At 59.9% G+C, this 49,015-nt stretch carries 48 protein-coding genes; 9 read left to right on the forward strand and 39 right to left on the reverse strand.

The features are described 5' to 3' along the window. Positions 1–19: 19 nt before the first annotated feature. From M5B97_RS26885 to M5B97_RS26980, 20 genes are all read right to left on the reverse strand, one after another. Positions 20–937 (reverse strand): PfkB family carbohydrate kinase, encoded by a 918-nt coding sequence (locus M5B97_RS26885; RefSeq protein WP_248733183.1) that lies wholly within the window; start codon positions 935–937, stop codon positions 20–22. Continuing rightward, positions 930–2,399, reverse strand: coding sequence for a cytosine permease (locus tag M5B97_RS26890; RefSeq protein ID WP_248733184.1), 1,470 nt, complete (start codon positions 2,397–2,399; stop codon positions 930–932). The genes M5B97_RS26885 and M5B97_RS26890 overlap by 8 nt, the downstream gene beginning before the upstream one ends. A 100-nt stretch (positions 2,400–2,499) precedes the next feature. Further along, entirely contained in the window at positions 2,500–3,501 is a 1,002-nt protein-coding gene (locus M5B97_RS26895) for an ADP-ribosylglycohydrolase family protein (protein WP_248733185.1), read from the reverse strand. Further along, positions 3,498–4,211: a GntR family transcriptional regulator gene (locus M5B97_RS26900; RefSeq protein ID WP_123718915.1), complete on the reverse strand. Its 714-nt coding sequence runs from the start codon at positions 4,209–4,211 to the stop codon at positions 3,498–3,500. Before M5B97_RS26900 ends, M5B97_RS26895 begins: the two co-directional genes overlap by 4 nt. Before the next feature lie 70 nt (positions 4,212–4,281). Next, on the reverse strand, positions 4,282–4,842 hold the full coding sequence (locus M5B97_RS26905) for a DUF1285 domain-containing protein (RefSeq protein ID WP_123718914.1): 561 nt from the start codon (positions 4,840–4,842) through the stop codon (positions 4,282–4,284). A gap of 15 nt (positions 4,843–4,857) precedes the next feature. Then, entirely contained in the window at positions 4,858–5,463 is a 606-nt protein-coding gene (locus tag M5B97_RS26910; protein WP_123718913.1) for a DUF4823 domain-containing protein, read from the reverse strand. A 72-nt stretch (positions 5,464–5,535) separates the two neighbouring features. Next, on the reverse strand, positions 5,536–6,504 hold the full coding sequence (locus tag M5B97_RS26915; RefSeq protein ID WP_123718912.1) for a radical SAM protein: 969 nt from the start codon (positions 6,502–6,504) through the stop codon (positions 5,536–5,538). Between the two features lie 114 nt (positions 6,505–6,618). After that, complete coding sequence (locus M5B97_RS26920; RefSeq protein ID WP_123718911.1) at positions 6,619–7,260, reverse strand: TetR/AcrR family transcriptional regulator; 642 nt, start codon at positions 7,258–7,260, stop codon at positions 6,619–6,621. A 445-nt stretch (positions 7,261–7,705) separates the two neighbouring features. Then, a complete protein-coding gene (locus tag M5B97_RS26925; protein WP_123718910.1) occupies positions 7,706–8,491 on the reverse strand; it encodes a TatD family hydrolase in 786 nt (261 codons plus the stop codon). 63 nt (positions 8,492–8,554) lie between these two features. Next, entirely contained in the window at positions 8,555–9,544 is a 990-nt protein-coding gene (locus M5B97_RS26930; RefSeq protein WP_123718909.1) for a DNA polymerase III subunit delta', read from the reverse strand. Continuing rightward, a complete protein-coding gene (gene tmk / locus M5B97_RS26935) occupies positions 9,537–10,169 on the reverse strand; it encodes a dTMP kinase (RefSeq protein WP_123718908.1) in 633 nt (210 codons plus the stop codon). Before tmk ends, M5B97_RS26930 begins: the two co-directional genes overlap by 8 nt. A gap of 9 nt (positions 10,170–10,178) precedes the next feature. Continuing rightward, entirely contained in the window at positions 10,179–11,309 is a 1,131-nt protein-coding gene (gene mltG / locus M5B97_RS26940; RefSeq protein WP_123718907.1) for an endolytic transglycosylase MltG, read from the reverse strand. Position 11,310: 1 nt separating this feature from the next. Then, complete coding sequence (gene pabC, locus M5B97_RS26945; RefSeq protein ID WP_248733186.1) at positions 11,311–12,126, reverse strand: aminodeoxychorismate lyase; 816 nt, start codon at positions 12,124–12,126, stop codon at positions 11,311–11,313. After that, entirely contained in the window at positions 12,126–13,370 is a 1,245-nt protein-coding gene (gene fabF / locus M5B97_RS26950) for a beta-ketoacyl-ACP synthase II (RefSeq protein WP_123718905.1), read from the reverse strand. The genes pabC and fabF overlap by 1 nt, the downstream gene beginning before the upstream one ends. A gap of 127 nt (positions 13,371–13,497) precedes the next feature. After that, complete coding sequence (acpP, locus tag M5B97_RS26955; RefSeq protein WP_003175607.1) at positions 13,498–13,734, reverse strand: acyl carrier protein; 237 nt, start codon at positions 13,732–13,734, stop codon at positions 13,498–13,500. 191 nt (positions 13,735–13,925) lie between these two features. Further along, positions 13,926–14,669: a 3-oxoacyl-ACP reductase FabG gene (gene fabG, locus M5B97_RS26960; RefSeq protein ID WP_248733187.1), complete on the reverse strand. Its 744-nt coding sequence runs from the start codon at positions 14,667–14,669 to the stop codon at positions 13,926–13,928. Positions 14,670–14,693: 24 nt separating this feature from the next. Next, positions 14,694–15,632 carry an ACP S-malonyltransferase gene (gene fabD, locus M5B97_RS26965; RefSeq protein ID WP_248733188.1) on the reverse strand — a complete coding sequence of 313 codons (939 nt, stop codon included), beginning with the start codon at positions 15,630–15,632 and terminating at the stop codon, positions 14,694–14,696. A 125-nt stretch (positions 15,633–15,757) separates the two neighbouring features. Next, on the reverse strand, positions 15,758–16,768 hold the full coding sequence (gene plsX / locus M5B97_RS26970; protein WP_123718902.1) for a phosphate acyltransferase PlsX: 1,011 nt from the start codon (positions 16,766–16,768) through the stop codon (positions 15,758–15,760). A 4-nt stretch (positions 16,769–16,772) separates the two neighbouring features. Continuing rightward, on the reverse strand, positions 16,773–16,955 hold the full coding sequence (gene rpmF / locus M5B97_RS26975; protein WP_003179396.1) for a 50S ribosomal protein L32: 183 nt from the start codon (positions 16,953–16,955) through the stop codon (positions 16,773–16,775). Positions 16,956–16,968: 13 nt separating this feature from the next. Continuing rightward, positions 16,969–17,499: a YceD family protein gene (locus M5B97_RS26980; RefSeq protein WP_123718901.1), complete on the reverse strand. Its 531-nt coding sequence runs from the start codon at positions 17,497–17,499 to the stop codon at positions 16,969–16,971. Positions 17,500–17,604: 105 nt separating this feature from the next. Between M5B97_RS26980 and M5B97_RS26985 the strand changes: the two genes are divergently transcribed. Then, complete coding sequence (locus tag M5B97_RS26985; protein WP_248733189.1) at positions 17,605–18,183, forward strand: nucleoside triphosphate pyrophosphatase; 579 nt, start codon at positions 17,605–17,607, stop codon at positions 18,181–18,183. 133 nt (positions 18,184–18,316) lie between these two features. Here the strand turns inward: M5B97_RS26985 and M5B97_RS26990 are convergent, their stop codons facing one another. From M5B97_RS26990 to rluC, 3 genes are read right to left on the reverse strand one after another with little or no spacing between them, the layout of a single operon-like run. Next, the gene (locus M5B97_RS26990; RefSeq protein ID WP_123718899.1) at positions 18,317–19,300 is read right to left on the reverse strand and encodes a S49 family peptidase; all 984 of its coding nucleotides are present in this window, start codon (positions 19,298–19,300) and stop codon (positions 18,317–18,319) included. Positions 19,301–19,321: 21 nt separating this feature from the next. After that, positions 19,322–19,984 (reverse strand): HAD-IA family hydrolase, encoded by a 663-nt coding sequence (locus M5B97_RS26995; protein WP_248733190.1) that lies wholly within the window; start codon positions 19,982–19,984, stop codon positions 19,322–19,324. Then, positions 19,971–20,930 (reverse strand): 23S rRNA pseudouridine(955/2504/2580) synthase RluC, encoded by a 960-nt coding sequence (gene rluC, locus M5B97_RS27000; protein WP_134661284.1) that lies wholly within the window; start codon positions 20,928–20,930, stop codon positions 19,971–19,973. The genes M5B97_RS26995 and rluC overlap by 14 nt, the downstream gene beginning before the upstream one ends. A gap of 768 nt (positions 20,931–21,698) precedes the next feature. On the opposite strand from rluC, the gene rne reads away from it, so the two are divergent. Beyond that, a complete protein-coding gene (gene rne / locus M5B97_RS27005; protein WP_248733191.1) occupies positions 21,699–24,887 on the forward strand; it encodes a ribonuclease E in 3,189 nt (1,062 codons plus the stop codon). Between the two features lie 63 nt (positions 24,888–24,950). Here rne and M5B97_RS27010 read toward each other — a convergent pair whose 3' ends face one another. The 3 genes from M5B97_RS27010 to M5B97_RS27020 form a co-directional block, all read right to left on the reverse strand. Further along, positions 24,951–25,535 carry a nucleotidyltransferase family protein gene (locus tag M5B97_RS27010; protein ID WP_134661282.1) on the reverse strand — a complete coding sequence of 195 codons (585 nt, stop codon included), beginning with the start codon at positions 25,533–25,535 and terminating at the stop codon, positions 24,951–24,953. After that, complete coding sequence (locus M5B97_RS27015; RefSeq protein WP_134661281.1) at positions 25,532–26,518, reverse strand: XdhC family protein; 987 nt, start codon at positions 26,516–26,518, stop codon at positions 25,532–25,534. The genes M5B97_RS27010 and M5B97_RS27015 overlap by 4 nt, the downstream gene beginning before the upstream one ends. Positions 26,519–26,664: 146 nt before the next feature. Then, positions 26,665–27,996 carry a dicarboxylate/amino acid:cation symporter gene (locus tag M5B97_RS27020; protein ID WP_123718892.1) on the reverse strand — a complete coding sequence of 444 codons (1,332 nt, stop codon included), beginning with the start codon at positions 27,994–27,996 and terminating at the stop codon, positions 26,665–26,667. A 340-nt stretch (positions 27,997–28,336) separates the two neighbouring features. On the opposite strand from M5B97_RS27020, the gene M5B97_RS27025 reads away from it, so the two are divergent. Then, a complete protein-coding gene (locus M5B97_RS27025; protein ID WP_248733192.1) occupies positions 28,337–29,335 on the forward strand; it encodes an AraC family transcriptional regulator in 999 nt (332 codons plus the stop codon). Here the strand turns inward: M5B97_RS27025 and M5B97_RS27030 are convergent. Genes M5B97_RS27030 through M5B97_RS27040 form a run of 3 tightly spaced genes read right to left on the reverse strand, consistent with a single transcriptional unit; the run spans position 29,332 to position 31,679 of the window. Further along, positions 29,332–30,678 carry an ATP-binding protein gene (locus M5B97_RS27030; protein WP_123718890.1) on the reverse strand — a complete coding sequence of 449 codons (1,347 nt, stop codon included), beginning with the start codon at positions 30,676–30,678 and terminating at the stop codon, positions 29,332–29,334. The genes M5B97_RS27025 and M5B97_RS27030 overlap by 4 nt on opposite strands. After that, positions 30,675–31,352 (reverse strand): response regulator transcription factor, encoded by a 678-nt coding sequence (locus tag M5B97_RS27035; protein WP_060756320.1) that lies wholly within the window; start codon positions 31,350–31,352, stop codon positions 30,675–30,677. The genes M5B97_RS27030 and M5B97_RS27035 overlap by 4 nt, the downstream gene beginning before the upstream one ends. An 18-nt stretch (positions 31,353–31,370) precedes the next feature. Then, positions 31,371–31,679 (reverse strand): hypothetical protein, encoded by a 309-nt coding sequence (locus M5B97_RS27040; protein WP_123718889.1) that lies wholly within the window; start codon positions 31,677–31,679, stop codon positions 31,371–31,373. A 136-nt stretch (positions 31,680–31,815) separates the two neighbouring features. Here M5B97_RS27040 and M5B97_RS27045 point away from each other — a divergent pair, with 136 nt between their 5' ends. Then, a complete protein-coding gene (locus M5B97_RS27045; RefSeq protein ID WP_248733193.1) occupies positions 31,816–32,532 on the forward strand; it encodes a 4'-phosphopantetheinyl transferase superfamily protein in 717 nt (238 codons plus the stop codon). A 16-nt stretch (positions 32,533–32,548) separates the two neighbouring features. On the opposite strand, the gene M5B97_RS27050 is transcribed toward M5B97_RS27045, so the two are convergent. Together M5B97_RS27050 and M5B97_RS27055 are read right to left on the reverse strand one after the other, a co-directional pair. Then, positions 32,549–34,159, reverse strand: coding sequence for an ATP-binding protein (locus M5B97_RS27050; protein ID WP_248733194.1), 1,611 nt, complete (start codon positions 34,157–34,159; stop codon positions 32,549–32,551). After that, complete coding sequence (locus tag M5B97_RS27055) at positions 34,156–34,881, reverse strand: response regulator (RefSeq protein WP_134661277.1); 726 nt, start codon at positions 34,879–34,881, stop codon at positions 34,156–34,158. Before M5B97_RS27055 ends, M5B97_RS27050 begins: the two co-directional genes overlap by 4 nt. Before the next feature lie 580 nt (positions 34,882–35,461). On the opposite strand from M5B97_RS27055, the gene M5B97_RS27060 reads away from it, so the two are divergent. Continuing rightward, the gene (locus M5B97_RS27060) at positions 35,462–38,356 is read left to right on the forward strand and encodes a ribonucleoside-diphosphate reductase subunit alpha (protein ID WP_123718885.1); all 2,895 of its coding nucleotides are present in this window, start codon (positions 35,462–35,464) and stop codon (positions 38,354–38,356) included. Positions 38,357–38,459: 103 nt separating this feature from the next. Here the strand turns inward: M5B97_RS27060 and M5B97_RS27065 are convergent, their stop codons facing one another. The 7 genes from M5B97_RS27065 to M5B97_RS27095 form a co-directional block, all read right to left on the reverse strand. Continuing rightward, complete coding sequence (locus M5B97_RS27065) at positions 38,460–39,491, reverse strand: hypothetical protein (RefSeq protein ID WP_248733195.1); 1,032 nt, start codon at positions 39,489–39,491, stop codon at positions 38,460–38,462. A gap of 156 nt (positions 39,492–39,647) precedes the next feature. Then, positions 39,648–40,958, reverse strand: coding sequence for a flagellar hook protein FlgE (flgE, locus tag M5B97_RS27070; protein ID WP_134661276.1), 1,311 nt, complete (start codon positions 40,956–40,958; stop codon positions 39,648–39,650). Between the two features lie 31 nt (positions 40,959–40,989). Further along, positions 40,990–41,721 carry a flagellar hook assembly protein FlgD gene (gene flgD / locus M5B97_RS27075; protein ID WP_248733196.1) on the reverse strand — a complete coding sequence of 244 codons (732 nt, stop codon included), beginning with the start codon at positions 41,719–41,721 and terminating at the stop codon, positions 40,990–40,992. Positions 41,722–41,737: 16 nt separating this feature from the next. Beyond that, entirely contained in the window at positions 41,738–42,181 is a 444-nt protein-coding gene (gene flgC / locus M5B97_RS27080) for a flagellar basal body rod protein FlgC (protein WP_060756328.1), read from the reverse strand. Between the two features lie 3 nt (positions 42,182–42,184). Next, a complete protein-coding gene (gene flgB, locus M5B97_RS27085; protein ID WP_060756329.1) occupies positions 42,185–42,592 on the reverse strand; it encodes a flagellar basal body rod protein FlgB in 408 nt (135 codons plus the stop codon). Between the two features lie 233 nt (positions 42,593–42,825). Next, positions 42,826–43,653, reverse strand: coding sequence for a protein-glutamate O-methyltransferase CheR (gene cheR, locus M5B97_RS27090; RefSeq protein WP_123718882.1), 828 nt, complete (start codon positions 43,651–43,653; stop codon positions 42,826–42,828). Between the two features lie 46 nt (positions 43,654–43,699). Then, positions 43,700–44,632, reverse strand: coding sequence for a chemotaxis protein CheV (locus M5B97_RS27095; RefSeq protein ID WP_134661274.1), 933 nt, complete (start codon positions 44,630–44,632; stop codon positions 43,700–43,702). Between the two features lie 89 nt (positions 44,633–44,721). Between M5B97_RS27095 and flgA the strand changes: the two genes are divergently transcribed. The 4 genes from flgA (at position 44,722) to M5B97_RS27115 (ending at position 47,315) form a co-directional block, all read left to right on the forward strand. Beyond that, positions 44,722–45,483: a flagellar basal body P-ring formation chaperone FlgA gene (flgA, locus tag M5B97_RS27100; RefSeq protein ID WP_134661273.1), complete on the forward strand. Its 762-nt coding sequence runs from the start codon at positions 44,722–44,724 to the stop codon at positions 45,481–45,483. Between the two features lie 143 nt (positions 45,484–45,626). Further along, the gene (gene flgM, locus M5B97_RS27105; protein WP_123718879.1) at positions 45,627–45,950 is read left to right on the forward strand and encodes a flagellar biosynthesis anti-sigma factor FlgM; all 324 of its coding nucleotides are present in this window, start codon (positions 45,627–45,629) and stop codon (positions 45,948–45,950) included. A gap of 48 nt (positions 45,951–45,998) precedes the next feature. Further along, positions 45,999–46,469, forward strand: coding sequence for a flagellar protein FlgN (locus tag M5B97_RS27110; protein WP_123718878.1), 471 nt, complete (start codon positions 45,999–46,001; stop codon positions 46,467–46,469). Between the two features lie 96 nt (positions 46,470–46,565). Then, positions 46,566–47,315 (forward strand): flagellar brake protein, encoded by a 750-nt coding sequence (locus tag M5B97_RS27115; RefSeq protein ID WP_123718877.1) that lies wholly within the window; start codon positions 46,566–46,568, stop codon positions 47,313–47,315. Between the two features lie 60 nt (positions 47,316–47,375). Here the strand turns inward: M5B97_RS27115 and M5B97_RS27120 are convergent, their stop codons facing one another. Further along, on the reverse strand, positions 47,376–48,761 hold the full coding sequence (locus M5B97_RS27120) for an MFS transporter (protein ID WP_134661272.1): 1,386 nt from the start codon (positions 48,759–48,761) through the stop codon (positions 47,376–47,378). Positions 48,762–49,015 lie beyond the last annotated feature (254 nt).

Here is a 49,015-nt window from a genome sequence, read left to right on the forward strand (position 1 = left end):
GGGCATGCCCGTCTCTTATTTATTGCGCGACCAACGCATCGACTTCAGCGGTGCCGGGAGACGTCGCCGGCCCCCAGCGCGTTACCGCTAATGCCGCCGCCGCATTCGCTCGCCGTGCAGCCTCGGTTGGGCTCAAGCCATTCGCCAAGCCTGCAATTAATACGCCCGCGTGCGCATCCCCCGCGCCATTACTGTCCACGGCCTGCACCTTGAAACCGGGCACGTGTTCAATCGCCCCCGCGCGTCCTACCCAGCATCCATTCGGTCCATCACGAACGATCAGCAATGACTCGGCGGGCAGATGTCGGCTCAGCTCCGGCAACGCATCTGCGATAGACGCCGAACCGGTAAATGCCAGGGCTTCGGGACCATTGCTGGTCCAGATATCGATACGCGGCAATAACGCGCGCATCAGGGTCGAGTCCCGCGTCTTCACCAACGGGCCAGGGTCAAACACCACCATGATCGCCCGTGGCAGCGCCAGCAACCAGTCCACCAGCGGCTGCGCCTTGCCCTCCAGCAACAGGCTGTAGCCGCTGACATACACATAGTCGTCAAGCTGAGGTCTCACCTTGGCCAAGTCCTCGGCACTCAGCTCGCCCTCGACGCCGATATGGGATATGAACGTGCGCTCGGTGGTGGCTTCGGTCAGGGACACGCACAAACCGGTGTCCTTGCCATCGCTGGCCGCAAGGGCCATCTCAATGCCCTCGGCCTGCATCGCCGTACGGGCCAAGTCACCAAAACGCCCGCTCCCATGACGGCCCAGATAGACCGTCGACAACCCATTGCGCCGCGCAGCCGCCATTACATTGAAGCCACCCCCGGCTTCAAAGCTGGCCGATTGCGCCAGCACGTCGCCGCCGGTGGCAGGCAGCGTATCGAGGGCCATGACCAGGTCGACGATGACCTGGCCTGTGTGCAGCAATCTAGACATTGCGACTCTCTACCAGTGACGCGGGGCGACGGTCGGCCGCGCCGCCCAGCGCCGCATATATCCCACCGGCCACCAGGAAGGTGACGATCCAGCCCAGGCCGTTGTGGCCCAGCCAAGAGTCGGACAATGGCCCGGCGAACCAGATATTTTCGGCGGTGGTGCCGATGGTGGTGAAGCTGAAGCCCAGCACGATCGCCACCGCCCAGGCGCCGAACGCACGCCATTCCACGCCACCGCGATACCAGTAGGCACTGCTTGGACTCACGTCGAGCAAGTCTTTGGCGCTGTAGTAGTGACGGTGGATCAGGTCAACCACGAAGATCCCGACCCACGCGGTGATCGGCACCGCCAGCAGCGAGATGAACGTGATGAACGGGCCGTAGAAACTGTCGGCGATCAGCATGAAGTAAATAGAGCCGGCAAAGATCGCCACGATGTCGACAATCACCGCGTGCACGCGCTTGACCTTGAGACCCAGGGTCAAGGTGGTGAGCCCGGCCGAGTACACCGAGAGGTTATTGGACAGCAACAGCCCACCAAAGGCGGTGATCAGGTAAGGCACGGCCATCCAGGTCGGCAGCATGTCGCGGATCGCGATGATCGGGTCGGTAGCCGAGGCCAGGTCATTATTGCCCACCGACAGCAGCCCACCGAGGGTAATCAACAGTACCAGCGGAATGCCCGCACCAAACGCGGCGGACGCCACCAGGCGCGCCGCCTTGACGCTGCGGTGCTGGTAGCGCGACATGTCGGCTCCGGCGTTGGCCCAACCGATCCCGGTACCGGCGGCCATGGTACCGACGCCAATGATCATCGCACTGAGCGGTGCCGGCGTAGCGTTGAACACCGCGCTCCAGTCGATCGTGGCACAGAGGAAGCCGCCCACCAGAATATTCAAGGCGCCAAACACGTACGTGGCCCACTTCTGGATAACCAACAACGTGGCGTGGCCGAGGCCGGAAACCGACAAGGTCAGCAGCACGAAAATCGCGATGAAGATCAATGTCAGTATCGGTGCGCTTTTCGCTTCGACCGGCGAATTGAACAGGATCGAACACAGCGACAGCAATACGAAGGCCGCGGTGGTGGTGTTGACGGTTTCCCAACCCAGGCGCGACATCAGCGACACCAGAGTAGGACCGATATTGCCGCGCACGCCGAAGATGGCGCGCGACAGGGTCAGGCTGGGCGCCCGGCCACGACGGCCGGCGATGGAAATAATGCCCACCACCGCGAAAGAACCGGCGGCGCCGAGGATCGCGACAATGATCGCCTGCCAGATGGACAGGCCACGAAACGCCACCAGGGTCGCGCCGAGCGGCAAGCCGAGGATGCTGATGTTGGCCGCGAACCAGACCCAAAACAATTGCAGCGGATGGCCGTTGCACTCGCTGTCAGGGACCGGCTCGATGCCGCGTGTTTCCAATTGCCCGGCGCTTTGGCCGGAAGAAGTGCTGCTCATGAGGAGCTCCTGGTGCCTGTATTGTTGTGGTTGTGGCAAGGAATCAACGCGTTTGTCAGTCGTCCTGACTCAAACACGATTGAAGTCGGCAGTGCGGCATCTATCTCAACGCCAGCAAGCCCTGAACAAGCGGCTGCAAATCCAGGTCATTGACCCGCTTGACCTGCTCGATCAATGCCTGCGGCCAGCACTGCATGCCCAGGCACGCACCGAGCATGGCGCCGAGAATCGCGGCGATGGTGTCGGTGTCACCACCGAGGCTCGCGGCCAGGCACAGCGCTTCGAACGCGTTCATGTCGCCCACCGCTACTTGCTGGGCCAGGGCAAACGACACCACCACCGACTCCTGGGACGCAACGGAGGTGCCGATCAACTCATAGAGCAGATCGGCGAACAGCGCTTTGTCGCCACTGCCCACGCTCAAGGTGCGCGCCCAACTGATGCGCGTGGAAATACGTCCGCCGGCAACCCAATAGCCATGCTCTTGCGCTTGCTGGGCGACCTGGACGCCAATGTTCAAGGCTTCGCCCAGGTCCACGCCGTTGATGCCAGCCGACACCACCGCCGCCACCGCCGCCGCACTGGAGATGCCCAGCGTAGTGTTATGGGTGACCTGGCACGCCTGGATGACTGCCTGGATAAACTGCGCCGGGTCGCGGATGTCGGCGGCGATCCCCACCGGCGTGATGCGCATGGCAGCACCATTGGTGGTGCCGAAGCGTCCGGACTCTTGCGGGGTGTGGCCGGCGAGGATCATGTCGATCGCGCGCTTGGTCGACGGGCCGAGCAAATCCTGTGAACCCTTGGCGCGCATGACCGCTTCCCAGTCGATCAGGCGTTGGGCGAGCACCTTGGGTTCGATCTTGCCCTGGCCCTCTACCAGTAATTCGCCGACCAGGATCGCCTGCTCGGTGTCATCGGTAATGGACCCGGCCGGCATGTTGGGTGCGATAGGTTGCTCGGCGCCGGCGTCTTCCAGAGCGGTGATCACACCGAAGCGTGCGCGAACCTGCTCGCGACTCAAGGACTGGGTGGGCATACCCAAGGCATCGCCCAAGGCCAGACCGTAAAAAGCACCCAGGGCGCGATTTTCCATGCTCATTTCGACGCTCCAAACTGCAGGTGCAGGCGAAAGTGCAAAGGGTCAAGCCAGCTTTCGACATACTCCATGAAGCGCTTGCGACGGTCGTAGGTGGTGCGCGAGGCTCTGAGAAACACAGTGCCGGCGGGCCGCCCGAGCAACTCGGCATCTTCGTCACTCAAGGCTTCGGCGCCGATCCATTGGTCGCCGTCAGCGCCCACGTAGCCAAAGGCCGCCAAGGTGATGGTCAAGGAGTTATCGATCAGGCCGACGCTGGGCAAGCTTTCCAGACCGCCGGAAGCAGGCATCAACGAACGCTCCAGGGACACCGCTATGCCATCGAGGGAGCGACGACGACGGTCGAGCGCAATGAACTGATCGCTGCCAAAGCGGCTGAGCAGGTCCGGACGCGTCACGGCTTCCAGGCGCAGGATATCGGTGTTTACCAAGGCGCCAGTGTCAGCCAGGGCCTGGGCCCAACCGTTGCGTTGGTCGAGCACCATTCCGTCAAAGGTGACGATGGAGCCGACACCGCTCTGGGTGGCGATGTAGTTGCGCCGTTTGAGTTCGGCCAGCGCTTCGCGCAGGGTGCCGCGGCTGACCGCGAATTCCTCGGCCAGTTGGTGCTCGCCGGGCAGCAGGAAACCGTCAGCCATCATGCCACCCTCGATACGGCGGATGAGCTCGTCGACGACGCGTTTTTTCTTATCAAATCGAACATGTTTAATCATGTACAAATTGATAGCCGAAAGTGCCTGTTTCCAGCAAGCAAATTATTTCAGGGAGATGAAAAAACTCGGCTCAGGGTTCCAGGCCAATGGGGAAAAACGCCCCACCGCTCCAGACACCCAGCCAGTTCTGACCGTTGATCGGGCGACTTACCGCCAGCTCGACCAACTGATAGAACGCGTTGCGATGCACAAGGGCTTCCAGATTCGCGCGCACTCGCACATAGGGGGCGGGCTCCTGAGTGACGGGATCGATCACCACCCGCAACGGGTGTTCGAGGCCGGCTTCTATCTGCTCGTCGACGTTGGTGGTGAAGCGCAGCAGCTGATTTTCGCCGTGCCCTTGCACCTCCAGGGTCACCGCGACAAACGGCGCATCATCGACGCTGATGCCAACCTTTTCCACAGGCGTGACCAGGAAATACTCGTCACCGTCGCGGCGGATAATGTTGGAGAACAATTTGACCATCGGCTTACGCCCAATCGGCGTGCCCTGATAAAACCAGGTGCCGTCGCGGGCGATGCGCATGTCGATGTGGCCGCAGAAATCCGGATTCCACAGGTGCACCGGCGCCGGTCCCTTGCCCTTGGGCAACTGAGCCAACAGATCATTGGCCTTGGTGGAATCGGTCATCGGTTTCTCCTGTTTTTACTGATCGCTCATGCCCAGCAAGCCTCGGGCGTACTGCGCCAGCGGGCGGGCAATCAGATCTTCTGGCTTGTTGTCATGGAACGTCAGTAAACCGCCACGACTGCGAATGCGTGCAGTATCAATCAAATATTGGGTGCTGGTCTCGATCAACATGATCTGAATCACCCCGCTGTCCAGCCCAACCCGGTCCAGGGCTTGCTGATCGGTCCACTCATCGGCGTTGCCGATACGGTCATCGGCTGCCGCAAAGCGGCAATACAACAGGTAGTGCGCCCCTGCGGCCCGCGCTTCAGCCAATGCTTGCTCAAGCCCTTCCGGCTTGCGCGCCCGGCGCACCATAGGGAAATACTCGACGAAACCATTGAAGGCTTCCTCGGCTACCACGTTGGGTCGCGGGTAGGCGCTGCCCGGCGGCACAAAGGCGCCCTGGGCAATAAAGACAAAGGAATCCGGCTGTATGCGCACCGACGCCGTACGGCGTGTATCGCTGTGGTCCAGCAACCCGGCGTCGCTCATCTGATAACGGGTGCCTTCGGCCATATCGCTGACGGTCATGCAACCACTCAGCGTCAACGACGCCAGCAACAACACCAGACTACGCATCCTAATCCTCCAGAAGCCGGTGACGGAAAACCGGCGAATGGGCGTGAGATGCAGGTTCTGCGCCAGCTTGGCTCAGCCGCCGATGATCTTCATGATCGTCGCGCCGCCGGAAAAGGCCACTTCCTGTTTGTCTCCCAGGGCTTTCATCAACAAGCCTTGCAATGCCGGCAATGCCTGGTGGCGCGGCTTGTCCAGCAGGTCGCCGATGTAATGCCGGTTGCTCGACGACAGGCAACCATGCAACCAACCGGTAGAGGACAGCCGCAGCCGTGAACATGTGCGGCAGAACGGTACGCTTTCGTTGGCGATCACACCAAAGAAGCCTTTTCCCGGCACCTCGTAGCGCACCGCCGTGGCATCCACGGGGGCATCGGCCTGCAGGTATTCGTGATGTTCGCCGATCAGGCCGAGCAGTTGCTGCAGGCTGACAAATTGCTGCAGGAAGGCATTCGAGTCCTTGGCCAGGTGGCCCATGCGCATCAGCTCGATAAAGCGCAGCTCGTAGCCACGCTCCAGGCAGTAGTCGAGCAGCGGCATCACCTGATCCAGGTTCTGCCCGCGCAATGGCACCATGTTGACCTTGATCTTGATCCCGGCCGCATGCGCCTGGTCCATGCCGGCGAGCACGCTGGCCAGGTCGCCGCCACGGGCAATACTGCGAAAGGCATCGGCATCCAGGGTGTCGAGGGAGACGTTGATGCGCCGGATACCGGCATCCAGCAACAGCGGCAGTTTGCGTGCGAGCAACTGGCCGTTGGTGGTCAGGCTGATGTCATGCAGGCCCATCTGCCCTACCGCGCCCATGAAGGCTTCCAGCTTGGGGCTGACCAGCGGCTCGCCGCCGGTGATACGCAGGCGGTCGATGCCCGCCGCTTCGATAAGGTAGGCCACGCCACGGGCCATGGCTTCAGCCGAGAGTTCATCCTGGGCAGCCACCAACCGCTTGCCGTTGGGCACGCAGTAGGTACACGCATAATTGCAGGCTGAAGTCAGGCTGATCCGCAAATTGCGAAACCGCCTGCCTTGACGATCAACGATCATGGATCACTCCGGCAGAGGATAATGTGGGCGCACTTGAAGCTGACTCAAAAATCAGCTTTTAGCAAGATCCCTGCCTGAGTATATTCCCGGGATAATACGCCTGGCAGTAAATCATTATGAGGCGGGTGGCAGGTCCGTCGAGTGTTTACGCTTGTTGCCCATGCGCACGCCGATGTCCATCAGGAACTGGAAAAAGCCTTCCTGATCTTCCAGGACATTGCTCCAGAACGGCGAGTGGTACAGCGCCACGGCCCCGTGCACCAAGGCCCAGGCGGCGCAGTAATGGAAATAGGGAGGCACATCTTCAAGCTTGCCTTCACTGATGCGCCCCTTGATCAGCAAGGTCAGGCGTTCGAAATTCGAGGCACGGATCTTGTGCAACTCCTCGACCATTTCCGGCACCTGATGCCCCTTGACCACCTTCTCTTCCAGTCGGTCGAACAGGCGATAACGCTGCGGGTCACGCATGCGGAATTCAAAGTAGGCTCGCGACAGGGCTTCCTTATCCTTGTCCACGTCAGCCGAGTGCAACAGCTCGTTCAAGTCGCGTTCATAGTCGAGCATCAGGCGCAGGTAAATCTCGGCCTTGGACTTGAAGTGCTTATAGATGGTGCCTTTGCCGATACCCACGGCATCCGCAATCATCTCGACGGTGACGCTGTCTTCACCTTGTTCGAGGAACAGCTTGAGTGCGGTGTCGAGAATTTCCTGCTCACGGCGGCGAAACTCACGGACCTTACGGGGTTCTTTGTACATGAGGAAAAGGTCTGCAGAGGTGAATAGGGGAAGGGTTGCGCAAGGCCAAGGATACCTGGCGATACGATTTACCCGGTGCGAGGGATTATCCCGACTGAACGGTCGTTGGGCAACGCCTATGTGAACCCGTTCCGTACTTAACTTTCAGCACGCCAACGATTTCACCGGTATCAGTCAGAAATAATACGCAACATCTGCCCCTGCCCATCCACCCAATGAGAACTCAAGCAAAGCGCGTGTATTCCAAATCTGTTTAAAAAACGATCAGATCCGACTGGACTGAATGGGATAGTGATCAATACTTGAACTGTCGGCGTGGCATCTCCCCCAAGTGGCGCGTCGACCTGGGTACCGACGGACTGCGTGCCCTTGTTTTACTCCTAATGGTCTTAGCCCGGATTCACCCCCCAGAACCCGGGTTTTTTTTGCCTGGCGTTTGGCCCCGTTAAACGGCGACGTGGGCCAACGGAAACAGGCGCCTGAAGTTCTCGGTGGTCTGTTCGGCAAAACGCTCATAGGACTCGCCGCGCAACATCGCCAGATAATCCGCCACGTCGCGTACGTACTCCGGCAGGTTCGGTTTGCCACGATGGGGAATCGGCGCCAGGTAAGGCGAATCGGTCTCCACCAGCAAGCGGTCGGCCGGCACTTGGCGCGCCACGTCACGCAGAGCGTCAGCGTTGCGAAACGTGACGATGCCTGACAGCGAGATGTAGAAGCCCAGGTCCAGGGCGGCCTTGGCCATGTCCCAGTCTTCGGTGAAGCAATGCAGCACGCCGGCCTGAGGCAGTGCAGCTTCGCGCAGCAAGGCCAGGGTGTCGGCACGGGCGCCACGGGTGTGCACAATCACCGGCTTGGCGGTTTGCCGGGCAGCCTGCAGGTGCAGGCGGAACGATGCCTGCTGCAGTTCGGCGGCTTCAGGTTCGTAGTGGTAATCCAGACCGGTCTCGCCGATGGCCACTACACGCGGGTGGTTGAGCTCAGCCAGCAACCAGTCGAGGGCCGGCGCTTCGCCGGGCTTGAGGTCCAATGGGTGGATACCGACCGAGCAATCCACATCGGCATAACGCTCGGCCAGGGCCTTGACGTCGGCGGCGTTGTCGGCGCTGACGCCAATACACAGGAAGTGCCCTACCCCGCGCAGGCGCGCCGCTTCAAGGGCGGCGTCAAGGGAGCCGCCGTGCTGGGCAAGGTCGAGGCGATCAAGATGACAATGGGAATCTACGAGCATAGGAAGTTACGACTTGAGTCACGATAAGTGTCCGGCCAACGATACACCCGTCAGCCACGAAATTTAACGACGGCCGAGCAGACCGGCCCATTGCACCAACAACGCTTCGAGCAGCAGCACGCGGTTGAGGTTGGCCTTGCCGAGGACCTTCTGGCGCTGAGCGAGAATCCAGTCCTGGATATTCAGCACTTTGTCCTGCGCACTTTTCTGCGCGAGGTACTGCACGACTTTGCGCATATCCGACAGCCCCAGGCCGCTTTCATCCTGAGTCAACTGGTAGCGCAGGATCAGGCTCGACCAGTCGCAGAACCAGTCGAACAGCAGCAAGAGGGGAATATCTTTCCAGGCGCTTTCAGCCAGTTGAGTGGCCGAGAGTTCCTGTTTGAGCAGTTTCTTCACGCCATCCACCACCAGCGCCCTTTGCTCACGCACGCCCTGGGCCTGCAGCTTGACGGCGGCCAACGGTGAACCGGCGGCCAAGGTCAACAGTTCAACCCGTTCCTGCGCAGAACAGTCCGGCAGCACCTGCGCCAGCCACTCAAGGCTCATCGCTTCACTCGGCAATGGGCACGCCTGCTGCACGCAACGGCTGCGAATGGTCGGCAATAAACGGCTGGACTGGTGGCTTACCAACAGCAGTACCGTATCGCCGGACGGTTCTTCCAGGCTCTTGAGCAAGGCGTTGGCGGCGTTGATGTTCATCGCCTCCACCGGCTCGATCAAGACGACCTTGCGCCCGCCCATCTGCGCGGTCTGCACCACGAAACTGACGAGGTCGCGCACCTGGTCGACCTTGATCGCCTTGTCGGCTTCCTCGGGCTCCAGCAGGTAGTTATCCGGGTGGCTGCCGGCCTTGAGCAACAGGCAGGATTTGCACACGCCACAGGCTTCCAGGTTGACCGGCTGCTGGCACAACAGGCTCGCCATCAGGCGCTCGGCCAAGTCACGCTTGCCGATACCTGCCGGCCCGTGCAACAGGTAGGCGTGAGCGTGCTGGGCACGACCGGCCAATTGCTGCCAAAGGCTATCCTGCCATGGGTAGGCTTCAGCCACGGGTGCGCTCCAGCAATTTGGGCAACAGCGCATCGATGGCGAGTTGTACCTGGCTCAGTGGCTGGGCGGCGTCCAGCAGGTAGTAGCGCGTTGGCTCGGCGGCGGCGCGCTTGAGGAACGCAGTGCGCACGGCGTCAAAAAAGGCCCGGCCTTCCAATTCGAAACGGTCCAGGCGACCACGGGCGCTGGCCCGTGCCAGGCCGACTTCAACGGGCAGGTCGAACACCAGGGTCAGGTCAGGGCGCAAATCGCCTTGCACGAAGGTTTCCAAGGTGGCGATACGCTCAAGCGACAATCCCCGGCCGCCCCCCTGATAGGCGTAAGTGGAGTCGGTAAAACGGTCGCAAATCACCACGGCACCGCGCGCCAGCGCCGGGCGAATCACTTCGGCCAGGTGCTGGGCACGCGCGGCAAACACCAGCAGCAGCTCGGTGTCCGGGTTCATCGGTTCTTCACCCGGCGCCAACAGCACTTCACGAATGCGCTCGGCCAGCGGCGTGCCGCCTGGCTCACGGGTCAGCACAACCTCGATACCCTCGTCGCGCAGCCGTTCGGCCAGGTAATCGCGGTTGGTACTTTTGCCGGCGCCTTCCGGGCCTTCCAGGGTAATAAACAAGCCAGTCACAGGCAGTCCTTAGTCAGAGTCATTGCGGCTTTGCGGCGCGGCGGTGTCCGGCGCAGGCTCAGGGGGTGCATCGGCCGGTGGCGGTGTGTCCTGCGTCGGTTTGACCACCGGCGCCGGGCTGGAACGATAGTCGGCACGGCGCTTGAGTTGGAACTCGCGCACGGCAGCATTATGCGCATCCAGGTCATCGGAAAAAATATGACTGCCGTCGCCACGCGCAACGAAATACAGGCTGCTACCGGGCGCCGGGTTCAGCGCAGCGTGGATGGCCTCGCGGCCGACCATGGCGATCGGCGTCGGCGGCAGGCCGACGACCATGTACGTGTTGTAGGGGTTGGCCTCCTTGAGATGCGCACGGGTCAGCTTGCCGGTGTAGCGCTCACCCAGGCCATAGATCACCGTCGGGTCGGTCTGCAGCAGCATGCCGATCTTCATGCGCCGCACGAACACCCCGGCAATCTGCCCACGTTCTTCGGGCACTCCCGTTTCTTTCTCCACCAGGGAGGCCATGATCAGCGCTTGATAAGGATCGGTGTAGGGGGCATCGGCAGCACGCTTGCTCCACTCCTGAGCGAGTACATCGTCCAGGCGGTTGTAGGCTTTTTTGAGGAATTCGACGTCGGTCATACCGCGCACGAAGCGGTAGGTATCCGGGAAGAAGCGGCCTTCAGGAAACACGTCCGGGTGACCGAGTTTGTCCATCACCTCTTTGTCGCTCAGGCCGGACAGGGTCTGCACAATCTTTTCGTGCTTGGCCAACGCCGCGCGCACCTGACGGAAGTTCCAGCCTTCCACCAGGGTCAGGCTGTATTGCACCACTTCGCCACGCTGCCACAGGCCGATCAAGCCCTCAGCAGTCAGGCCAGGGGTCATGCGGTATTCGCCGCTGTGCAGTGGCTGGCCGTCCAGGTTGAAACGCCAGTACAGGCGTAGCCAGAAGGCTCCGTCGAGCACACCCTCCGCCTCGAGACGATTGAAGGTGCCCGTCGGCGTTGCCCCGGCCGGTACATCGAGCAACTGCTCCTGGCTCAGCTTCAGGGGCTGCTTCAAGGCAGAATCGAGCTTCCAGGCCGAAAAGCCCAGCACCAAGCCTGCCGAGACCAAGCCAATCAGCAGCAGTAAAACCAGTTTTCGTATCAACTCAAATACCCAATAGCGCGCGAACAATGCCCTGCAGTTTACGGGTGAGCGGCCCAACCGACCAGCTCATCGCAGCGCATCTACGCACCGGCCAAATGCCATAAATGCTGTTGCACACAAAGACTTCATCAGCCTGCTGCAACTGCTCGAGACTGATGTCGGCCACGGCCATCGGGAGGCCCAGCACCTGTGCCTGGGCCAAAACCTCAGCGCGCATCACCCCGGCGACACCGCAACGATTCAGATCAGCGGTCAGCAACCTGCCGTCGCATACCAGAAACAGGTTGCTGAACACGCCTTCGATCACGCGACCAGACATATCCAACATTAAACCTTCGGCATGCTCGGCATCCTGCCATTCGGCACGGGCGATCACCTGCTCCAGGCGATTAAGGTGTTTGAGCCCCGCCAGCAACGGCTGTTCGGCCAAGCGAGTGGCGCACGGAAACAGGCGGATACCGTCGATTCCATGGGCCTGGGGATAGGTAGCGGGCGGATTGCCCTGCAAAATACGGCGCACGGGAGCGCCAGGGTTGATGCCATAACCGCGCAGGCTGTCGCCACGGGTGAGGATCAACTTGAGCACACCGTCGCCGAGGGCGGCGGCATAAGCCAGCACTTCGCTGCGGATCAGTGGGTGATCCGCAACCAGCGCCAACCGCCTGCACCCCTCATCAAGGCGTTGCAGGTGGCGGTCGAGCAGCACGGGCTGCCCAGCCTTGACGGCGATGGTCTCGAACAGCCCATCGCCATACGCCAGGCCGCGATCTTTCAGAGGCACACTGTCCGCTGGCTGACCGTCGACCCAGTTGTGCATCACTCGGCGAACCGGCGGAACACCAGGGAACCGTTGGTGCCACCAAAACCGAACGAGTTGGAAATCGCCACGTCGATCGGCATCGGCTGCGCTTCGTGAGGCACAAAGTTCAGGTCGCACCCTTCGTCCGGCTCATCGAGGTTGATGGTCGGCGGAGCGACCTGATCCTTGATGGCCATGACACTGAAGATCGCCTCAACCGCGCCCGCCGCACCCAACAGGTGGCCGGTCATGGACTTGGTGGAGCTTACCGCCAGCTTGTAGGCGTGTTCGCCGAACACCGACTTGATGGCCTCGGCTTCCGCCAGGTCACCCGTCGGAGTCGAAGTGCCATGGGCATTGATGTACTGCACCTGGCTGGCATTGATCTTCGCATCACGCAGGGCGTTGGCGATACAGCGTGCAGCACCGGCACCGTCGGACGGTGGCGAGGTCATGTGATAGGCGTCGCCGCTCATGCCGAAGCCGATCAGCTCGGCGTAGATGGTGGCACCACGCGCCTTGGCGTGTTCCAGCTCTTCCAGTACCAGGGCACCGGCACCGTCGGACAGTACGAAACCGTCACGGCCTTTGTCCCACGGACGGCTGGCACGGGTCGGCTCGTCATTGCGGGTCGACAGTGCGCGGGATGCACCAAAGCCCCCCATGCCCAGGCCGCAGGCAGCCATTTCGGCGCCGCCGGCGATCATCACGTCCGCTTCGTCATAGGCAATATTGCGCGCCGCCATGCCGATGCAGTGAGTGCCTGTGGTGCACGCCGTGGCGATGGCGTAGTTGGGTCCCTGTGCCCCCAGGTGGATGGACAGGAAACCGGAAATCATATTGATGATCGAGCCCGGCACGAAGAACGGTGAAATTCGACGGGGGCCGGAATCGTGCAACGTGCGGCTGGTTTCTTCGATATTGGTCAAACCGCCAATACCCGAACCCATGGCCACGCCGATGCGGTCACGGTTGGCGTCGGTGACTTCCAGGCCGGCGTTACGCACTGCCTGAAAACCGGCTGCCAGGCCGTATTGAATGAACAGGTCGAGTTTGCGGGACTCTTTTACCGAGAGATATTCCTCGACATTGAAACCCTTTACCGAGCCGCCAAAACGGGTGGAATAGGCAGAAAGGTCCGTGTGTTCGATCAGACCGATACCACTGTGGCCAGCCAGAATGCCCTGCCAACTGCTTGGCACATCCGTGCCCAGTGGCGACAACATACCCATACCGGTGACTACGACGCGTCTACGCGACACAGCACTCTCCTTTTTCTAATGACGACACTTTGCTTCAGCACTCACTTTTCATCAGGGCTAAAGAAAAAACCGCACGCCGTTACAGCAGTGCGGTTTTTCCCTGACAGCAAGCGACGACTACAAACTATTACGCCTGGTGGCTAGTAACGTAGTCGATAGCAGCTTGAACAGTAGTGATTTTTTCAGCTTCTTCGTCCGGGATTTCGGTCTCGAATTCCTCTTCCAGAGCCATCACCAGCTCAACGGTGTCAAGGGAATCGGCACCCAGGTCTTCTACGAAGGAAGCAGTGTTGACCACTTCTTCTTCTTTAACGCCCAGTTGCTCGGCGACGATTTTCTTGACGCGCTCTTCGATGGTGCTCATACCTTGTTTAACTCCTAATGGACAAATTCAGGCAGCTGGCCAGTGGGTAAGTGTATAGAAAGCCATTTCAGCTTTTCAACTGAAAGCTTCACCCTGTACCCGGTCGGCCACCTGCCTATAAATTAAGTTGCAGCTTTATAACGGATTTTAGACAGCTCGTATGACATTTTTTTGAAGCGATCCGTCACAATTTAACTCATGTACATCCCGCCGTTAACCGGGATTGTAGCCCCAGTCACGTATGCCGCACCGTCGGATGCCAGGAAAGTGACCACATTCGCGATCTCTTGAGCCTGGCCCAGACGGCCCAGCGGAATCTGCGCCAGCAAGGCTTCACGCTGCGCTTCCGGCAGCTCACGGGTCATATCGGTGTCGATGAACCCTGGGGCCACCGAGTTGACCGTAATCGACCGCGAGCCGACCTCACGCGCCAGCGCACGGCTGAAACCTTCCAGGCCGGCCTTGGCGGAGGCGTAGTTTACTTGGCCTGCGTTGCCCATGGCACCCACTACGGAGCCAATATTGATAATTCGGCCCCAACGCGCCTTGGTCATGCCGCGCAAAACGCCCTTGGACAAGCGGAACAGACTGTTCAAGTTGGTATCGACCACGTCGTACCACTCGTCGTCTTTCATACGCATCATCAGGTTGTCGCGGGTGATACCGGCGTTGTTTACCAGGATCGCCGGGGCGCCGAACTGTGCAGTGATCTCGGCCAATACGGCGGCCACGGACTCATCGCTGGTCACGTTCAGCTCAAGGCCAGTGCCCTGAACGCCGTTTTCCTTGAGGGTCGCGGCGATACGCTCGGCGCCCGAAGCGGAAGTGGCGGTGCCGATCACGACCGCGCCCTGACGGCCCAATTCCAGGGCGATCGCCTGGCCAATGCCACGGCTTGCGCCGGTGACCAGTGCAACTTTACCTTGCAGACTCATGCAGGCTTCTCCTAAGCAGGGGGATCAGGCCAGTGCCGCGCGAGCGGCAGCGAAGGCATCCGGGGTATTGAGGTTGGCAGTCGACACGCCGTCGGCACAGCGCTTGTTGAGGCCGGCCAGGACTTTGCCCGGGCCGCATTCGACCAGCTCGGTGGCACCATTGGCAGCCAGGGCCTGGACCGACTCAACCCAGCGTACAGGCTTGTAGAGCTGCTCCAGCAGGTCACGCTTGAGGGTGTCGAGGTCGGCGGCCACAGCCGCGCTGACGTTCTGTACCAATGGAATCTGCGGCGCTTGCCAGTTGATGGCATTGATGGACTCGGCAAAACGTTCGGCTGCCGGACGCATCAATTCGCAGTGGGATGGCACGCTCACCGGCAAAGGCAGCGCGCGCTTGGCGCCACGGACCTTGCAAATTTCAATGGCACGCTCAACGGCAGCCTTGGCACCGGCGATCACCACCTGGCCCGGGGAGTTGAAGTTGACCGCGCTGACCACCTCGCCCTGGGCCGCTTCGGCGCACGCTTCGATCACCACGGCATCGTCCAGGCCCAGGATAGCGGCCATGCCGCCCTGCCCGGCCGGAACGGCTTCCTGCATCAATTGACCCCGACGCTCAACCAACTTGACCGCTTCACCCAGGGTCAAGCTGCCGGCGGCAACCAAGGCACTGTATTCACCCAGGCTGTGACCGGCAACGAATGCCGGGCGCGCGCCACCTTCTGCCAACCACAAGCGCCACAGAGCGATCGAAGCGGTCAGAATGGCCGGCTGGGTTTTGTCGGTTTGATTGAGTTGCTCTTCCGGCCCTTGCTGGGTCAGTGCCCACAGGTCATAACCCAGGGCATCGGAAGCTTCCTTGAAGGTTTCCAGAACCAGCGGATATTGCGCGCCCAGCTCGGCCAACATGCCGAGGGACTGCGAACCCTGCCCTGGAAACACGAATGCGAGGGATGTAGACATGTAACAAGCCCCTAATGATCTGGTCGTCAAAATGGTCGCTCCTACGGTGGGAGCGAACGAAACTGACAGATTGGATGGTCAATTGAACTGGCCGGTCACATTTAAGCACTCCCGGGCCGATTCGCCTAAGACAACAAATCCTCAAGACGGCCGTGCAAACGCTGCGGCAGGTTTTCCTGGATTTCGATCACGGCGCGCGCAATCGCACTTTGAAAGCCCTCCACCCCCGCCGAGCCGTGGCTTTTCACCACAATGCCCTGCAAGCCGAGAAAGCTGGCGCCATTGTGCCGCGCCGGCGCCAGGTCGGCCTGCAAACGACGCATCAACGGCAATGCCAGGGCGCCGACCACACGCGACGCCAGGTTTCGCCTGAACAACGCTTCAATACGCGCGGCGATCATGGTGGCCAAGCCTTCACTGGATTTGAGCAGGATATTGCCGACAAACCCGTCGCACACCACCACATCCGCTTCGCCCCGGTACAAACCATCACCTTCGACAAAGCCGATGTAATTCAACCCACGCGCGCCCTGCAACAACGCAGCCGCCAGCTTGACCTGCTGGTTGCCCTTGATGTCTTCGGTACCGATGTTCAGCAGGGCCACCCGCGGCCTGACCACGCCCAACGCTTCGGCGGCCACCGCGCCCATCACGGCGAACTGGAACAGGTGCTCGGCACTGCAATCGACGTTCGCGCCCAGGTCCAGCAACTGGCAATAGCCCTTTTGCGTCGGGATTGCCGCCACCATCGCCGGCCGATCAATGCCCGGCAGGGTCTTGAGCACATAACGCGACAACGCCATCAAGGCCCCCGTGTTCCCGGCACTGACACACGCTTGCACCTTGCCGTCGCGTAATAGCTCCAGGGCTACCCGCATCGAGGAATCAGGTTTGCCACGCAAGGCTGTCGCGGGCTTTTCATCCATGCCGATGGTTTCGCTGGCCGGCGTAATCGTCAGGCGCGCGCGATCCACTGCCGGATGGCCAGCAATCAGTTCTTCAAGTAAGGGGGGTTGACCGACGAGGGTCAGGTGCAGCGAGGGTGTTGCAGACAGGCTGGCAATGCAGGCCTGAACAATGCTGCGGGGACCGAAGTCCCCGCCCATTGCGTCAATCGCGATGACTTGAGCAGACAAGTGATTACTCGTCAGCGCCCTTGTCGATCACTTTACGGCCACGGTATACGCCTTCTGGCGATACGTGGTGACGCAGGTGAACTTCACCGGTGGTCTTTTCTACGGACAGGGTGCTTGCCTCGAGAGCGTCGTGCGAACGGCGCATGTCGCGGGCGGAGCGGGATTTTTTGTTCTGCTGAACAGCCATAATTGATTAACTCCTAAACGTTTGGGTCACGCTTTAACTGCGCCAATACACTGAACGGGTTGGACCGCGTTACCTCGTCCTCGCTCGGTTCGGGCTCGTCATCGAGGCCCGCCGGCTGCTGGCATTCTTCCGGATGATGAGCAGGCACAATGGGCAAGGCGAGCAAAAGCTCCTCCTCGATCAGTGCATGCAGATCCAAAGGATCTTCGCCCAGTTCCAGCACGTCATAACCTTTCGGCAACGACTGGGTATTCGCACCCTCCTTCACCACAGCATAACTGCACTCGCTGTGGATCGGCAGGGTGACCAGCTCAAGACAACGCTGGCAAACCATTTTGACTTCGGTGTCGATAAAACTGTGGATTACCACAGACTTACGCTCATCTCGTTCAAAAACGAATTTGGCCTGCACCGTACCGACAGTGTCGGAAAGCGGGTCGCAGAGTCTCTCCAAATCGGCCAGCGGCAATTCACCTTGAAGGGAAGTGCCACGATCTGCCAATTTGCGCGGGTCAACGTGAGGTGGAATCGGGTCATTCAACATAGGCGCAGCATTATAGGGATGCACCCGGCCATGTCAAAGGAAATTCAGCCCTGTGCGTCAGCCGGTCGCCCCGCTAGAATCCCAGGCCGCCCTGAGGAGACGCACATGCTGCCTTTATTACTCGCATCCAGCTCGGTTTATCGCCGGCAATTGCTGAGCCGACTGCACTTGCCGTTCATCTGCAGCTCGCCGGATATCGACGAAAGTCATCGTGCCGACGAGTCTGCCATCGAACTGGTCAAGCGCCTGGCCGAAGAGAAGGCACGCGCCCTCGCCGGCAGCCATCCAGGGCATTTGATCATCGGCTCCGATCAGGTGGCTGCGCTGGAAGGCCGCATCATCGGCAAACCCCACACCTTCGAGAAGGCCCGCGAGCAATTGCTGGCCGCCAGCGGCAAACGGGTCAGCTTCCTGACCGGCCTGGCGCTGCTGAACAGCGAGACCGGGCACTGCCAGGTCGACTGCGTGCCGTTTACGGTGCACATGCGCGAACTGAGCGCTGAACGCATCGAGCGCTACCTTCGGATCGAGCAGCCTTATGACTGCGCCGGCAGCTTCAAGGCCGAAGGGCTGGGCGTGAGTTTGTTTCAGAGCACCGAAGGACCGGATGCGACCAGTTTGATCGGCCTGCCGTTGATTCGATTGGTGGATATGCTGCTGGCTGAAGGCGTGCAGATCCCCTAGACCCGCCGCCGAAACAAACGTGGGAGCGGGCCTGCTCGCGACAGCGGAGTGTCAGCCAACCTGTCGGTCACTGCCCCACCGTACTCGCGAACAAATCCGCCCCCACACTTGAAACAACGACAAAGCTGAAATATCAGCGCAGCGTCGGGCCCTGGAAGCCCATGTACATCGCCAGCTTCTCGGCCACGCTGGCGCCCAGCTTCTTGGAGAAGCGATCGAACGGCGACTCCTGAACAGTGAAGTCCACCAGCTCCTTCTCGCCAACCACATCCCGCGCCACCGAACTGGCACTGCCCAACCCATCGATCAGGCCCAGCGGCAAGGCCTGTTCGCCAGACCACACCAACCCGGAAAACAGCTCTGGATGGTCCTTGTCCTTCAGGCGATCACCACGCCCCTGCTTCACACTGGCAATGAACTGACGATGGGTAGTGTCGAGCACGCCCTGCCAGAACTGGGTTTCGTCAGCCTTTTGTGGCTGAAACGGGTCCAGAAACGCTTTGTGCTCACCCGAGGTATAGGTGCGACGTTCCACACCCAGCTTCTCCATGGTACCGACAAAGCCGTAGCCGGCAGCGGTCACACCAATGGAGCCGACCAGGCTGGCCTTATCGGCGTAGATCTGATCGGCGGCGCTGGCGATGTAATACGCACCCGAGGCGCCGAGGTCGGAAATCACTGCGTAGAGCTTGGTATCCGGGTGCAGCGCGCGCAGACGGCGGATTTCGTCATACACGTAGCCTGACTGCACGGGGCTGCCACCCGGGCTATTGATACGCAGGATCACAGCCTTGACCTTGGGATCTTCAAAGGCTGAACGCAGGCTGCTGACAATATTGTCGGCGCTGGCGGACTCCTTATCGGCAATCACCCCGCGCACTTCGATCAACGCCGTGTAGTGACTGCCACGGGTAGCGCTCTTTTCCACATCCATCAATGGACTGAACAGCGCCAGCATGGCGAGCAGGTAAACAAAGGTCAGCAATTTGAAGAAAATACCCCAACGCCGGGAGCGACGCTGCTCCTGGACACTGGCCAGCAGCGTCTTCTCCAACAGCTTCCAACTTTTATCATCGCCGCTTTCGGACTTCTCGGGCGCTTTCCACTCGTCACTCATGCCATTAACCCCAGCAAAGACTTATCGGGCCTGACTGAGCCAGGCCTGCAATTCAGAAAAATGATCAATCGTCAGCCTGGGCTCGTATTGCTGCAAGGCCTCGGCCGCCTGGGCACCATAGCTGACGGCCACACTGTCCATACCGGCATTGCGCGCCATCATCAAGTCGAAGGAGGCATCACCCACCATCAACGCCTGGCGCGGCGCTACACCGCAGTGAGCCAGGATCTGCTCCAGCATCAGAGGATGAGGCTTGCTGGCAGTTTCATCCGCAGCACGGGTGATATCGAAATAATCCTCGAAACCATGGGCCTTGAGTACACGATCGAGCCCCCGCCGGGCCTTGCCGGTGGCCACCGCCAAGTGATAGCCCTCGGCGCGAAAGGCCTCAAGGGATCGCCTTACACCGTCAAATAACGGTGAAGGCTCTGCCTCAAGGGCAATATAGTGATCGGCATAGTGCTGACGAAACGCAATCAGCGCTGCATCGTCGATCTGCGGATATAACGTGCGTATCGCCTCAGGCAAGCCCAGGCCGATGATGCCCTTGACCGCCAGGTCGCTGCACGGCGCGAAGCCGGAACGGGTCGATGCCACGTGCATCGACTCGACAATCCGACCAATGGAGTCAGCCAGCGTGCCATCCCAATCGAAGATCAGCAGCTTGTAGTCAAGGTGCGGCACTCAAACGCTCCACGGTCTTGGCCCACATCTCGTCGACCGGCGCCTGCAGCTTCAGTTCGCCACCATCGGGCAGCGGCACGGTCAGCATGTAGGCATGCAGGAACAGGCGCTTGCCGCCGAGATCGCGAATTTCCTTGGAGAAATCTTCGTCACCGTACTTGGTGTCACCCGCAATACAGTGGCCCGCGTGCAAGGTATGCACACGAATCTGGTGAGTACGCCCGGTCACCGGCTTGGCTTCGACCATGGTGGCGAAGTCACCGAAGCGGCGCAGCACCTTGAACAGGGTCAGGGCTTCTTTGCCCTCCTCGTCCACTTCCACCATGCGCTCGCCGGAACGCAGGTTGCTCTTCTGCAACGGCGCACGAACGCTCTTGACCGAACTGGCCCAGTTGCCGCGCACCAGCGCCATGTAGCGCTTGTCCACGCCATCGCCACGCAGGGCGGTGTGCAGGTGGCGCAGCATGCTGCGTTTCTTGGCAATCATCAGCAGGCCGGACGTGTCGCGGTCCAGGCGATGGACCAGTTCCAGCTCCTTGGCGTCCGGACGCAACTGACGGAAGGCTTCGATCACGCCGAAATTCAGGCCGCTGCCGCCGTGAACCGCAATACCGCAGGGCTTGTTGATCACGATCAGCTTGTTGTCTTCGAAGACAATCGAGGCTTCCAGGCGCTGCAACAACCCCTGCGCCAGCGGCACAGGCTCGTCACGCTCGGGCACGCGAACCGGCGGCACACGGACGATATCGCCCGCCTGCAGCTTGTACTCGGGCTTGATCCGGCCCTTGTTCACGCGCACTTCACCTTTTCGCAAAATGCGGTAAATCAAGGTCTTGGGCACGCCTTTGAGCCTGGCCAGGAGAAAATTGTCGATGCGTTGGCCGGCATATTCCGGCGAGACCTCGAGCAGCTGGACGCTGGGGGTCTGGGGGGCGGTAGTCGTCATGGCGGCGATGATAACAATTTTTTATGGAATTGAAGCACTTAATCATTGCTGCTATAGTCGCGAACGCCGCCAAAAGCGGCCTGGGCAGAGGACTTGCGGCAAACTGCCGGCCCTGACCATCGCAATTCATCAGGACGCGAGGCCGTCCTACGGGGCTTTCGCCACCTTGGAAGACTCGGGATTGTAACAAGCGCAGGTGACATGAGGCCTGAAGCGAGTGCAGAAAGCAGAGTGAATACTCGCGTTTTGCGCCGATATTTACGGCCAGTTCACAAAGTGCAGTCAGTCTTGAGCCAGACCATGGCGAATGCTTCGGAAATAACGCCTGTTAAGAGCTGAGTGAGAGCGCAATCGCCCACACCTAGTCTTGTTTAGCCATGAGCGTGAACTCCCCATTGGAGAACACGGTAAATGCCAACCCGCTGCGGATTCTGCGCGCGGCAGCACCCGAATTATCAGGGATACGTGTAGGGTGGAGATGCACAACCGTCGGACCGTGTAGCACTAGGCTTATATTTAGACGCTTCATCTCGTCCACAGTCGCCGGTTGATTCCTCCTCCTGACCTTAGCTTTTGTTGAAGTGGTGCCTTTGTCACCACCGCTAACAAGCAGGACGCGTCCGTCGCGATACCGGCCCAATTGGCTGGTTTTTGCTGGACACTGGAGTGGCCAACCACTCTTGACGCACCTGACACCGACCGTGAGAAGTCGTGTGTGCCGAACGCCGTTTCCGGCAGCCCGGAAACCGACGGTACAACATGAAAAGAATGCTGATTAACGCAACTCAACCCGAAGAGTTGCGTGTTGCACTGGTAGATGGCCAACGCCTCTACGACCTGGACATCGAGTCCGGTGCACGCGAGCAAAAGAAGGCCAACATCTATAAAGGCCGTATTACTCGCATCGAACCAAGCCTTGAGGCTGCCTTTGTCGATTTCGGCTCCGAGCGCCACGGCTTCCTGCCCCTCAAAGAAATCTCCCGCGAATACTTCAAGAAAGCCCCCGAAGGCCGCGTGAACATCAAGGACGTCCTGAGCGAAGGCCAGGAAGTCATCGTCCAGGTCGAGAAAGAAGAACGTGGCAACAAGGGCGCCGCCCTGACCACCTTCATCAGCCTGGCCGGCCGTTACCTGGTCCTGATGCCGAACAACCCGCGTGCCGGCGGCATTTCCCGTCGCATCGAAGGCGAAGAGCGCAACGAACTGCGTGAAGCGCTGAACGGCCTGGTCGCCCCTGCCGACATGGGTCTGATCGTGCGCACTGCCGGCCTGGGCCGCAGCAGCGAAGAAATGCAGTGGGACCTCGACTACCTGCTGCAACTGTGGACCGCCATCAAAGAAGCGTCCCTGGATCGTTCCGCCCCCTTCCTGATCTACCAGGAAAGCAACGTCATCATCCGCGCCATCCGCGATTACCTGCGCCAGGACATCGGCGAAGTGCTGATCGACAGCGTTGAAGCCCAGGACGAAGCCCTGACCTTCATCCGCCAGGTGATGCCGCAGTACGCCAGCAAGATCAAGCTGTACGAAGACAGCGTGCCGCTGTTCAACCGTTTCCAGATCGAAAGCCAGATCGAGACCGCCTTCCAGCGCGTAGTCGAACTGCCTTCCGGCGGCTCCATCGTGATCGACCCGACCGAAGCCCTGGTGTCCATCGACATCAACTCGGCACGCGCCACGAAAGGTAGCGACATCGAAGAAACCGCCCTGCAGACCAACCTGGAAGCGGCTGAGGAAATCGCCCGCCAGCTGCGCCTGCGTGATATCGGCGGCCTGATCGTGATCGACTTCATCGACATGACCCCAGCCAAGAACCAGCGCGCCGTGGAAGAGAAAGTCCGCGAATGCCTGGAAGCTGACCGCGCCCGCGTACAGGTCGGCCGCATCTCGCGCTTCGGCCTGCTGGAAATGTCCCGTCAGCGCCTGCGTCCATCCCTGGGCGAAAGCAGCGGCATCGTTTGCCCGCGCTGCAACGGCACCGGCATCATCCGTGACGTTGAATCGCTGTCCCTGGCGATCCTGCGCCTGATCGAAGAAGAAGCCCTGAAAGACCGCACCGCCGAAGTCCGCGCTCAAGTGCCGATCCCGGTCGCCGCGTTCCTGCTCAACGAAAAACGCAACTCGATCACCAAGATCGAACTGCGTACCCGTGCCCGTATCGTGATCCTGCCGAACGATCACCTGGAAACGCCGCACTTCGAAGTGCAGCGCCTGCGTGACGACAGCCCGGAAGCCCACAACAACCAGTCCAGCTACGAGATCGCGGCCGCCGCCGCTGAAGTGGAAGAAGTCCAGCCGGCCGCCGCGACCCGCACCCTGGTACGCCAGGAAGCTGCCGTGAAGACCGCACCGGCACGTGCCAACGCACCGGTGCCAACCGAAGCGGCGGCCCCGGCTGCCGCTCCGGCCGCCCTGCCTGAGCCGAGCCTGTTCAAAGGCCTGGTGAAATCGCTGGTCAGCCTGTTCGCCACCAAGGAAGAGCCTGCGGCTCCGGTTGTCGTTGAAAAACCGGCTACCGAACGTCCTGCGCGTAACGAAGAACGTCGCAACGGTCGCCAGCAGAGCCGTAACCGCAACGGTCGTCGTGACGAAGAACGCAAACCACGCGAAGAACGCGCCCCCCGTGAAGAACGTGCGCCGCGTGAAGAGCGTGCACCTCGCGAAGCCCGCGAAGAAACCCCGACCGTAGCCCGCGAAGAACGCGCGCCGCGTGAAGAGCGTGCGCCACGCACACCACGTGCACCGCGTGAAGATCGCAAGCCACGTGGCGAGCGTGAAGAGCGTGTACGCGAACTGCGTGAACCACTGGACGCCGCGCCGGCAGCTGCTGCCGTTGCTGGTGCCGCGGTCGTCGCCGAAGAACGCCCGGCTCGCCAGCCACGCGAAGAGCGCGCCCCCCGCGAGGAGCGTCAACCGCGCCCACCGCGTGAAGAGCGTCAACCACGCGCCGAGCAAGCCGCTGCCGCCAGCGAAGAAGAAGTACTGAACGGCGAAGAGCAACTGCAGGAAGACGGCCAGGACAACGCCGAAGGCGATCGTCCACGCCGCCGCTCCCGTGGCCAGCGTCGTCGCAGCAACCGTCGTGAGCGTCAGCGCGATGCCAATGGCAATGTGATCGAAGGTTCGGAAGAAGCCGGCGAGCACCCGGAAGCCGCTACCGGCGAGCCGACCGGCGCCGAACTGGCTGCAGGCCTGGCCGTTACCGCCGCCGTTGCCAGCTCGGTCATCAGCGCACCGGCTGAAGCCCAGGCTTACGAGCAGGCTGAACGCGCTACCGCTGCCGTTGAAGAAACCGTCGCCGTAGAAGCGCCAGTGGTTGAAGCAACGACCCCAATCGAAGCCCCTGTGGTTCCGGAAGTGGAAGTTGCACCGGTTCGCGAAACCCAACCAGAAGCCGAAGTGATCGCTGTCGAGCCTCCACCCGCTGCTGAACCTCAGCCAGTGGTTGAGGCTGCCGTGGAAGCCCCGGTGGAAGTCGCTGCTGAAGCATCGGTTGTCGAAGCTGCTCCAGTGGTGCGTGAAGTTCGCGAAGAACAGACCGCCTTCCAGTGGGCCGCCGAACCAGCTCCGGTTGAAGCTCCGACTCCTGTGGCCGAAGAAGCGCCAGCCCCAGTGGTAGAAGAAGCGCCGGCACCGGTTGCCGAAGTGGTGATTGCCGAGCCAGCTCCGGCGGTAGAGCCCCAGCCAGTGGTTGAAACCCCAGCCGTAGCCGAAGTGGCCGCACCGGTGGTTGAAGCCGCGCCCGCCAGCGCCCTGACTGAAAACGGCCGCGCACCGAACGACCCACGTGAAGTGCGTCGCCGCCGCAAGGAAGCTGAAGCCGCTGCTGCTGCTGCCGCCGCTGCCGCTGCTGCACCGGCCGCAGTTGAAGCTGCCGAGGCGCCGGCCCCGGTCGCCGAAGCGGTGGTTGAGCACAAGGTCCAGGAAGAAGAGCACGAGCCTAAACCCCTCGTCTGATTCCGACAGCAACTAAAAAGCCCCGCCTGAGTGATCAGGCGGGGCTTTTTTACATCGGTTGAATTATGAGTAGCTCAATGACGCCGGCACATCCACATCCCACAAAACACCGGGATCATCCACCGCCACCTCCCTCAGAACAGCCTGGGCAAATAATGACCTGGCCCCCCGATCTCCCTTCAGGGCCATCAAGCCTTGCCCGAGCATCCGGCCAAACGCCACTGGATGCCCGTAGTGGCCGGCCTGGACCGGCACACGGATGCCATCCGCTTGCAGCCCCTCAATCACCCGCTCGATGCTGGAGGGCTGAATAAACGGCATATCCCCCAGCACTATCAGCCAGCCATCAGCCGAACCGCTGGCCGCCACCGCCGCCGCAATGCTTTCGCCCATGCCGGCTGAGTGCAACACCAGGACTTCACAGCCGTACGCCTCGGCCAAACGAATAACGTCAAACCGATCCGGCGAAGTGATCACCCAGCGTTTTACAACGCGTGCGGGCAAACTCCTCAATACCTGCTCGATTACCGGACGCGTCACGCCATCCAGGCCTATGCAATCAGCCAGCAACTTATCCTGATCAGCCCCCACCGCAGCCCGAAAGCGACTGCCCTGCCCCGCCGCCAGCACAATCGCGGTGACTGTCACTCAACCACCACCGATAACGGTTTTTTCTGCATGGGTGCCACGCCGTTTTTGATCGCGACAATTTCCGCCAGCAGTGACAACGCGATTTCCGACGGCGTATGGCTGCCGATATGCAAACCGATCGGCCCGTGCAAACGCGCAATCGATTCTGCCGACAACCCCAGTGCCGCCAGGTTTTCCCGGCGTTTCTGGCTATTGACCCGCGAGCCGAGGGCGCCAACGTAAAATGCGGAGGAATTCAATGCGGTCAGCAGGGCCATATCGTCCAGACGCGGGTCGTGGGTCAGGCACACGATGGCCGTGCGCTCATCGGTCTGGATATTCAGCACCGCTTCATCCGGCATACCCGGTACAAAGCGGCCATGCTGGTCTTCCCAGCCGTAGACGAACTCTTCGCGCGGGTCGCAGATCAGCACTTCGAAATCCAGCAACCGCGCCATTTGCGCCACGTAGCGCGACAGCTGCCCGGCGCCGATCAACAGCAGGCGCCAGCGTGGGCCGTAGATGGCGCGCAGGCGCTCCCCGTCAAAAGTCACCACATCGGTCTTGCTCGCGCTACTGAGGGTCACCGCGCCCGTGGCCAGGTTCAGCTCTCGGGCGACGACTTGGTGGTCCTCACAACGCGCCAGCAGTTGCGCGACCCATTGCCAGTCGTCCACCCGCTCTTCGGTCAAGCGCAACGTGCCACCGCACGGCAGGCCAAAGCGCGCCGCTTCATCACGGGTGACACCATAAGTCACCAATTGCACCGGTGGGCCGTCTTCCGGCAGGCGACCATCCTGCAGGCGCGCAATCAGATCGTCCTCGATACAACCGCCGGACACCGAGCCGATCACAACCCCGTCGCCACGCAATGCCAGCATCGCCCCAGGCGGGCGCGGTGCGCTGCCCCAGGTCTGGACCACGCTGTACAACACCACCCGCTGCCCGGCGCGACGCCATTCAAGCACACTGCGCAGGACATTCAGATCCACGCTATCCATCCAACCTCCTGCCAGCCTTACAACGAATTACACAGCCAATTACTGTAAAGCAAAAGCATCCGGAATGGCCGGCCACAAACGCAAACGCCCCGAAACAGTCGGGGCGTTTGTGGATGGCTTTGGCGTCAGTTCACGCCAACAGCGACTTACTTGATAACAGGAGCAGGGCCTTCGGCCACACCCAGGTCATCTTCCGGACGGGTATCAGAGATACCGGTGCCACCAGATGCCAGCTCGCTGTGCAGCTTGTCGGTGTCCAGTTCCTTGACCCACTTGGCCACGACGAGGGTGGCAACGGCGTTACCGACCAGGTTGGTCAGGGCGCGAGCTTCGGACATGAAGCGGTCGATACCCAGGATCAGCGCCAGACCGGCAACCGGCAGGTGGCCTACGGCCGACAGGGTTGCAGCCAGCACGATGAAGCCCGAACCGGTCACACCCGCAGCGCCCTTGGAGGACAGCAGCAGCACCAGCAGCAAGGTGATCTGGTGGGTGATGTCCATGTGGGTGTCAGTCGCCTGGGCGATGAACACGGCAGCCATGGTCAGGTAGATCGAAGTGCCGTCGAGGTTGAAGGAGTAGCCGGTCGGAATCACCAGGCCTACTACGGATTTCTTCGCGCCCAGACGCTCCATCTTGATCAGCATGCGTGGCAGTGCGGATTCGGAGGAGGAAGTACCCAATACGATCAACAGTTCTTCACGGATGTAGCGCACCAGCTTCAACACACTGAAACCGTGGGCGCGGCAGATGGCACCCAGCACCACCACCACGAACAGGACGCAGGTGATGTAGAAGCAGATCATCAACTGACCCAGTTGCACCAGAGAACCTACGCCGTAGGCGCCGATGGTGAACGCCATCGCACCCAGGGCACCGATTGGCGCGAGCTTCATGATCATGTTGATGATGTTGAACATCACGTGGGCGAAGCGGTCGATGAAGTCGAGCACCGGCTTGCCGTAGGCGCCCAGGCGGTGCAGGGCAAAGCCGAAGATCACCGAGAACATCAGCACTTGCAGAATGTCACCGTTGGCGAAGGCGCCCACGATGGTGTTCGGAATCACATTGAGGATAAAGCCAACCACGCTCTGGTCTGCGCCGGCGGTCACGTAGGCAGCGACTTTCGAGGCGTCCAGGGTAGCCACGTCAATGTGCATGCCGGCGCCCGGTTGCACGACGTTGACCACGACCAGGCCGATCAGCAGGGCGATGGTGGAGACGACTTCGAAGTACAGCAGCGCGTAGCCGCCGGTTTTACCGACCGATTTCATGCTTTGCATGCCAGCGATACCGCTGACAACGGTGCAGAAGATGATCGGGGCAATGACCATTTTGATCAGCTTGATAAAGCCGTCACCCAGTGGCTTGAGAGCCACACCGGTCTGGGGGTAGAAATGACCGAGCAAGATACCGATAACGATTGCAACGATCACCTGGAAATACAGGGATTTGTACAGTGGCTGACGAGTCGTCATTACAAAGTTCCTCAATCGTCCCGTGTAGCAAATATCCGCCATTGCCCACGACACTTGAATTGCGAACCCTCCTGCACTGGAGGGATTTGTTGTTTGCGAGGCTGGTAGGACCAGGCCTGCGCTGCCATTTCTTATCGCAAACGCCGTGCCACTTTCTTCAAATCTGCTAGAGGCCTTTAGACATCAGGGCTTGGAGCGATCAGGCGCCCTCCAAAGCATGTGAACCAATGGCGGATTTCCGCCAGGCCAGCAGATCCCGTCCTACAATTTGGCGGATATCCGCCTTGTTGCCCTGCCGGGTGATGGCTAACATCCGCCATTCCATGGACGAGGCCCTGACATGCGTGAACGCACCATCGCCAGTCACTACGCCCGAGCAGCCCTCGGCGGTGCCCGCCGAGCGGGTTACGACTATTCGGCCCTGTTGCAACAGGTGGGCATTACCCCAGAGTTGCTGACCGAACCCCGCGCCCGTATTGCGCCGGAACAATTTACCCGGCTGTTGCAGATGCTCTGGCTGGCGCTTGACGATGAATACCTGGGGTTCGCTGAAGGTTCGAGTAAACGCGGCACCTTTGCCATGATGTGCCACGCGCTGATTCACTGCCGCACCCTGGAGAAGGCTCTGGAACGCGGTTTATTATTTTATAGCCTATTCCCACAAGGTCCGCGCTGGCATCTGACAAGAGAGGGCGACATGGCTCGTCTGAGCCTGGACGACTCACAACTGTGGGACCCGGATCACTTCCTGAGTGAATGCCTGCTGGTGATCTGGCATCGCCTGGGCAGTTGGTTGATCGGCCAGCGAATTCGGTTGCACCAGGCGACATTCAATTACCCGATGCCGGACCATGCCGGCGAGTATGACTTGCTCTTCCCCTGCCCCCAGGTATTCAACGCACCGCGCAGCAGCCTGGTATTCCCCTGCCGCTATTTGAGCTTGCCGCTGCTGCAGGATGAACGCACGCTCAAGCATTTTCTGGAGCGTTCACCCGCAGACTTGCTGTCACGACCGGATGAAGGCGATAGCTTGAGCAGCCAGCTACGCCGCTTGTTGAGCCGCGATCGCACGCCCTGGCCGGACCTGGAGGCCGTGGCGCAGCACCTGCACATCAGCCCGCAGACCCTGCGCCGACACCTGCGGGAAGAAGGCACCAGTTTCCAGGCACTCAAAGATGAATTGCGGCGAGACATCGCCATTTATCACTTGGGACGGGCCAACCTGTCGTTGCAGGAAATCGCCGAGCAGTTGGGGTTTTCCGAACCGTCGGCGTTTCATCGGGCTTTCAAGAAGTGGACCGGGCTTACGCCGGGCGCCTATCGTGCGCAGGACAACTAGAGCGCCGGGAAGTGAATCTTGAACGCCGCCCCACCCAAGGGTGAATCAACCAGGGTCAGGCGCGCCCCGTAACTTTCGATGATGTCCTTGACCACCGCCAGACCGATCCCCTGCCCCGGATGCTGACGGTCCAGCCGTTCGCCGCGTTGCAGAATCCGTGCGCGCTGATCCGGTGGCACGCCGGGGCCATCGTCCTCAATGCACAGCTCAGTGCCTTCCAGGCTTTCTACCAGGCTGATGCGCACTTCGCTCAGGCAGAGGCGATAGGCGTTTTCCAGCAGGTTGCCGAGCATTTCGAGCAGCGCACCTTTCTCGATGGGCACATCACACTCGTCCGGCAAGTCAAAGGACACGGTGACGCGCTTGTCGCGGTAAACCTTGTCCAGCGTATCGCAAAGGCTTTGCAGCACCGGCGCCAGGCGTACCTGGTGGCGCACCAGGCCACTTTTGCGCAGGCTGGCCCGCTGCAGCTGATAGCCGATCTGCTGGCTCATACGCTCGATCTGAGATTGCAGAACCCACGCCTGACCACGCTCTTGCGGGCGCTGCGCCATCTCTTCGCTCACACCTTGCAATACCGCCAACGGGGTTTTCAGGCTGTGGGCAAGGTCGTCAAGAGAATCGCGGTAACGCGCACGCTGTTCACGCTCACTGTGCAACAAACGGTTGAGGGAGCCGGTGAGGCGCAACAATTCGCGTGGGTGTTCTTCGGTAAGGCTTTCGCGAGTGCCACTTTCGATCTGGTCCAACTCCTGGCTAAGGCGCCGCAGGGCTTGCAGGCCCCACGTCAAACCAAGCCAGAGCAACGTCAACAGCACCAGCAAGGCCGCACCAAAACCCAGGTAGAGGTTTTCTCGCAGGCCTTCAAGAGTCAGCTGATATTCGCGTACCGGCTGCAAGGCGACGATGCTGAATGCTGCGCTTTTGCCCCCCAGCAGTTTGACCTCGACGTCATACACGAAAAACTCCTGGCCGCTGGCCTCGCGGATACGTGCGAATTCGTTGCCTCGCCCGTCGTAACGCGGCCGGTAGTTGATGTTTTCTTCCTGGGTTGCCCGCGAACGCCAGACCAGATGGCCTTCACGGTCGTAGATATAACCCAGCAGCCGGCTGTCGGTGAGGTTGAAGCGCTCATCGGGCAACTGGGCGGGCATCAGCAACCGGTTATTCTCGACCCGTGCCGCAGAAATCAAGGTGGTCACGTCCGAGGCCAGCCGCTGTTCGATGGAATCCTGCAACGCCAGGCTGAAAGCGCCTTGCATGGCGGGCAACAAGCCCAGCATAAACAGCACGGCCAAGGTCGCGGCCGCCAGCATCAAGCGCACGCGTAGCGAGCGAATCAACGGCAACGCTCATTGAACAGGTAACCCAAGCCGCGCACGGTATCGATCGGCTTGAACCCCGCCGGGCCTTCCAGCTTGCGGCGCAGGCGCCCCACCAGCACTTCGATGACATTCGGATCGCGCTCGTCATCATCGGGATAGAGCTGCTCCATCAGGCGATCCTTGGCTACCACCTGCTGATGGTGGCGCATCAAGTACTCGAGAATACGGTACTCATAGGCGGTCAACGCCAGGGGCTGCTCATCCAGGGAGGCTTGTTTGCGGTTGAGGTCCAGCAACAAGGGGCCCGCCACGATCGTGGACTGGGTGAAACCACTGGAGCGACGCAGCAGGGCATTCATACGCGCCTCCAGTTCTTCGAACTGGAATGGTTTGACCACATAATCGTCGGCACCGGCGGCCAGGCCTTCGACCTTGTCCTGCCAGTTGCCACGGGCCGTAAGGATCAGGATCGGGAAGCTCTTGGCCTGAGTGCGCAGTTGGCGGATCAGGTCCAGGCCGCCCATGCCCGGCAGGCCCAGGTCGATGATGGCGAGGTCGTGGTTGAACTGACCGGTCTGGTACAAGGCTTCTTCGGCATTGGCCACGGCTTCAACCACATGCCCACTGTCGGTCAGGCGGGTCAACAGGTGATGGCGCAACAGCGCCTCATCTTCCACCACCAGCAATTTCATAAGGCTCTCCAAGGCGATTCAACTGTCCGACAGAGGGATATCATAGCGGCCCTGCAAATCTTGCGGGCGCAGTTTAATGCCATTGTATTGGCCCGTCAGGTGTTCGTAGCCGGTGCGGTAACCCGGTTGCGGGACGGTCTGCCCCAGCAATTGGCCCCACGGTGCGGCCTGGCTGCCTGCATCGTCGAAGCTGACACGGTGGATCAGGTTGCCGGACTTCTTGGTTTTCTCGCCGCCGAATGCCGCAAAGGTGCCGTCCGAAGCCTGCACTCCGGCAGTGGCACTGAGCATGGTCAATGCCAATATCAGCTGTTTGATCGCAGTCATCTGGTTACCTCTACGCGTTTGGCTGTTGGAGCCAGACTACGCAGGCGCCCCTGAACTCCCCCTGAACGGGCTCTGAACCTCACCTGAACCGTTGCAGGCTATCCACTGGCGTGCCAACTGAAGCAAAATACCGCGCATGACACCTCTACCCGCTTGCTGCACCCCGCTCAACGCCGATTGGCCACTCCCCGAACCCTTGCCGGGCACGGTGTTTCTCAGTACCCGCTTCGATCCGACCTTATTGAATGCCGGCGACTTCCAGCGCAGCGCCGTGCCGCCGCCCGCCAGCATCCAGCGCTCGGTGGCCAAGCGTCAGGCTGAATTCCTTGCCGGCCGCCTGTGTGCCCGTACGGCGCTGCAGCAACTCGATCGGCTCGATTGCGTCCCGGCCATCGGCGAAGACCGTGCACCGGTATGGCCTGGGCATATCAGCGGCTCCATCACCCACAGCACTGGGCATGCCGCGGCGATAGTCGGGTACAAGGCACAATGGCGCGGACTGGGTATGGACCTGGAGAACCTGTTGAGCCTGGAGCGGGCCGAACGCCTGGCCGGGGAAATCCTCACTGCCGATGAACTGCAGCGCATGGCCGACCTGCCGCGTGAGCAGATCGCCCTGTTGGTGACGCTGACGTTCTCGCTCAAGGAAAGCCTGTTCAAGACGCTTTACCCGATTGTGCAAAAGCGCTTTTACTTCGAGCACGCCGAGGTGCTTGAATGGTCCGACGCAGGCCATGTGCGATTGCGCTTGCTGACGGACCTGTCGGCCGAGTGGTGCCATGGCAAGACACTGGAGGGGCAGTATGCGGTGGATGGGGATCAGTTATTGAGCCTGGTCGCCATCAGCGCCTGACACACCGCGCGCAGTTTCAGGGCTTGTCTTGATCCCGGGGCCAACTCAGACTGAAGCATGCCCCGCCCAGGTTGTTGCTCTTGCCGATCAAGGCGCGTCCGCCGTGCCAATAGATGATCCGTCGGACAATCGATAAACCCAGGCCGTGCCCGCCCGAGGCACGTGTGCGACTGTCGTCCAGGCGCAGAAATGGCGTGAAGATCCGCTCCCACGCACTTTCCGGCACACCCGGGCCATCATCTTCCACATCAATGCGACAGCGCACCTGGCCCACCTGGTAGCTGATCAACACCTGGCCCTGGGCATGACGCATGGCATTGCTCACAAGATTTTGCAGAGCCCGGTGCAGATAACGCGGTTCGGCATCGACCCAGGCGTCTTCCCAATGCGCCGAGGACAGGCAGGTACCGCGACTCACGCTCACCTGCGGGCGCAGTGGCGACAATTCGCCGATGACCTGATCGAGCAAAGCGCTGAGGTCGATCCGCTGGAAATTCAGCTCCGGAGCACCTTGCTCCAGGCGTGCATAGGTGAGCATTTCGTCCACCAGGCCATCGAGGTCCTGGATATCACTGTCCATCCCGTCCATGTATTTGCGCCGTGCCTCGGGGGTGGCGGCGTCACCGATCATCTCCAGGCCAAAACGCAGGCGCGCCACCGGCGTACGCAACTCATGGGACACCGCGCGCACCAGTTCCCGCTGGATCGCCAGCAACTGCTGCAGGTGCTCGGCCATGCCGTTGAAGGCTGCCGCCAGACGCCCTACCGAATCCGCCCCGCGGGCCGGCACGCGCACCTCCAGGCTGCCTTTGGCAATACGCGTAGCCGCCGCCTCCAGCCCGCGGAGGCGCTGCTCAAGCTGGCGCACCAGCAAATACACGATCAAACCGATCAGGGTCAGGCTGACCAACGCGATCAGGATCAGCCATTGCGCCGGGTAAGGGTTCATTTGATACAGCGGGCCAAGCTCCAGGACCCAAGGCGTACCGACCATACCGGCGAACACGCGGATCGAATCGCCGCCCTTACCCAGGGCCATCACGGTGTCGCCCTCCGACACACGACGGCGCTGGTCATCATCCATGTCAGCCTGATCGAGCGTCATCAGGTGCATCTCGAAGCCAAAGCCCTTGGCTTTCTTTATGTCGGCAAGACGCTGCGGCTGCTCCGCGACCGGAAAACGCACCAGCTCATCGGCCAACAGGTAGATAGTTGCACGCGCCAGTTGCTCGCTGATCTGCTGCACTTCGCCGGTCAACACCAGCGATTCCTGCTCACTGACCAGGCGCAAGACGCGAGCGGCATGAGGGCCGGTCTGTTGCACCAGCACCTGGCCGCGTTGCAGGCGATTGCGCTGGGTAAGGTCCAACTGCGCATCACTGAGGCTGCGCAGTTCCAGGGGAATTCCCAGCAAACGCTCCCACACCGCCAAGGCACGCTGACGCTCGATGGCGCTCATGGGTTGCAGGTTGTCACCCATCAACGCAAAGGTGCCGTGGGCCAGGCGCTCGCGGTATTGCCCGCTGCGCACCTCGTTGAGCAGGTGCAGCGCCAGCACCCCCAGCAGCGCCACCAGAATCAGCGCCGCGCACATGCCGCCGTAGATGCGCAGGAAGATCGAGTTCACAGCGGCATGTCGACAGCGGCTTCGGGGACGAACAGGTAGCCTTTGCTGCGGATGGTCTTGATCAGGCGCGGGTGGATCGGGTCGTCGCCTATTTTCGGGCGAATGCGGGAGATACGCACATCAATGGAGCGGTCCTGGCCGTCGTAGCCGATACCACGCAAGGCAATGAAGATTTCTTCGCGGGACAGAATACGGCCGGCATTCGCCACCAGCAGCCACAACAGGTCGAACTCGGCACTCGTCAGTTCGATGCCCCCCTCATGCAGCCAGGCTTCGCGCAGGGCGTTGTCCACTACGAGTGGGCCGAATTGCAGGCGGCGCTGGCTCTCCACGGCGCCATGTTCGGCCGGCTCACTGCGGCGCAACAGCGCCTGGATACGCGCCAACAGCAGGCGCGGACGCACGGGTTTGCACACGTAATCGTCGGCCCCCATGTCCAGGCCCTGCACCTGGTCCATGTCATCGGTCCGCGCAGTGAGCATCAGGATCACGCCATCGTAGCCTGCGCGCACTTTGCGGCAGATGCTCAGGCCGTCTTCACCCGGCAGCATCAGGTCAAGGATAACCAGGTCCGGCTGTTCAGCGATGATGCGGGCCGCGGCCAGCGCACCATTGCTTTCCACCGCTACGCGCAGGCCATTGCTCTGCAGGTAGTCACGGGTCAATTCGGCCAGTCGCTCGTCGTCCTCGACAATCAGTATTTGCCAGGCTTCTTGCTCCACGGAGGATCCTCGTTTTTTTAAAGGCATACCCTGGCTGTTTTATTCGCCAGCCACACCTTATTTGTAATGTTCAGAGGGCATAACAAGGTCCGATTGTAGCCACGGGCCAGCCCTCTGGCACAAGCCTGGAAATCCACTCGGTGATCGTGTTTTTTTGTGATAGGGTTCGCGCCCTTCGAAAAACAGCCAGTTGTTTTGAACCCGAAACATTTAATGACAAACGGTGCAATCCAGCAGTAATGCGGCCTACACGGACATTGAACCCTTCTTACACATTTTACTCACAGCGTTATCCACAGGTTACTGCGTTGCTAACCCCTCAGAAACGCATTATCTTGTACCTCGGCGACAGACAAGACCCTACATGTGGGGTTTTTGACCCAACCGCCTAACCACACAAGTGGCTCGAAACTCAAGCGCTTTATTTGCTGGCGCAGCGTGGAACCAACAGATTTTCAGTAGACCAAACCGCTCACGCGGATGGCAGCTGTTCTCCATCCCCGACATGGAAAACGGTACGGGTGTTGCAGGAAAAAGCCTGGCACTCGCAATCAAATATAGAACGTGGAGACAACCCCCCATGCAAACCGACACAACTCGCGAGAACCCGCAAGGCTCCGTGCCGCAGGCCGCTGATTCAAATCTGGATCTGTCCGCCACCGCACCTGGCCAACTGCGCGTGATCAAGCGTAACGGCACTGTCGTTCCTTACACCGATGACAAAATCACCGTCGCGATCACCAAAGCGTTTCTTGCAGTTGAAGGTGGCACCGCTGCTGCCTCGTCGCGCATCCACGACACCGTTGCCCGCCTGACCGAACAGGTCACCGCAACGTTCAAGCGTCGCATGCCCTCGGGCGGCACCATCCACATCGAAGAAATCCAGGACCAGGTTGAACTGGCCCTGATGCGCGCCGGCGAACAGAAAGTGGCTCGCGACTACGTGATCTATCGTGACTCGCGTGCCAAGGAGCGTGCCGTGCGCTCCCCCGCTGAAGAAGCCGCGGTGCAAGCTCACCCGTCGATCCGCATCACCCTGGCCGACGGTACGTTTGCACCACTGGACCTGGGCCGCCTGAACACCATCATCACCGAAGCCTGCGAAGGCCTGGAAGAAGTCGACGGCGACCTGATCCAGCGCGAGACCCTGAAGAACCTGTACGACGGCGTGGCCCTGACCGACGTCAACACCGCCCTGGTGATGACCGCCCGTACCCTGGTTGAGCGTGAGCCGAACTACTCGTTCGTGACCGCACGCCTGCTGATGGACACCTTGCGTGCCGAAGGCCTGGGCTTCCTGAACGTTGCCCAGAGCGCCACCCACCACGAGATGGCCGACCTGTACGCCAAGGCCCTGCCTGCCTACATCGCCAAGGGTATCGAGTTCGAATTGCTGAACCCGGTCCTGGCAACCTTCGACCTGGAAAAACTCGGCAAGGCCATCAACCACGAGCGTGACCAGCAGTTCACCTACCTGGGCCTGCAAACCCTGTACGACCGTTACTTCATCCACAAGGACGGTGTACGTTTCGAACTGCCGCAAGTGTTCTTCATGCGCGTGGCCATGGGCCTGGCGATCGAAGAGAAGCAGAAAGAAGACCGCGCCATTGAGTTCTACAACCTGCTGTCGTCGTTCGACTACATGTCGTCGACTCCAACCCTGTTCAACGCCGGTACCCTGCGTCCACAGCTGTCCAGCTGCTACCTGACGACCGTGCCGGATGACCTGTCGGGCATCTACCACGCGATCCACGACAACGCCATGCTGTCCAAATTCGCGGGCGGCCTGGGCAACGACTGGACGCCGGTGCGTGCACTGGGTTCGTACATCAAGGGCACCAACGGCAAGTCCCAGGGCGTCGTACCGTTCCTCAAGGTAGTGAACGACACCGCCGTCGCCGTTAACCAGGGTGGCAAGCGCAAAGGCGCTGTGTGTGCCTACCTGGAAACCTGGCACATGGACATTGAAGAGTTCATCGAGCTGCGCAAGAACACCGGTGATGACCGTCGTCGTACCCACGACATGAACACTGCCAACTGGATCCCTGACCTGTTCATGAAGCGCGTCTTCGATGACGGCAAGTGGACCCTGTTCTCGCCATCCGAAGTACCGGACCTGCACGACCTGACCGGCAAAGCCTTCGAAGAGCGCTACGAGTACTACGAAGCCCTCACCGAGTACCCAGGCAAGGTCAAGCTGTTCAAGACCATCCAGGCCAAAGACCTGTGGCGCAAAATGCTGTCCATGCTGTTCGAAACCGGCCACCCATGGCTGACTTTCAAGGACCCATGCAACCTGCGCAGCCCGCAGCAGCACGTCGGCGTGGTGCACAGCTCGAACCTGTGCACCGAGATCACCTTGAACACCAACAAGGACGAGATCGCCGTTTGCAACCTGGGCTCGATCAACCTGCCGAACCACATCGTCAACGGCAAGCTGGACACCGCCAAGCTGGCGCGCACCGTCAACACCGCCGTTCGCATGCTCGATAACGTTATCGACATCAACTACTACTCGGTGCCACAGGCGCAGAACTCCAACTTCAAGCACCGTCCAGTGGGCCTCGGGATCATGGGCTTCCAGGACGCACTGTACCTGCAGCACATTCCTTACGGTTCGGACGCTGCGGTCGAGTTCGCCGACAAATCCATGGAAGCGGTCAGCTACTACGCGATCCAGGCTTCCTGCGACCTGGCCGACGAGCGCGGCGCCTACGAGACGTTCCAGGGTTCGCTGTGGTCCAAGGGCATCCTGCCGCTGGATTCGCAACAGATCCTGATCGAAGCCCGTGGTCAGAAGTACATCGACGTTGACCTTAACGAAACCCTGGACTGGGCACCGGTACGTGCCCGTGTGCAGAAAGGCATTCGTAACTCCAACATCATGGCCATCGCACCGACCGCCACCATCGCCAACATCACCGGCGTGTCGCAGTCGATCGAACCGACCTACCAGAACCTGTATGTGAAATCGAACCTGTCGGGCGAATTCACCGTGATCAACCCGTACCTGGTTCGCGACCTCAAGGCCCGCGGCCTGTGGGACTCGGTCATGATCAACGACCTGAAGTACTACGACGGCTCCGTGCAGCAGATCGAGCGCATCCCGCAAGAACTCAAAGAGCTCTATGCGACCGCCTTCGAAGTGGACACCAAGTGGATCGTTGACGCGGCCAGCCGTCGTCAGAAGTGGATCGACCAGGCCCAGTCCCTGAACCTGTACATCGCCGGCGCCTCGGGCAAGAAGCTGGACGTGACCTACCGCATGGCTTGGTACCGTGGCCTGAAAACCACTTACTACCTCCGCGCCCTGGCTGCGACCAGCACCGAGAAGTCGACCATCAACACCGGTAAGCTGAACGCTGTTTCCAGCGGTAACCACGGTGATGATTCGGTTCTCGCGGCTCCAGCCGGACCGGCGCCAGTGCCAAAGGCCTGTGCGATCGACGAACCGGATTGCGAAGCTTGCCAATAAGCTGAGCCGATCCCGGGCTTGAACAGCCGGGGTTGTCCCCTATCCCCGATAGACCCTGGCTGCAGTTGGGTTTATCGGGGATTTTGTTTTTCGGGCAGGCTGATCAGAACAAGACCGTGGCCGTCCCTGTCTTGGGCACCCCGCCTCGCGCGCGCCACAACTCAATCCGTCCGTCGATCACTGCCATTGAGTGACCGTCATACTCCACCGTTCCCACTCTGCTGCTTCTCAATTCCGTGTCAGACGCGGGCCTGTAACGCCCCTTGAGCCCCAAACGATCCAAACCTTCCCGACTGTCTTCCCCATCGTTCAAGCTGTTCAATGCGGACTGGTAACTGCGCCCGCCAGTGCCATCATTGTTTTCCATTTGAGCCCGCTTAGCGCTCACGGCATACATGAAGTTTGCATCGGTCATCATTTGCGGGTCATCCCCTCTGAAGCGTGCCTCCTTCGCCGCAAGTTGCAGTTCACCTTTGGACAGATGCAGCTTGAAGCCATCACGCATGGTCACGTCATAACCATCGCCACGTTCCTTGACCTCTTTATACACATCGGTAGGCTTCTGGCCGTACTGCATCATCGCTGCCTTTATCGCGGAAACCGTGATGCAATTGCCGTCCGGCCCCTGACTGAATCCACTCCAGATATTGTCCGGTTTTTTCCCTGGGTTGCTGGAGTCCGGCTTGTAGTTGAAATGTTTAGCCCCTTCGGTAATCGGCTTGTTGCTCATTGACTCACTGGGCCCGAAATCGCTTCGAGGCACATTTGGGCCACGGCCGCCGCCAGGCGATGAAGGTGACGGGCTTGGCGGGGCATCATCCGTATCCGGAAACCATTCCCTCAACAATCGTTTGAGAAACTCACGGAACTGTGTGGTCGCCTCTTCGCTCAGTTCGTCAATGAGCGCTTTGAATTTCTCATCACCCAGCTTCTCGCGCACGGCATTGAGTTTATCGCGCACATCCCGGACCGTCTGGGACCTGGAACCTTGCTCAGCGTCAAACAGCTCATTGAGCAACTTCTTGACCGCCCCCGCCTCAACAACAGGCGCGACAGGTGCCGACGCCAATTGCTCCACACCGGGCGTTGAACCCGCACGCCCATATCCGACTCCCGACACACCTGAATTCCACATTCCCAAGCCTCTCCATTGAGTAACTGGCCTACTCAGTGGCGATTCAGGACTCAGGCGTTCCACAACACTCCCTTACAGCTGCGCGAGTGATTTCTCACGCAAAAAAAAGCCCCTCAATCGAGGGGCTTTTTCATAGAGCGCGCCAACCCAGGTACATCACGTCATCTGGATAATGGTCTGCATGATAGTGCTCTGGGTGGAGATGGTCTTGGCGTTCGCCTGATAGTTGCTCTGGGCCTTGATCAGGTCCACCAGCTCGTTGGTCAGGTTGACGTTGGAGCTCTCCAGGGATTTGGACACGATCGAACCCAGGGTACCGGCTTGCGGCGTGTCATAACCTGGCTGGCCCGAGGCGAAGGTCTCTTTCCAGGTCGTGCTGCCAGCGGGTTGCAGGCCTTGCTCGTTGTTGAAGCTGGCCAAGGAGAGCTGGCCGATAGCCTTGCTCTGCTGGTTGCTGAACGTAGCGAACAGCACGCCGTTACCGTCAATGTTCAGGCCGGTGATCTGGCCGGTGGCGTAGCCATCGGTGACCGGGGGGTTACGGTAGGTGGCCGAGTTGTACTGAGTGATGTTAGCCATGTTGATGGCGATCCCAGTCGGGTTGGCCGTCGCGCCGTTTGCCGTCCACACACCATTAGTCACGGTGCCCGGGGTCCAGTTGGCAATGGTCAGCGTAGTGCTGGACGTGCCACCGGTGACAATCCCGGTGAGTTTACCGGAGCCGTCAAAGCTCAATTTCGACGCAACCGGCGGCGTGGAGCCCGTGCCCGTTGGCGCGGTACCGTCAGGGTTACGGCCATCGATCAGGGTGTAGGAGTTCCAGGTGTTGCCGGCCGTCTTCACCAGGTACTGCACCATCGGGTGAGCGTTACCCTGGTTGTCATACAAGGTCGTGGTGTACTGGGTGGTGAAGGTTTCGGACTTGGTTGGATCGAACGGGGTGGCCGTCTGGTCGATCACTGGCGACGACGAGTTCAGGTTGCTTTGGGAGTCCACTTTGGTGGACGCCTTGGGCGGCAGGTTCGACAGGTTCAGTTGAAGGTCGGTCAGGGCGCCCTTGACGATATTGCCATTGGCATCCGCCGCGTAGCCCTGCAAGCGCGACGTACCGGTGTTATTGGTGATGTAGCCGTCCTTATCCGCGCGGAAGGAGCCGTTACGGGTGTATTCCAGCGAACCGTCACTGCCCTTCTGCACAAAGAAGCCGCCGCCCTGGACCGCCATATCCAACAGGCCTCCGCTGCCGACGACATCACCTTGGGTGAACTGCTGGGACACTGCCGCCAGGCTCACACCGCTGCCGATGCTGTTCTGGCCAGTACCCAGCTTGGAGGCTGCGTAGATGTCCGCAAATTCCGCACGCGACGATTTGAAGCCGGTGGTCGCGACGTTGGCGATGTTGTTACCGGTCACGTCCAGCTGTTTGTTGGCCGCATAGAGGCCGCTAAGGCCGATGTTAAAAGACATGTTTCTCTCCCTCTGCCGTATTTAGCCGGCTCTATGTACCGATAGTCTGAATTTGCGACAGCTTGACGCTGCCCATGCCACCTGCAAGGTTCAGCAGCATCTCGCCGCCGGTCTTGCTCAATGTCACGCTGGTCACCGTGGCGGGCAACGAAGTCAACAGGGCAGCCGAGTCACCCTGGTCATTCTTGTAGGTGGCGTTAAAGGTGTAGGTGCCAGCAGGGGCAACCTCACCGTTGTCGTTCTTGCCGTCCCAGATAAAGCTGGCATTCCCGGCACTCTGGGCGCCCATATCAATGGTGCGCACCACGGCTCCGTCCTTGTCAGTGATTTTGACGGAAACGTTACCGGTGGCTGCCGTCACCGCTACCGAGCCGGTCATGCTCTTGCTGGTATCGACGGTGGCTTTGTCGGTCTGGGTGATGATCGAGCGCCCGACCAACGACGATGCCTGCAGCGCTTGCGACGAGCTGAAGTTGCTGGAGATCGCATTCACCGAGTCATTCAGGGTATTGATGCCTTCCAGGCTGCTGAACTGGGCCAATTGCGCCACGAACGCGCCGTTGTCCTGGGGCGACAGTGGGTCTTGGTTTTTCAGTTGGGTCACCAGCAGTTGCAGGAACGCGTCCTTGCCCAGCGACTGATTGCCCGTTGCAGCCTTGGCAGCGCTATCGAGGCTGCTGTTGTTCGTCGCGGTATTGACCTTGGAATTGAACAGGTCCTGAACCGGCGTATTGCCTGAATTAGTGGTATCAACAATGGCCATTATTTGGCGCCCCTTATCACTGACCCAAGGTCAGGACCTTCTGCATCATGGTTTTGGCGGTGTTCATCATTTCCGCATTGGTCTGGAACGAGCGGCTGGCGGAGATCATGTCAGCCATTTCCTCGACCACATTGACGTTGGGGTAGTACACGTAGCCCTTTTCGTTCGCGGCCGGGTGGTTGGGCTCGTAGCGGGCCTCAAGGTTGCTCTGGTCTTCGACCACACCCAGCACCTGCACACCGGAGCCGGCAGCGTCCTGGTTTTGAAACAGCGAATCACTGCCGTTACCCTGGCCACCCTGAAACATAGTGGCGAACACCGGGTGACGGGCGCGATAGGTCTGGTCAATGCTCGAAGACACGGTCTCGGCGTTGGCGATGTTACTGGCGACGGTGTTCAAACGCGTGGTCTGCGCGCTCATGCCACTGCCGGCAATATTGAAAACACTGGACAGGGACATGGCTTATTCTCCACGCAGGGCTGACATCAGCCCTTTGAATTTACTGTTGAGCAGGGTGAAGCTGGCCTGAAAGTTCACCGAGTTCTCGGCATAGGCCGATTGCTCCAACTGGGCGTCGACGGTGTTCTGGTCGATCGACGGTTGCATCGGGGTGCGATACAGCAACGCCTCATCACCACTGCTCAGACCTTGTGCTTCGATATGCCGGCTATTGGTCATATTCAAGGCAAAGGTGCCATTCTTGGTTTTGTCTTGCTGTGCAGCGAGCACAGCAGAGAAATCCAGATCCCGGGCTTTGTAATTCGGGGTGTCGGCGTTGGTAATGTTGTTGGCCAGGACTTCAGCACGCTGGGCGCGGAAGCCCAGGGCTTGTTCGTGAATACCGAGCGCTTTATCGAAGCTGATGCTCATGGCGGAAACCTTTAGGCTGACCTGCTTTTCGTATCTGGGTTATAGCAAGGCTCATGCCAATTCTCCGAACTCCCGTATTTCAAGGGTTTGCGGGATGTTGTCCAGCGGCAATGCCAGAAAAGCGGCAACGGGTTTCCGTGTAGAGCCAGTAAAGCGGCAATGGGGGTTGCCGCTTTGAGGCGAAAAAAAATGGGAGGCCTTTGCGGGGCCTCCCATTTTTATTCAAGGGTGCATCACTTTGCCTGGTAGATGATCCCAGGACTGCATTGCACCATCTGGTAATGATCCGGCAAACCGTTCAACGCTTCCGAGGCCCCGAGGAACAGGTAGCCGCCACGCTTGAGCGTGCCATGGATGCGCAACAGGATGTCTTTCTTCACTTCGGCCGAGAAATAGATCAGCACGTTGCGGCAGAACACCATGTCGAACTTGCCCAGGCTGGCATAACTGTCGAGCAGGTTGAACGAGCGAAACTCCACCCGGTTCTTGATCGGCGGCTTGATCGCCCAACGCCCTGCCCCTTTCGGTTCGAAGTAACGTTGCAGGCGCTCCTGAGAAAGCCCACGGCCCAGAGCCAGGCTGTCGTATTCGCCCGTCTTGCAGTTGGTGAGCATGGTACCGGACAAATCGGTGGCAACAATTTGTGCCCCCGCCTTCAACTGGCCGATGTTGGTTCGCTCAAATTCATCGATGGACATCGAGATCGAATACGGTTCCTGCCCCGACGAACAAGCCGCCGACCAGATGCGCAGGCGCTGGCCCGGACTGGCCTTGATGGCCTCCGGCAGCACTTTGCTCTTGAGTACCTCAAAGGGGTACGTGTCGCGAAACCACAAGGTCTCGTTGGTGGTCATCGCATCGACCACCATTTCCTTGAGCCCACTGCGCGGCTGTCCCTGGATGCGCTGAACCAATTCGCCCAGCGACTTGATACCCTGCTGCTCCATCAGCTTGTTGAGACGGCTGGATACCAGGTACTGCTTGTTTTCACCGAGCAATATGCCACAGGCCTTTTCCAGGAAGACCCGGAACTGTTCGAAATCCAAATTACCCGTAGACAATGATACCGCCTCTTAAATCGTGTGACCGCCAGGGGGGAATGTCCCCCTAGCCATGATCTGCTGCCTTGATCCGGTCGACTACCCGGGATGCCAGGTCATCAGGACGAAATTTGGCCAGGAAGTCATCAGCGCCGACTTTCTTGACCATTGCCTGATTGAATACACCCGACAATGAAGTATGCAGGATGATATGCAATTTTTGCATGCGTGGATCGCTGCGTATTTCAGCCGTGAGGGTATAGCCATCCATTTCCGGCATCTCGATGTCGGAAATCATCATCAGGAATTCCTCCTCCGGCTTCTTGCCCTCATCTACCAGGTTACGCAGGTAATCCAGAGCCTGGCGACCGTCATTGAGCGCCACAACATCTACGCCGACGGTTTGCAGGCAGCGAGTGACCTGCTTGCGCGCGACCGAGGAGTCATCCACGGTCAATACACGCAGGGACACGGCCTTGTGCGCGGTTTCAGCATCCACCACGCCTACCGAGATGGCTTCCGAGGTCGGCGCCACTTCAGCAAGAATTTTTTCCACATCGATGATTTCCACCAATTGGTTATCAACCCGCGTCACTGCCGTGAGGTAGTGATCGCGCCCGGTACCCTTGGGCGGCGGATGGATCTCTTCCCAGTTCATGTTGACGATACGTTCCACCGAGCGCACCAGGAAACCTTGGGTCTTGGTGTTGTATTCCGTGATGATCACGAACGGGCTTCCACGGTCTTGCAAACCAGTGGAGCCCGTAGCCAAGGCCAGGTCAAGAATCGGGATGGTCGCCCCGCGGATATTGGCCACGCCACATACCACCGGACTGGACTTGGGCATGATCGTCAATTTGGGACACTGCAACACTTCCCGCACTTTAAATACATTGATGCCATATAGCTGGGTGCCGTCGAGGCGAAAAAGCAACAACTCCAGGCGATTCTGCCCTACCAGCTGTGTACGCTGGTTTACTGAATCCATTACACCTGCCATGCCTGCACTCCTACGCTAAAACTTTGGGCCATACCTACAGGGCAGAGCGCCCTAACACTAAACGGCACGAGCTTTGCTATTTATTGGCCATGGACATTAAAACGACAGTTTCCCGACACCTTCGCCTTCGCTACCGCAGATTGCTCTGCGTCACGATGGTATTGCTTGCCTTGACGGCAGGCGCCACGGCCCGGGGTGATAACGTCACATTGCCTGATCTACTTATCGGCGTCACGCAGGGCTTTCTTGAGTTCACTGTAGAAGATTATCTGGCAACCACACAAACGCCAGGACGCTACGAGATCCAAGTCAATCAGTTAGACCCTCGCCTACGCATGCCGATGTGCGACAAAGAATTGACTGCAACCTTGGAAAGCCCTGCCCAGCCTATCGGTCGTGTCACGGTCAAAGTACGCTGTGAAGGCACTTCGCCCTGGACCGTGTTCGTGCCGGCTCAAGTCAAATTGTTCCGTGATGTCGTAGTGGTTACGCGCCCGCTGAAGCGGACCGGCATCATCGGTTTCGAAGACGTTGCCCTGCGCGAACGTGATATCAGCCTGATCAACCAGGGGTATCTCACATCGGTAGATCAAGCCATCGGGCAGAAATTGACCCGACCAATGGTCACCGATCAAGTCATCACCTTGGTCCACCTGGAACAGGCCGAGGTGATCCGCAAGGGGGATCAGGTGGTGATTTCCGCCAGCAGCGGCGCACTGACTGTAAAAATGCCGGGGGAAGCACTGTCCAACGGTGGCATGAGCGAGCAGATTCGCGTCAAGAATCTCAACTCCAACCGTGTGATCAAGGCGCAAGTGACGGCGCCGGGACAAGTCGAGGTGGCTTTATAGAGTTCACTGGCATAGGACGCATGCTTTTCCTACACTATGCGCTGAACCTCCGAGCATCGAGATTTATTGTCAATCGCGCCTAAAGTTTATCCGGGTATGGCCGAAAACATGGCAAGCGTCCAAATACCCAGAGGTTTTTTATCATGGTCATTGATTTCAGTCGTTTGAATAACACCCCGGCTTTACCCGGCTCTACGCGCACCGGCGGCGCAAAGGACAGCGTGGAAGCCAAGTCCCAGCCTGCTCCCACCAAGGCAGAGCAGACTGGTGCCAGCCAAAGCGGGGAATCGGTACACCTGAGCAATGAGGCTCAACAGTTGCAGAAGGTCACTGACTCGCTGCGCGATCAACCGGTTGTCAATAAAGCCCGTGTGGCCGAGTTGAAACAGGCTGTCGCCGATGGCAGCTATAAAGTGGACAGCAACCGTGTAGCCAGCAAGCTGCTTAACTTCGAAGCCGAGCGCTAGGCAAAGGCCTGCGCTGGGCTTTTGGACGCTTAAAACCCAAGGCCAGCCATGCACCACGACGAACATTTGCTCCAACTGATCATTGATGATCTAGCGCCGACGCAACATTTGCTCGAGTTGCTCAAAGAAGAATCCCTGGCCCTGTATGGCCGGGATATGCCCTTGCTGGAAGAAATCCTGGCGCGCAAACAATCGCTGATTGTGCTGCTTGAACAACACGGCAAGAAGCGCAGCGAAATTCTTATCAGCCTGGGCCTCCCGGCTGATCACGACGGCCTCGCCCAGCTGGCCAGTCACTCCTCGGTCGGCGACCAACTACTGACGCAGAGCAGTGCGCTCAATCAATTGCTCGCACAATGCCAGGAAGCCAATTTGCTCAACGGTCAGTCGATCCAGCTTCAGCAAGCCACGACCGCCAACCAGTTACGTATACTCCACGGCGGGGAGCCGCCGGCTCTCTACAATGCCCAAGGCTCCACCTCGCGGCTGGTCAAACCGAGCACCCGCAGCCAAGCCTGAGGCCGGTTCACCGCGCGACCTATCCAAGGCACGCCACATACTGGCAAAATGCCCTTTCTTGCGTGTAGTCGTATTTTGTCTGGAGATGGAAGAACCGTGTTCAACGCCCTTAATGCGGAAGATGCCCCGCAGCCACCGAAGGTCCTCACCACGCCTCTGGAAATCGCCGGCACTTTGCGAATGCTGCAGGAAAGCCATGATCCACTGATCATCACCTTCCACGAACGCAGCCAGCGCTTTCAAAGTTACCTGGTAGACGTTGACCGGGACAGCAAGACGCTGGCCCTGGACGAAATGATTCCCCGCGATGGTGAACGCTATCTCGAGAATGGCGAACCCTTCCGCATTGAAGGTTTCCATGACGGAGTGCGGGTTGCCTGGGAAAGCAGTGGTACGCTCGTCATCAGCGAGAAAAGTGGCCACCGCATTTACACCGGCAGCATGCCTGACGAAGTGGTCTACCATCAGCGACGCAATGCCTTCCGCGCAGCGTTGAAGCTGGCGCAGTTGGTGAGTATCGAGCTGGGCGGCGAGAAGCTCAAGGCACCGATCAGTGGCAAGCTGCTGGATATTTCTGCTACCGGCTGCAAGCTGCGCTTTGAAGGCGACATATCCGAGCGCCTGCAACTGGGGCAGGTCTATGACCGTTTCGTCGCCGCCCTGCCCTTTGGCAGCATGAGCACCTCCGTCGAACTGCGTTACCTGCACTTCGAAGACAAGATCAATACCACCTTCGCCGGCGTGCGCTTTCATAACATGAGCGGCCTGGTGCAGCGCCAGGTAGAACGGTTTGTGTACCAGCTACAGCGTGAAGCGCGACGCTTCGACAAGGATGACGATTTTTAAGCTTTGTAAGGCGCGTCAAAAAAACGGGCAGATCCTGAGGGGATCTGCCCGTTTTTACATTCAGGGGCGCGCCTTGCTCAGATGATGAGGGTGATCATCCGGGTCCCGATGCTCCGGCGGAGTATCAGCTGCTACCTCTTCAATCGGTGCTTGCGGACCGGCTTCAGAAACGGGCTCCGCTGCGGCGGTTTGCATCTGCTCCTGCACCACAGCCTCATCGACGCGCGGATCGAGCGCAGCCACCAATGGCGAACTGGACATGCTGTCAGGCATTGCCACGTGATGCAGCGGGGCATCATCAACCTGATGCAGGTTAGTCACTGCCTTCGGCCGGATACGCCAGACCAGAATCAGCGCGCACAGGCTGAAAAACGCGTACAGCATATGGCTGCCGAACACCTTCATCACCACCCCCGCCAATAGCGGCCCGACACTGGCACCAATGCCGTAGGTCACCAGCAGCATAGCTGTCAGCGATACCCGACGATCCCCTTCTACGTGGTCATTGGAAAAGGCCACGGCCAATGGGTACAGGCAGAACTGCACCAACGAACACAAGAATCCCGCTACAAAAAGCACTTCCAACGGTACTTGCGTCATGATCGCCAGCGGTAGAGCAGCCACCGCGAGGCACAAAGCGAAACAGCGAATCAATAATGCGCGGTCATAACGGTCCGATAACCAGCCCAACGGCCACTGCACCACCAGACCGGCAAAAATGCAGCAGCCCATGAACAAACCGACCTGTTCGGTCGTCAACCCCTGCTGGGATGCGTAGAGCGGCGCCAAGCCGTAAAAGGAGCCCACAATCAAGCCTGCTCCCAACACAGTACTCAGCGACTGTGGCACACGCTTGATAAAGAAGCGCGGCTCCATCGGCGCCGGATGTAACGGGGCGGGGTGAATACGCCGAGTCATGGCCACCGGCACCAGGCACAAGGCAAAACACAACGCCACCAACATCAACAGCTCCAGGCCAAGCTGGGGATGCATCACGAGAATCAACTGGCCCAATACCAAGCCCAGGTAGGAAGCGATCATATAACCGCTGAACACCACGCCGCGCTGCTTGGCGTCCGCCTGCTCGTTCAGCCAACTCTCGATGACCATGTACTGACACATCATCCCCAGGCCTACGATCATCCGCAGCACGATCCAGGCCGGCAACCAGTTGATCAGCCCGTGCCCCAGCACGGCAGCACCAACAATTCCGGCGCAGGTGGCATACGCACGAATGTGCCCGACGCGGGCAATCAGGCGATGCCCGATCTTGCCACCCAGCACCAGGCCAAAATAGTTGGCCGCCATTAATGCACCTACCCATAGGCTATCGACATGGTCAGCGGCCAGGCGCAACGCCAGGTAAGTACTGAGCAAGCCGGAGCCGATCAGCATCATCAAGGAGGCGAAATAAAGGGCTCGAAAAGATTTCCAGATTTGGCGCATCGGCGTTCCGAGCGGCTCCTTGCGGTAAGGGATAGGGTTATCGGCATGATAGTCCGGGGTGACTGTGCCCGGACAGGCGGTATGGGCTGTTTCCGTAGATTATTTTGCTTACAAGCTCAGACGCAGCGTCACAGTCTCAAAGGTACATAACGATACTGAAAAATATGCAGCGCACTCTTAGAGTGGAGCTCAGCCGCAAAAATTCAGCGGCGAGGTAGTTGAAGTCCGAAGGCACAGTTGCATTGAAGGCAACC

Source organism: Pseudomonas sp. MWU13-2517 (assembly GCF_023242545.1).
Taxonomy (GTDB): domain Bacteria; phylum Pseudomonadota; class Gammaproteobacteria; order Pseudomonadales; family Pseudomonadaceae; genus Aquipseudomonas.

Bases quoted from the DNA above. Each gene is read 5' to 3' on its own strand.
- M5B97_RS26885 (WP_248733183.1), bottom strand. From the start codon at position 937: ATGTCTAGATTGCTGCACACAGGCCAGGTCATCGTCGACCTGGTCATG.
- M5B97_RS26890 (WP_248733184.1), bottom strand. From the start codon at position 2,399: ATGAGCAGCACTTCTTCCGGCCAAAGCGCCGGGCAATTGGAAACACGC.
- M5B97_RS26895 (WP_248733185.1), bottom strand. From the start codon at position 3,501: ATGAGCATGGAAAATCGCGCCCTGGGTGCTTTTTACGGTCTGGCCTTG.
- M5B97_RS26900 (WP_123718915.1), bottom strand. From the start codon at position 4,211: ATGATTAAACATGTTCGATTTGATAAGAAAAAACGCGTCGTCGACGAG.
- M5B97_RS26905 (WP_123718914.1), bottom strand. From the start codon at position 4,842: ATGACCGATTCCACCAAGGCCAATGATCTGTTGGCTCAGTTGCCCAAG.
- M5B97_RS26910 (WP_123718913.1), bottom strand. From the start codon at position 5,463: ATGCGTAGTCTGGTGTTGTTGCTGGCGTCGTTGACGCTGAGTGGTTGC.
- M5B97_RS26915 (WP_123718912.1), bottom strand. From the start codon at position 6,504: ATGATCGTTGATCGTCAAGGCAGGCGGTTTCGCAATTTGCGGATCAGC.
- M5B97_RS26920 (WP_123718911.1), bottom strand. From the start codon at position 7,260: ATGTACAAAGAACCCCGTAAGGTCCGTGAGTTTCGCCGCCGTGAGCAG.
- M5B97_RS26925 (WP_123718910.1), bottom strand. From the start codon at position 8,491: ATGCTCGTAGATTCCCATTGTCATCTTGATCGCCTCGACCTTGCCCAG.
- pabC (WP_248733186.1), bottom strand. From the start codon at position 12,126: ATGCACAACTGGGTCGACGGTCAGCCAGCGGACAGTGTGCCTCTGAAA.
- acpP (WP_003175607.1), bottom strand. From the start codon at position 13,734: ATGAGCACCATCGAAGAGCGCGTCAAGAAAATCGTCGCCGAGCAACTG.
- fabG (WP_248733187.1), bottom strand. From the start codon at position 14,669: ATGAGTCTGCAAGGTAAAGTTGCACTGGTCACCGGCGCAAGCCGTGGC.
- fabD (WP_248733188.1), bottom strand. From the start codon at position 15,632: ATGTCTACATCCCTCGCATTCGTGTTTCCAGGGCAGGGTTCGCAGTCC.
- rpmF (WP_003179396.1), bottom strand. From the start codon at position 16,955: ATGGCTGTTCAGCAGAACAAAAAATCCCGCTCCGCCCGCGACATGCGC.
- M5B97_RS26980 (WP_123718901.1), bottom strand. From the start codon at position 17,499: ATGTTGAATGACCCGATTCCACCTCACGTTGACCCGCGCAAATTGGCA.
- M5B97_RS26985 (WP_248733189.1), top strand. From the start codon at position 17,605: ATGCTGCCTTTATTACTCGCATCCAGCTCGGTTTATCGCCGGCAATTG.
- M5B97_RS26990 (WP_123718899.1), bottom strand. From the start codon at position 19,300: ATGAGTGACGAGTGGAAAGCGCCCGAGAAGTCCGAAAGCGGCGATGAT.
- rluC (WP_134661284.1), bottom strand. From the start codon at position 20,930: ATGACGACTACCGCCCCCCAGACCCCCAGCGTCCAGCTGCTCGAGGTC.
- rne (WP_248733191.1), top strand. From the start codon at position 21,699: ATGCTGATTAACGCAACTCAACCCGAAGAGTTGCGTGTTGCACTGGTA.
- M5B97_RS27015 (WP_134661281.1), bottom strand. From the start codon at position 26,518: ATGGATAGCGTGGATCTGAATGTCCTGCGCAGTGTGCTTGAATGGCGT.
- M5B97_RS27020 (WP_123718892.1), bottom strand. From the start codon at position 27,996: ATGACGACTCGTCAGCCACTGTACAAATCCCTGTATTTCCAGGTGATC.
- M5B97_RS27025 (WP_248733192.1), top strand. From the start codon at position 28,337: ATGCGTGAACGCACCATCGCCAGTCACTACGCCCGAGCAGCCCTCGGC.
- M5B97_RS27035 (WP_060756320.1), bottom strand. From the start codon at position 31,352: ATGAAATTGCTGGTGGTGGAAGATGAGGCGCTGTTGCGCCATCACCTG.
- M5B97_RS27040 (WP_123718889.1), bottom strand. From the start codon at position 31,679: ATGACTGCGATCAAACAGCTGATATTGGCATTGACCATGCTCAGTGCC.
- M5B97_RS27045 (WP_248733193.1), top strand. From the start codon at position 31,816: ATGACACCTCTACCCGCTTGCTGCACCCCGCTCAACGCCGATTGGCCA.
- M5B97_RS27060 (WP_123718885.1), top strand. From the start codon at position 35,462: ATGCAAACCGACACAACTCGCGAGAACCCGCAAGGCTCCGTGCCGCAG.
- M5B97_RS27065 (WP_248733195.1), bottom strand. From the start codon at position 39,491: ATGTGGAATTCAGGTGTGTCGGGAGTCGGATATGGGCGTGCGGGTTCA.
- flgE (WP_134661276.1), bottom strand. From the start codon at position 40,958: ATGTCTTTTAACATCGGCCTTAGCGGCCTCTATGCGGCCAACAAACAG.
- flgD (WP_248733196.1), bottom strand. From the start codon at position 41,721: ATGGCCATTGTTGATACCACTAATTCAGGCAATACGCCGGTTCAGGAC.
- flgC (WP_060756328.1), bottom strand. From the start codon at position 42,181: ATGTCCCTGTCCAGTGTTTTCAATATTGCCGGCAGTGGCATGAGCGCG.
- flgB (WP_060756329.1), bottom strand. From the start codon at position 42,592: ATGAGCATCAGCTTCGATAAAGCGCTCGGTATTCACGAACAAGCCCTG.
- M5B97_RS27095 (WP_134661274.1), bottom strand. From the start codon at position 44,632: ATGGCAGGTGTAATGGATTCAGTAAACCAGCGTACACAGCTGGTAGGG.
- flgA (WP_134661273.1), top strand. From the start codon at position 44,722: ATGGACATTAAAACGACAGTTTCCCGACACCTTCGCCTTCGCTACCGC.
- flgM (WP_123718879.1), top strand. From the start codon at position 45,627: ATGGTCATTGATTTCAGTCGTTTGAATAACACCCCGGCTTTACCCGGC.
- M5B97_RS27110 (WP_123718878.1), top strand. From the start codon at position 45,999: ATGCACCACGACGAACATTTGCTCCAACTGATCATTGATGATCTAGCG.
- M5B97_RS27120 (WP_134661272.1), bottom strand. From the start codon at position 48,761: ATGCGCCAAATCTGGAAATCTTTTCGAGCCCTTTATTTCGCCTCCTTG.